This is a genomic window from Pseudomonas sp. GZD-209 (assembly GCF_049310485.1).
Lineage (GTDB): Bacteria > Pseudomonadota > Gammaproteobacteria > Pseudomonadales > Pseudomonadaceae > Aquipseudomonas > Aquipseudomonas sichuanensis.
Genome location: NZ_JBMOWQ010000155.1, coordinates 1 through 43572, shown reverse-complemented (window position 1 = coordinate 43572; position 43572 = coordinate 1). Strand labels below are relative to the sequence as shown.

Genomic DNA, 43572 nt, shown 5'->3' with positions numbered 1-43572 from the left:
GACAACACCCCTCCCCCCCCTCAACGGCGCCTTGTGTGGTTCCCTTCCCCTCCCCCCCCGCGATGGTTTCCACACGATTTCAGGATTACCCGCAATGCCCTGCGCTATTCGCATTACCCCTGCCCTGCTCCTGGCAGTCGCCAGCACCACCGCCCTCGCCGACAGCGACCTGCTCACCCGCAACACCCTGACCGGCGACTGGGGCGGCCTGCGCCACCAGCTCGAAGAAGACGGCGTCAAGTTCACCGGCGACTACAGCGGCGAAACCGCCTACAACGCCCACGGCGGCCTGCACCGTTCGGCGCGCTACTCGCAGAACCTCAAGCTCGGTGTGCAATTCGACCTGGCGAAGCTGTACAGCCTGGACGGCAAAGTCCAGCTGACCATCAACGACCGCCGCGGCAACAGCGCCTCGGAAGACCTGGTGGGCAACCGCCTGCCCATCCAGGAAAACTACGGTGGCCTGTACACCCGCCTGACCGAACTGAGCTACGAGCGCAATTTCACCCCGGCGCTCAACGTCAAGCTCGGCTACATGGCCATGGGCAACGACCTGGGCGGCCTGGACAGCGGCATCCTGTGCAACTTCATGAACGCCGGTTTCTGCGGCCACCCGCTGAACATGTCCGGCGGCAGCGGCTGGACCAACTACCCCAACGCCCACCTGGGTGCGCGGGTCAAGTACGACCTCTCGCCGGCCTGGCAGCTGCGGGTGGCGGCGTTCAACGTCGACCCCGAGAGCAACGGCAATTCCAGCCGCGCCTGGCACCTCGGGCCCAAGCACACCACCGGCACGGTGGTGCCGGTGGAGCTGGTGTACAAGCTGCAGGGCGAGTTGCCGGGTGAGTACAAGCTGGGCTACTACTACGACAGCTCCGATGTGAAACGCATCGGCAGCAGCAAAGAGGTGTCCGGGCGCGGCGGCCATTACCTGCTGATCGACCAGGCCGTATGGAACGACCCCACTTCGCCGGGCCGCAGCCTGCATGCCTTCGGCCAGTACTCGGCATCGAGCAAGGCGGCCTCGCCGTTCACCAAGTGGTATGGCACCGGCGTGGTGCTGTACAAACCGTTCGAAGGCCGCCCGCGGGACACCGTGGCGCTGGGCTATGGCCGTGCGGTGCCGAACCCGCGTAGCCGGGATGTGCTGGAAGACGCCGCGTTCGATGCCGGGCAGGACTTCCCCAACCTGGACAGTGCCGAGCAGTTGATCGAACTGAGCTATGGCTACCAGGCCACGCCTTGGCTCAACCTGCGCCCGGATGTGCAGTACATCGTCGAGCCGGGGGCGTTTTCCGGGAAAGATATCGATAACGCGCTGGTGGTGGGCCTGCAGGTCAAGGCCACCTTCTGACTTCCAGGCCTCATTCGCGGGGCAAGCCCGCTCCCACGGGCTGAACTGCTCCCAAGGGTTGGATTGGTGTCCAACTTCTTGGGGGCTGTCCAACCCGTGGGAGCGGGCTTGCCCCGCGATCTGTCCATCAAGCCGTGCGCAGGTACTCCGCCAACCTGATCAGCATCGCATCACACCCACGCAACTGCTCCACGCTGACAAACTCATCCGGCTTGTGCCCCTGGTCCATGCTCCCTGGCCCACACACCACCGTGGGGATACCGGCCTGGTCGAACAGCCCACCCTCGGTCCCGAACGCCACCGTGCCAAAGTCGTCAGACCCACTGAGCAGCGCCACCAGCCGCGCCGCCTCACTGTCGGCCGGCGTCGCCAACCCCGGATACGCGCTCAACGGCTTCAGGCGGATGTCACTGCCGGCATTCACCGCCCGCATGCGCGGAAGCAACTCGGCCTCGGCATAGGTCTGCAAACGGTCAGCCACTGCCTGCGCCTCGAACCCCGGCAAGGCCCGCACCTCGAAATCGAACTCGCACTCCTCGGGCACGATGTTCAACGCCCGTCCGCCCTTGATCACCCCGGTCTGTACCGTGGAGAACGGCGGATCGAAGCGTTGGTCATGCTGCTCGGGCCGCGCCAGCTCGTCACCGATCTCACCCAGCTTGCCGATCAGCCGCGCGGCATACTCGATCGCATTGACCCCATAGGGCGCATACGCCGAATGGCAGGCCGCGCCATGCACCTGGCAACGCATGGCCAGCTTGCCCTTGTGGCCAAGCACCGGCTTGAGCTCGGTGGGCTCGCCGATCAGGCACAGCCTTGGTTTGTGTGGCCGCTGCTGCAGTGCCTCGAGCATCGAGCGCACGCCCAGGCAACCGACTTCCTCGTCATAGGAAAACGCCAGGTGCACCGGCAGCTTCAAGGGTTGCGCCAGGAACGCCGGCACCGCCGCCAGCACCGAGGCGATGTAGCCCTTCATGTCGGCGGTGCCGCGACCATACAGCCGGCCATCACGCTCGGTCAGCGCAAAGGGCTCGACGGTCCACGCCTGGCCGTCCACCGGCACCACGTCGGTGTGCCCGGACAACACCACGCCGCCGCGATCGGTCGGGCCGATGGTGGCGAACAGGTTGGCCTTGGTGCCCTCTTCATTTAGGAACAGCTCGCTGTCGACCCCAAGCCCGGCCAGGTAGTCACGGATGAAGCCGATCAGCTCCAGGTTGGAATCACGGCTGACGGTGGCAAACCCCACCAGCCGCGCCAGCAACGCCTGGCTGGACAGCTCATTCATCGCCCGGCACTCCGTAGCTCGGCGCGACTGTGGGGTTGAGTGCACGGGTCACGTAGTCCTGCATCTGCGGGCGATAGGCTTGCCACAGTTTGTCCAACTCGCCGATCGGGTCCTGCTCGGCCCAGTCCACGCGCAGGTCAACCAGTGGCCAGGTCAGCTCGCCGGCAATCTTCAACGCCGCTGAATGCACCGGCCCCGCCTCACCGCCGGCGGCCATGGCCGCATGCATCGCTGCCAACAAGCGATCGGCCAGGTGGCCGCCTGCCTGTTCAAAGGCGCCGACCATCGCCTCGATCACGGCCTGCGACGACAACAGGTTGCCCGCCGCCGCGCATTGCTCGCCGGCCACCGCGTTGTGCACGCCAAGGGCCTCCTTGCCGGTGAACAGCGCCACCTGGCCATGGCTGTCGATCACCGTGACCTGGCGGTACTCGCTCCAGCCGTTGGCGCTGAGCACCTGGTCCAGCACTGCGGCAGGCGGCAGCTGGCCCTGCTCGAGGGCATCGAGGATCTGCGGGCCAAGCGCCGGCAAGGTGATGTTCTGGGTCGAAACTGCGCCCACACCGGCACGCACCCAGGGGCAGCGAGCGCCCACGGCGATGCTCGACGAACTGATGGCGATGCCGACCTGGCCGGTGTCCTGGCAGCGGCCGATGATGGAAAAGGTCATGGGTGCAGCTCCTGTCTGGGTTTGCCTGCATTCTCGGCAAGCCCTGGCAGGTGCGAAACGAGCATTTTCATGGCTATTGCACAGGAAAAAACTAAGGGCCTGTGGGAGCGGGTTCACCCGCGAACACGGGCGCAGCCCGTGCCACACAACGCGCCGACTGCTTCGCGGGTAAACCCGCTCCCACAGGCCTGCCAACCCGATGACCCCTTCGCCAATTTATCGGCAAGCCCCAGCTAAATACTATTTTCGCGATTTACCAGCCATCCCTAGTCTGGCCCCAGGCAACGGCGGTCCTCCCAACCGACCTCAACAACAACCGCCTGAACAAGGGCTCGGACATGACACTGAACAACTACCAAATCGACACCCTCGTGGTCGGCGCCGGCCAGGCCGGCGTGGCCATGAGCGAACACCTGAGCAAGCTCGGCGTGCCGCACCTGGTGCTGGAACGCAACCGCATCGCCGAGGCCTGGCGCACCGGCCGCTGGGACTCGCTGGTGGCCAACGGGCCAGTCTGGCACGACCGCTTCCCGGGCCTGGAATTCGATCTGGACGCCGACGCCTTCGCCGGCAAGGACCAGGTCGCCGACTACTTCGAACAGTACGTACGCAAATACAACCTGCCGGTGCGCACCGGCGTGGAAGTGAAGAAAGTGGCGCGCAACGCCGACCGCCCGGGCTTCACCATCGAAACCAACCAGGGCGTGATCCACGCCAACCGCGTGGTGGCCGCCACCGGCCCGTTCCAGAAGCCGGTCATTCCGGCCATCGCGCCAAAAGATGAAAGCCTGCACCAGATCCACTCGGCCGCCTACTTCAACCCCGAGCAACTGCCCGAAGGCGCGGTGCTGGTGGTCGGCGCCGGCTCCTCCGGCGTGCAGATCGCCGAAGAGCTGATGCGTGCCGGGCGCCAGGTGTACCTGTCGGTCGGCGCCCACGACCGCCCACCGCGCAGCTACCGCAACCGCGACTTCTGCTGGTGGCTGGGCGTGCTCGGTGAGTGGGACGCGGAAATCGCCAAGCCCGGCCGCGAACACGTGACCATCGCCGTGTCCGGCGCCCGCGGCGGCCACACCGTGGACTTCCGCGCCCTCGCCCACCAGGGCATGACCCTGGTCGGCCTGACCCAGTCGTTCGAAGGCGGCGTGGCGCGGTTCCAGGACAACCTGGCCGACAACATCCAGCGTGGCGACGAAAACTACCTGGCCCTGCTGGATGCCGCTGACGCCTACATCGAGCGCAACGGCCTCGACCTGCCGGCGGAACCCGATGCGCGCAAGCGCCTGCCCGACCCGGACTGCGTCAGCAACCCGCTGCGCGAACTGGACCTGGCCAAGGCCAATGTCACCAGCATCATCTGGGCCACCGGTTACGGCGTGGACTTCAGCTGGCTGCAGGTCGACGCCTTCGACGCCAACGGCAAGCCACAGCACCAGCGCGGCGTGTCGAAAGAGCCGGGCGTGTACTTCCTCGGCCTGCCCTGGCTGTCGCGCCGTGGCTCGTCGTTCATCTGGGGCGTATGGCACGACGCCAAGCACGTCGCCGGCCATATCGCCACCCAACGCACCTACCTGGCCTACCGCGACCGCGACCAACGCAACGCGGATGGGCAGAACACCTCGATCAGCAACGTCAGCACCCTCGGAGCCCACTGATGCCAACTCATACCCGTATTCGCATGTTCAACACCAAGGCCACCTACCCCAACCAGGCCCTGGACAATGATCTGTGCCAGGCGGTCCGCGCCGGCAACACCATTTATGTACGCGGCCAGGTCGGCACCGACTTCGAAGGTCGTCTGGTGGGGCTGGGCGATCCGGGCGCCCAGGCCGAGCAGGCGATGAAGAACGTCAAGCAACTGCTTGAGGAGGCAGGCTCGGACCTGTCGCACATCGTCAAGACCACCACCTACATCACCGACCCACGCTTCCGCGAGCCGGTGTACAAGGAGGTTGGCAAGTGGCTCAAGGGCGTGTTCCCGATTTCCACCGGTCTGGTGGTGGCGGGCCTGGCCCAGGCTGAATGGCTGATGGAAATCGATGTGATCGCAGTGGTGCCGGATCAGCAGTAAACCGATGGGATGCAATCGCGGGGCAAGCCCGCTCCCACGCTTGAACTGGCGTGGGAGCGGCGGTGCGCCGATGCGACTTGCCCCGCGATGCTTTTTAGAACTTGGCCAACTCTTCCCGGCAAAACTCCACGAATAGCTGTGCTGGCTTGGTCAACTGCACCCGTTTCAGGTGCGCCGCGGCCAGCCCCGACAGCGTCACCGGCTCGGCAATGTCCAACATCACCAGGCGCTGGCCGTCATAGGTGAACTCCGTATGCGGCCGGGTCACCAGCAGCGAAAAGCCGAAGCCCTGCCCCACCATCCCGCGCACCATCTCGATCGACGGCGAACTGAAGACGATGTTGGGCGTGAGCCCCAGTTCGTTGAACAGGCTGACGAAATAGGTACGGCTGGGCGCCACGTCGAGCAGGATCATCGGCTCCGGGCACAGGTCGCGCAGCGACACCTGGGCCTGGCCGGCAAAGCGGTGTTTCTCTGGTAACAGCACGTAGGGCTTCTGCGGTGGCATCAACGGCTCGGCTTCGATGGTGCCGTCCAGGTCATGGTCGTAGAGGAACGCCAGGTCGAAGGTACCGGCGGTCAGGCCCTGGATCAGCTCCTGCTGCTCACCGTCGCGCAGGCGGATGTCGACCCCGGGGTAACGTGCGCGAAAACCGGCGATCAGCCGTGGCAGGTACAGCGGCGCCACGGTCTCGAAACAGCCGATGTCGATATGCCCGGCCACCGTGTCGTTGTCGGCCAGGGCGTTCTGTTCGAACTCGTGGGCCATCTGCAGCAGGGCGCGGGTCTTGGCGTAGAAACGCTTGCCGCTGGGGGTCAGTGACACACCCTGGGCGTGATGACGAATGAACAGCTGCACGCCAAAGCTTTCTTCCAGGCTCTTGATCGCCGTGGAGATGGACGGTTGGGCGATGTACAGCTGACGCGAGGCTTCGGCAACGCTGCCGGCCTCTACGGTGGTGACGAAGTACTTGAGTTGACGCAAGGTGTATGAAGCCATGGGTACCTCTATGGCGCCGTGGTCGGCACGCTGGGATTTTTCCCACAGCTTACTCTGTGTAACAGGGTCTCGGACGGCTGCGGCAGGCAAGGATTAACCTAGGGGTTGAGCATATTATTTGTTGCGGCGGAGTTGGCCCTCGCTACGATTTTCGAATACTGGATAGAACCTCCCGACAGCCCCGGAACATCCCAGGCCCGCCGAGTGGTTTCAAAAGGCTGCCGCCGTTTCAGCTCAGTGCCTTCAGTCGAAGTCAAAATCAGGCTGGCAGTGGCCCGCAAAGGTCGGGTATGTGCCTTTTGGGCAATCGGGAATGTACCCACCAGACGCGTGGGCCAGTTGGGTCAGGCCAGCAGTGGCCAACAGGGCGATCAGGACGAGCTTTTTCATACATGTTTCCTTGAGTGGGATTTCTGCTTTTAGCGGCGGCAGGTGAGTTGTCTTACTCCCCTGCCGACAGCCAGACAGACCTTATCCTTCGGTCCAAACCTACGACTTTAGGTAAAGCCCCACACATGCCTCGGAAACTTAACGCCGCCTCGTAGGAGCAACTTATGCCACAGCGCTACGCCTCCTGCGCGACCGCATGAACATCCACCAGACGCGCCAAGGCTCAATCAAAATCGAATGACGGCTGGCAATGCCCCATCGGGGTGCGCAAGGTTCCTTTCGGGCAAGCCATTCGGGGGACGGCGATGCTCGCCAAGCGAATGCTCACTGCAGGGGCCGCGTTGCGCGGGGCAAACGGCGAAATGGCCTCACGCTCGGCCACATCCCGCTGTGTGGGCTCCTGGCCATAGGCAACCTGGAGCACACTTGCAGCGGCCAACAGCGCGATTGTTGCGATCTTTCTCATTCTGACTCCTTGAACGGGCTTCGCTGGCGGGTCGTGCCAGCGTCAAAGACTCTAGACCTGAAGCTTGCCACTGCATTCAGGTGATGGCCGATGCGCCCCCGGAAATCCTTTCTTGTTATGTAGGCGCGCCCTCGTAAGCCCAAGATCGCCAGCGCATTCAAGCTCTTGCGCCAAGCATCCCGCGCTCGACGATGAAGTCGATCACCGCCTGCAACCCGTCGCCCTTCTTCAGGTTGCTGAAGGTCCAGGGGCGCTCGGGGCGCATGCGGTTGGTGTCGCGCTCCATCACCTCCAGCGAGGCACCGACGTAGGGCGCCAGGTCTGTCTTGTTGATCACCAGGAAGTCCGACTTGGTGATGCCTGGCCCACCCTTGCGCGGGATCTTCTCGCCTTCGGCGACGTCGATCACGTAGATGGTCAGGTCGGCAAGCTCCGGGCTGAAGGTGGCGCTGAGGTTGTCGCCGCCGCTCTCGACAAAGATCACTTCAAGGTTACCGAACTTGCGCGCCAACCCCTCCACGGCCGCGAGGTTCATTGAGGCATCCTCGCGGATCGCGGTATGCGGGCAGCCACCGGTTTCCACGCCGACAATGCGCTCGGGCTCCAACGCGCCGGCCTCGGTGAGGATGCGCTGGTCTTCCTTGGTGTAGATATCGTTGGTCACCACGGCAATCTGGTAGTGATCGCGCATGGCCTTGCACAGGCATTCGAGCAGCGCGGTCTTGCCGGAACCGACCGGTCCGCCGACACCGACACGCAGGGGTTGCTGGTAGTTTTCCATCTAGGCAGTCCTCAGGAACGGAACAAACGGGTGTATTGGGTTTCGTGGCGTGACGAAGCGATCGCCAGCAGTGGCAGGCCACCGCCGAGCTGGTCGTCTTCCAGCGCCAGGGCTTGATCGAGTACCGCAGGCAACGCCTCGCCCAGGTCACGCAGCAGGCTCTGCGCCGCTTGCTGGCCGAACGGCACCAGCTTGACCCCGGCCATCACCGCCCCCTCCAGCCAGGCAAAGCCAAGGCCGAGCGCGAGCTGGCGCAGCGGGATCGACCAGTGCGCGCCAAGCCAGGCCATGCCGCCAAGCTGGCTGAGTTCAAGGCTGGGCCGCCAGGCCGGCGCCTGGCCCAGTTGCCAGCCATCGAGCAGGCGCGCCAGGGCGCTGCCGCGCTGCTGCTCTTCAAGGCGCAGCTCGGCGGTTTCGCGGTTGGCCAGCAGAAAGCGGCTCCAGTGCGCGAAGGCTTGGGCGTCACCCGCCTGGCAGGCACGGTACAGGCGCGCCAGCAGCGGCCAGTCGAGGTAGCCGAGGGTGTCGTGCAGCTGTTCACGCTGCCAGGCGGCGAAGCTGGCGGTATCTCGTACCCAGCCGGCTTCGACCGCCCACTCCAGGCCCTGCGAGTAGGTAAAGCCCCCCACCGGCAGGCCGGGGCTGGCCAGCTGCAGCAGGCGCAGCAGCGCCAGGTCGCTGTTCATCAGCCTGCCAGCACCAGCGCGGCACCGGCCAGCAGGCCGCCGCCGAAGGCCTTCTGCAGGCCGGCATGGCGGCGCAGCAGGCAACCGACGGCAAAGCCTGCGGCCAGCAGCAAGCCGCTGACGGTGACGAAGCCGGCGCTGAACTGCCAGAACGCGCTGGGCGTGGCCTCCACGCCATGGGCCCAGCCATGGAACAGGGCAAACACCGGCATGATCAGCGACAGCAGCAGTTGGCGGCTGGGCAGCAGCATGGCCGCAGCGGCCACCAGCAGGGAGCCGAGGATCATCTGCTCCATGCCGACCACATCACCGAACAGATGGCCGCACACCGCGCCGCCGAACATGGCCGCCAAGGTGGCCAACGGCAGGGCCAGGGTGCGGCCGGTCAGCGCGGCGAGCACGCCGGTGCCGAGCAGCATCAGCAAATGATCGAGGCCGGTCAGCGGGTGCAGCAGGCCATCCTGCAACGGGTTGGCGTCGTGGCCTGGGTGGGCGAAGGCCGGCAGGGCCACCATCAGCAGCATCAGGGCGAAAGTCTTTTTCATGGTCAGCTCCAGGAGGTGTTCAGGAATGGGCTTGCAGGCGCACGAAGGGATGATCGTGAGCGTGGCTATGGCTGTGGCTATGCGGTGCGCTCTGGTAGGCGCCGGCCTCGGGCTCGAACGGCGCCTGTTCGGCAGCCACCGTCAGCCCCAGGCCACGCAGCATGTCGTCGAGCACATGGTCGTGCTGGTAACGCAGCAAGCCCGGTTCGATCTGCAACGGCACATGGCGGTTGCCCAGGTGGTAGGCGGCGCGCGCCAGCAGGTGCGGGTCGCTGCAACGCACGGTGGATACCGCTTCGGGCGCGGCGAGCACACGAATCACCTGGCCGCCTTCGGCATCGGCGAGCAGCTCGCCACCGCGCAGCAGGTGGCCGCGTTCGAGCATCAAGCCGGCATCACGGCCGTCGTCGAGGGTCACGCGCAGGCGGCTCTTGATCCGGCTGTCGACAGTCAGGGTGACGCTGCCGGTCACCGTTTCGGCGTCGGCGACCCTGCGGGTTAGTACGATCATGTTCACTCCTTTCAAACAAATCGGTCATGCGGGCCTGGGGACGTGGGAGCGGCGGTGCCATGCATCGCGGGGCAAGCCCGCTCCCACAGATACCCGTCCAGCCAAACCATTCAAAACAGGAAATAGCGCTGGGCCAGCGGCAGTTCGCTGGCCGGCTCGCACACCAGCAGCTCGCCGTCGGCGCGCACCTGGTAGGTCTGTGAGTCGACCTCGATCACTGGCTGCAGGGTGTTGTGCACCATGTCTGCCTTGCGCACCTGTCGGCAGCCGCGGGCCACGCCGATCAGGCTTTGCAGCTTCAGCTCCTCGGGCAGGCCACGGTCCATGGCGGCCTGGGACAGGAAGGTCATGCGCGTGGCATGCCGCGCCGCGCCCAGGGCACCGAACATCGGACGGTAGTGCACCGGTTGTGGCGTGGGGATCGAGCCGTTGATATCGCCCATGGGCGCGGTGACGATCATGCCGCCCTTGATCACCAGCGCCGGCTTGACCGCGAAGAACGCCGGTGCCCACAGCACCAGGTCGGCCAGCTTGCCCACTTCCACCGAGCCAACCTCGTGGCCGATGCCGTGGGTCAGCGCCGGGTTGATGGTGTACTTGGCGATGTAGCGCTTGACCCGGAAGTTGTCGCTGTAACTGCTGTCCGGCGCCAGCGGGCCGCGGCGCAGCTTCATCTGGTGCGCCACCTGCCAGGTGCGCAGCACCACCTCGCCGACCCGGCCCATGGCCTGGGAATCGGACGAGGTCATGGCGAAGGCGCCCATGTCGTGGAGGATGTCCTCGGCGGCGATGGTCTCGCGGCGGATGCGCGACTCGGCGAAGGCCACGTCCTCGGCGATGCTCGGGTCCAGGTGGTGGCAGACCATCAGCATGTCCAGGTGCTCATCGACCGTGTTGACGGTGTACGGCAGGGTCGGGTTGGTCGACGACGGCAGCACGTTGGCCTGCCCCGCCGCGCGGATGATGTCCGGGGCGTGGCCACCGCCGGCACCTTCGGTGTGGAAGGTGTGGATGGTGCGCTCGCCTATGGCGGCCAGGGTGTCTTCGATGCAACCGGACTCGTTCAAGGTGTCGGTGTGGATCGCCACCTGGATGTCCATTTCTTCGGCCACGCCCAGGCAGCAGTCGATCGCCGCCGGGGTCGAACCCCAGTCCTCGTGCAGCTTGAGGCCCACCGCACCGGCGGCGATCTGCTCGCGCAGCGCCTCGGGGCGCGAGGCGTTGCCCTTGCCCAACAGGCCGATATTGATCGGCAGGCTGTCGGCGGCCTGGAGCATGCGCGCCAGGTACCAGGGCCCTGGGGTGCAGGTGGTGGCGTTGGTGCCGGTGGCCGGCCCGGTGCCACCACCGATGAAGGTGGTGACGCCGCTGGTCAGTGCTTCTTCCACCTGCTGCGGGCAGATGAAATGAATGTGCGAGTCGATGCCACCGGCGGTGACGATCTTGCCTTCGGCGGCGATCACCTCGGTGCCCGGCCCGACCGCCACGGTCACACCGGGCTGCACGTCGGGGTTGCCGGCCTTGCCGATCGCGGCGATGCGCCCGTGCTTGACGCCGATATCGGCCTTGACGATGCCCCAGTGGTCGATGATCAGTGCGTTGGTCAGCACCAGGTCCATGGCCTCGGCCGCCAGCATCTGGCCCTGGCCCATGCCGTCGCGGATCACCTTGCCGCCGCCGAACTTGACCTCTTCGCCATAGACCGTGAAGTCTTTCTCCACCTCCACCCACAGCGCGGTGTCGGCCAGGCGCACGCGATCGCCGACGGTGGGGCCGAACATGTCGGCGTAGGCCCGACGGGAAATACGGCTCATACCTTGCTCTCCAGCGCGCCCATCACCTTGCCCTGGAAGCCATACACTTCACGCTTGCCGGCGTAGGCCACCAACTGCACGGTGCGCGCCTGGCCCGGCTCGAAACGCACGGCGGTGCCGGCCGGGATGTCCAGGCGAAAGCCCAGGGCCGGCGCGCGTTCGAACACCAGGCAATCGTTGACTTCATAAAAGTGGTAGTGCGAGCCGACTTGCACCGGCCGGTCGCCATGGTTGGCCACACTGACGCTGACCGTGGCGCGGCCGACGTTGAGTTCGATGTCGCCGGCGGCGACCTGGATTTCTCCGGGGATCATGGGCAGTACCTCAGACGATAGGGTCATGCACGGTCACCAGCTTCGTGCCGTCGGGGAATGTGGCTTCGACCTGGACGTCGTGGAGCATCTCCGGCACGCCGTCCATCACCTGTTCGCGCACCAGCACTTCGCGGCCCAGGCTCATCAGCTCGGCCACCGTGCGGCCATCGCGGGCGCCTTCGAGCACCGCCGCGCTGATCAGCGCCACGGCCTCCGGGTAGTTCAGCTTCAGGCCACGGGCCAGGCGCCGTTCGGCCAGCAAGGCGGCGGTGAACAGCAGCAGTTTGTCTTTCTCTCTTGGGGTCAGCTCCATGGAGGCTCTCTTCAGGTGGCCCAGATACGCGGCGGGCACGGCGCCAGGCCGAGCACGGCCGGGCGCAGCAAGTGCCAGAGGCGCTGCAGGTGGTGTTGCAGGTGTTGGTTGTCGTGGTCGAGCAGGCGAATCACCAGCAGTGGCCCAAGCAGGGTCGCGCCGGCTGGCGTGGGCAGTTCATCCAGCAGTGCGCGCACCTGCTCCAGCACCTGTGCGTCCGCAGGCGCGGCACAGAAGGTGGCGAGCAATGGGTGGCCGCCGAGCTTGTCCAGGCGCCCGCCGTCGATGCGCAGGCGCTCGTGCAAGCCGGGGTCGTCGGGCAGTTCGATGCACAGGCGGCTGTCGAGGGCGCCCTGCTCGAACCGTTCATTCATCACCGGGCGGCCCAGGCACAGGGTTTCCCAGGCCAGCAGGCGGGCACCGGGCGCCAGGGTGAAACGGCTGTCGAGGCTGGCGCGGGCACCATTGAAGAAGATGCTGTCCTGGGGCAGCCACTCCAGGGTGCTGCCGGCTGCCAGGTGGAAGCGCTGCGCCAGCCGTGCGGTCGGGCCGATGCTGCGGTAGAACTTGCTGGCGCCGGGCATGGTCAGCAGCGCATGGCTGCCCGCTTGAAGGTGAATGTCCAGCTCCAGGCGGTCACCGGCGACGATGCCGCCAGGCGGGTGCAGCACATAAACGTGGCATGGGGCGCCCTCGGGGTAGAACGGCCGCTGCACCAAAAGAGGTCCGACATGGCGGCGCGCACCAAGCCGGGTCACGCCCTCGCGCTGGACGAAGCGCAGCTGCAGGTGCGCGCTCCAGCCCGCCTGCTCATCGTGTGCCGTGTGCGGCTCCGGCAAGGACATCCAAAACCCCCGTCATCCGTGGCCTGGGCCGCCCTGGCGTGGCGTCTTGAACACCATGCCAGCGCGGCTGCCTGACCAATCGATCAAAATTGATGAACGGGATGTTGCAGGTTGCAGGCCAAGTAATCAGATGAATCCGAATGAATTTTCCTACGATGTATACAATCGAGGATGCCACGGGCCTCGTACTGCGCAATTGCGTGGCAAAAGCGCGCCCTCAAGCGGTGCCGACGGCGGTACACTCACGCCCCAGGAAAACGCACAGCACAAGGAGCTCCGATGCAATTCGCCGCTGCCATCCCCATCCTGCGGATCTTCTCGGTCGACAAGGCCCGGGAGTTCTACCTTGATTTCCTCGGTTTCACCCTCGACTGGGAGCACCGTTTCGCCGCCGACCTGCCGCTGTACATGCAGGTCCATCGCGACGGGCTGATCCTGCACCTGTCCGAACACCACGGCGATGCCACCCCGGGTTCGGCGATTTTCGCCCGGGTCGAGGACCTCAAGGCCCTGGAACGGGAACTGCAGGCCAAGCAGTACGGCTACTCCCGCCCGCACGCCGAGAAGGTCGACTGGGGCCTTGAAATGCAGATCGCCGACCCGTTCGGCAACCGCCTGCGCTTCTGCCAGCAGATCGACGACGCCTGATGGCCGGCAACAAACGCGCGCTGGCGCGCCTGGAGCGGGAAATGGTCGCCTGCCTTACCGAGGCTTGTGCCACTGCTCAGGCTGAGATCGTCGGCTTTGCCTGGCTCACCCACCAGGTCGACCTCGACGACTTCCCCGCCAGCCTGCGCATCACCTGGGTGTTCACTGATGACACGGCCAAGGCCGTTGCCCTGGCCGGTGCGGCCAAGGCGCGGATACTGGCGCTGACCAGCCAGGCACTGGCCGAGGCCGGTGTGCAGCTGGACCATGTGGCCTGGCATGTGCGCTATGACAGTGAAGAGGCGTGCTGGCGCGATCATGGCGGGGACTGGAATCGGCGGCTGCGCTGAGTTTGTGACCATTTTGGATCGTGTGAGGGCTGGAAGGTGCTCGCCGGGATACAGAGTGAAAGCCACCAGCTGATCGTCGGTGTTTTTGCAGCGCCCATGAGATCGAGCGCCGCCCGCGCGGCGCTTCGCGGGTAAACCCGCTCCCACAGTTTGTTTCGGGCCAGTCTCTCCTGTGCCATCACCTGGTCCGCCTTGTTGGTATGACGCGGTTTCAGTGTGGGCGTTGCCGCCGCCCCACATGACTCAAGGCATGCACCAAGGCAGGCGCCGGTACTTTCACAGAAATAATTGGCCCGAAACAAACTGTGGGAGCGGGTTTACCCGCGAAGCGCCGCGCGGGCGGCGCTCGATCTCACAGGCGCTGCAGAAACACCGGCAGGCACCTAGTGGCCCTCACCCAATATCCCGCCATGCACCCGATGGCCCAACTCAAACCCTGAATCAACCAACAACCCAGCCCCCGCCCAGCCCCCCCCCAGCCAATTCGTGACTGGCCGTTTCCGATCCGCGCCGGATGTATTAAGGTGGCGTGGTGCGCATATAACAGCAGCCCGCCGTGTTCGGGCTTTGAGCTATGAGGGTGTCATGAGCAACGCAAGCATTAACTGGGACAAGCTGGGCTTCGACTACATCAAGACCGACAAGCGTTACCTGTCCGTATGGCGTAACGGCGAGTGGGACAAGGGCACCCTGACCGACGACAACGTGCTGCACATCAGTGAAGGCTCCACCGCCCTGCACTATGGCCAGCAGTGCTTCGAGGGCCTGAAGGCCTACCGTTGCAAGGACGGCTCGATCAACCTGTTCCGCCCCGACCAGAACGCCGCGCGCATGCAGCGCAGCTGCGCCCGCCTGCTGATGCCGCACGTGCCCACCGACGTGTTCATCGAGGCCTGCAAGCAAGTGGTCAAGGCCAACGAGCATTTCGTTCCGCCGCACGGCAAGGGTGCCCTGTACCTGCGCCCGTTCGTGATCGGCACCGGTGACAACATCGGCGTGCGCACCGCGCCCGAGTTCATCTTCTCGATCTTCGCCATCCCGGTGGGTTCGTACTTCAAGGGCGGCATGAAGCCGCACAACTTCCAGATTTCCAGCTTCGACCGTGCCGCCCCCCAGGGTACCGGCGCGGCCAAGGTCGGTGGCAACTATGCCGCAAGCCTGCAGCCGGGCGCCGAAGCGAAGAAGGCCAACTTCGCCGACGCCATCTACCTGGACCCGCTGACCCACACCAAGATCGAAGAGGTCGGCTCGGCCAACTTCTTCGGCATCACCGCCAACAACGAGTTCATCACCCCGAAATCGGCCTCGGTACTGCCGGGTATCACCCGCCTGTCGCTGATGGAACTGGCGCAATCGCGCCTGGGCCTGACCGTGATCGAAGGCGATGTCGAGATCAACAAGCTCGACCGCTTCATCGAAGCCGGCGCCTGCGGCACTGCCGCGGTGATCACGCCGATCGGCGGCATCGAGTACAACGGCAAGCTGCACGTGTTCCACGACCTGGAAAAGGTCGGCCCGGTCACCCAGAAGCTCTACAACGAGCTGACCGGCATTCAGAGCGGTGACGTCGAGGCACCGGCTGGCTGGATCGTCAAGGTCGCCTGATCCGGCGCGTTGACATGAACGGGGCAGGCCAGCGATGGCCTGCCCCGTTTTCGTTTGTGTGTACATCCGGCAACACTCTGTAGGCATTTCCTGCACTAAGCAGTGAACCTGCCTACAAAAAAGCGGTCTTTGGCTGACGGTCAATTCACCCGACCGGATCGCCGGCCCAGTCATCGGGCCTTCATTTGCCCCGTTTCAGCGAAGACCACCATGCCAGACAAGCAGCCCGCCAACTCCGCCCTCCCCGCCCTGCGTGGCAGCCTGATCGCCGCCCTGATCGCCCTCACCGCCCCGGCCCATGCCGAAGAGCCGGCCAGCGATGCACGCTGGGTCAGCGACAGCCTGAGCACCTACGTGCGCAGTGGCCCCACCGATGGCCACCGGATCGTCGGTTCACTGAAGTCGGGGCAGAAAGTCAGCCTGGTGACCAGCCAGGGCAACTACAGCCAGGTGCGCGGCCAGAGCGGCGACCTGGTGTGGATCCTCAGCAGCGACCTGCAGGCGCTGCCGGGCCAGAGCGAGCGCCTGCCGCAGCTCGACCAGCAGGTGGCCGACCTGTCCGGCCAGTTGAAAACCATCGACGACAGCTGGAAGAGCCGCGTGCAAGGCATGCAGGAGACCTTGGACTCGCGCAAGGCGCTGATCGACGAATTGGAAACCCGCAACAAGGCGCTCAACGAGCAGCTCGCCGAAGCCCAGTCGAACCTGCGCGACACCCAGGCCCGGCTGGGGGATGAAAACAAGCAGGTGATGATGCGCTACATGGTCTACGGCGGCAGCATTGCCGGTGCCGGGTTGCTGCTGGGGTTGATCCTGCCGGCGCTGACCCGGGGGCGAAAGCGTAACGACCGGTGGTTCTGAGGCGATCTTCTTGACGCCCAATCGCGGGGCAAGGGGGCAAGCCCGCTCCCACGCATTTGCATGCTCCCAGGAAGCGGGAACTCAGCCCACGTGGGAGCGGGCTTGCCCCGCGATGAGGGTCGATCATGTCACGCCGAACGGTTGGTCACCCCAAACGGCACATGCACCGACGGCACCACCGTACTGGTGCTTTTCAAATGCCCGGACTGGTCATCGAAGAAGATGTGCGGCTTGAGCACCTGCAGCACCCGACGTTTCTCGATGCCACCGAGGAAGAACGCATCGTTGGCCATCACCCCCCAGCTCTTCAAGGTGTTCAACGCCCGCTCGTGGGATGGCGCGTTGCGCGCGGTGACGATCGACACCCGCAGGCGGTTCTCGTAGCTGGGGTGGTCCAGTTTGAACTGTTCCTCCGCTGCCTGTATCCGCGCAATGCGCACGAAGAACTCCTTCAGCGGGCCGGGGTTGTGCGGCTGGGCCTTGTTCAGCACTTCGTGGGCATGGAAGCTGCCCAGCCCGCCGGACTGCATCACCGCCTCCGACTCGTCCCCGGCCAGCACGCCATCGAAGTCGAAGGCGATGCGCAGGTTGTCGTCGCTTTCGTCGTCATCGAACTGCGAGTCGAGCACCTGCCCGGCCGGGTAGCCGGCCTGGATCGCCGCGTCCACATGCTGCTTGTCGGCGGACAGGAACAGCGCGATGTTCAGTGCCGGAATGTATTCATAAGGCGAGCGGCCCTGGGTGAAGATCGCCCGGGTCATGTTCAGCCCGTAATGGCCGATGGTCTTCATCACCCGCAAACCGGTGTCGGGGTCGTTCTGCGACAGCAGCACCACCTCCACCAGCGGGTCCTCCGGGTCTTCGCGCAGGTCATTGAGCGCCAGCAGGCGCTTGATGAACGGGTAGGCGATGCCCTTGCCCAGCGGCACGTCCAGGTGCTGCTCCTGGTATTTGCGGTACTGCGCCTCGCCGTCGCGGCGGAACACCGCATCGGCTTCGCTGAGGTCGAACACCGCGCTTGACGCGACGCCAATCACCAGGCGGTCGTCCAGTTCGAAGGGCATGCTGGGTTCCTTGTCTTGTAGGGCAGATGTTCAGGCGTCGCTGCGCCCCTGCAGGCGCGACGACCAGTCTTCGACCTGGCGTTGCGCCAGGCGCTTTTCCAGGGTCCGCCGCCAGTTCGGTACCAGCGGCAGCGCCAGGCATTCCTGCAGCAGTTCAGGCTCCAGGCATTTGTCGAACAGCACCGCCGACAGCCGCGCCACCGACCACAACCCATGGGGGCGTTCGACCAGCTGCAGGCTGTCGCCCGCCTGCACCTCGCCTTCCTCCACGACCCGGTAGTACCAGCCGGTGCGCCCGCTCTGCTGCACCCGCAGGGCCATCTGCGCCACGTCGAAACGCTCGTTGAGTTTCCAGCACGGCATGCGCCCCTGGGAGATCTCCAGCAAGGCGGTGCCCACACGGATGCGGTCGCCCAGGCAGACATCGGCCTCGGTCCAGCCGCTGCTGCTGAAGTTTTCGCCAAAAGCGCCGGGCTGCGCCAACAGCGGGTGCTCGCCCAGCTCGGCAGCCCAGGCGGCGTAGTGCTCACGGGGGTAGTGATGGATGGCTTTCTCGACCCCGCCGTGTACGCGCAGGTCGCCTTGTTCGTCACCCGCAATACCGAGCGCGGTCACCTGCAAGGCCCCCTGGCGGGGCTGCTTGTCGATAGCGCTGTGCGAGCCTGGGCGGGTGAAGGGCCGGGCGATACCGGTGAGCAGGCTGTCGAGGCGCGGGCTGGACGGGATCATGGAGAGCTCTCGTGAGATGACCCAAGCGAGCTTACACGAGACCCCGCGCCCTCCCAAAGGCTCCTGGCTACTTGCCGCGCGCTTTGTTGTAGATGGTCTTGGCACGGTCGGCCGAGGCCTGACACTTGGCCATGTCACCGCTGGCCTTGGCGGCCTTGGCCTCCTTGAGCAGCTCATGGTAGTCGTGCGCCATGCCGCCATGCAGCGCCTGGCCATCGGTTTTGTTGATGTACTCCAGGTCATTGATCTTGGCATCACAGTTGGTCGCCGCGCTGTCCTCGGCCTGGGCGGCAAAACTCAGTACCGAGGCAATCACTAGCAGTGTCATGGATTTCATGGAGCGTTCTCCTGGGAAATAGCCGGACTGCTGAAAGGTCGGCGGCACACCCCGCCGACGCAGCGACAAGAATAGTGCTCCAGCGCACGCCCTGCGTGGGCTTCAGCCAAACGGCAGAGGCCGTTCGCTGACCAGGAAATCAATGAACACGCGCACCTTCAACGGCATGTGCCTGGCCTGCGGGTAAACCAGCATGAAGGGCCGCGAGGTGCCGCCAAAATCCGCCAGCACCTCCACCAGTTCACCGCTGTCCAGGGCGTCCTGCACGGTGAATCGGTAGGCCTGCATCAGGCCGCCACCGTGGCGCACCAGCGTGCTGGTGGCAAGGAAGTCGCCCAGGCAGGTGAAGGCGCCCTGGGTGTCCAGCTCGATCAGCTGCCCGTCGCGCTGGAAGCTCCAAGGCGGACGGCGACCACTGCTGGGCATCTCGAACTGGATGCAGTCGTGCCCGGCCAGGTCATCCGGTGTCTGCGGCACCCCCGCCCGGGCCAGATAGCCCGGGGTGGCGACGATCACCAGCTCGGCGTCCTCCAGGCGCCGCGCCACCAGCCGCGAGTCAGCCGGGGCGCGGCCGCGGATGGCCAGGTCGAACTGCTCCTCGGCGAAATCGACATTGCGGTTGCTGACGTGCACATCCACCAACACCTGCGGATAGCGTTCGCGAAAGCGCGGCAACAACGGCAGCAGGCGGTGGTGGGCATAGGGCGTCGGCGCGCTGATGCGCAGCCGGCCGCTGGGCTCGAGCTGCCCGCCCGTCACCTGCCGCTCGGCCTCCACCAGTTGCCCCAAGGCCTGGCGGCAATGCTGGTAGTAGGCTTGCCCGGCCTCGGACAGGCGCATCTGCCGGGTGGTACGCACGAACAGGCGCACGCCCAACCGCTCTTCCAGGCGGGCCACCGACCGGCTCACGGCGGCAGGCGTGACTCCGGCCAAGGTGGCCGCCTCGGTGAAGCTGCCGGCATCGGCGGCAAGGCAGAACAGCTCCAGGCTGCCCAGTTGCAGGTCATCGAAATGGCGGGTCATGGTGGCTCGATTGATTACACGGTGTATCGATTGAAATGCCATGCGCCTCATTTTTCAAGCGAGCGTTGCAACTTACAGTGATTCCACCCCGAGCCAAGGCTCATCCACTGGAGATCACCCCATGAGCAACCCACGCACCGTCATCATCACCGGCGCATCCAGCGGCCTGGGCTTCGCCCTCGCCCAGGCCTTCCTCGAACGCGGCGACAACGTGGTCGGCAACGCCCGCAGCCAGGCACGACTGGACGCCGCCGCCGCGCAGTTGGGCAACCCGGCCGGGTTCGTCGGCGTGGCCGGCGACATCGCCGAAAAAGCCACCGCCGAGCGCCTGTTCGCCACCGCGCTCAAGACCTTTGGCCGGGTGGACATCCTGGTCAACAATGCCGGCATCTTCATCCCGAAACCGGTGGTGGACTACAGCGAGGCCGACGTCGATGCGTTGGTCGGTACCAACCTCAAGGGCTTCTTCTACCCCGCCCAGGCCGCCGCGCAGGTGATGCAGCAACAGGGGCACGGGCACATCATCGCCATCACGGCCTCGATCGCCCTGCAACCCGATACCCGGGTACCGGCGCTGCTGCCGGTGCTGGTCAAGGGCGGCCTGAACCAGGCGGTCAAGGGCCTGGCCCTGGAGCTGGCGGGCAGCGGCGTGCAGGTCAACGCCGTGGCCCCGGGGATCATCGACACCCCGCTGCACGGCGACCAGGCCGAAGGGCTGGGCGCGCTGTCGCCGAGCGGCCGTACCGGCAAGCCGCAGGATGTGGTGGACGCCGTGCTGTACCTGACCGACGCACGCTTCGTCAGCGGCGTCATCCTGCCCGTCGACGGTGGCAGCACCGCCGGCACCTGGCACTGAACACGCAGAGGATCGAACCATGCCTTATGTCCATATCCGCGTCACCGATGAAGGCGTCAGCGCCGAGCACAAACGCCAGTTGATCGAGGGCACCACGCGGCTATTGCAGGAGGTGCTGGGCAAACCACCGGCCAGCACTTTCGTGGTGATCGAAGAGGTGCCCACCGACAATTGGGGGGTGGGCGGCGAGACGGTGACGGCGTTGCGCCAGCGCGAGCGGGGTTGAGACCTTTCGCCGGCAAGCCGGCTCCCACAAGGGCAGCGCGTGACTGGAGTTCGGCGCGGTCGTCGTGGGAGCCGGCTTGCCGGCGAAGCGTCGGCGCAGACGCCCCATCAATGCCTGACGAACACCTCCCCGTCAGCGCCCGGTGCGGGCGCCTCGTCGATCTGCGCCGTGCTCAACCACGCCGTCTCCCTGAGCATCAACGAACACACCGCCACCAGCGCCAGCGCCGCTGCCCCGTACAGCGCCACACCCAACGGGTTGTGGTCGGTGAGGATGAGGATCGCCGTGGCAACGCTGGATGCCGTGCCCCCGCCCAACGCCGCGCCGACCTGGTAGCTGGCGGAAATCCCCGAATAACGCATCTCACGCGGGAACTGCTCGCCGAGGAACGCCGGGATCGGCCCCTGGGTCGCGCCCATCAGCAGGCCGACCAGGCTGTAGGCGCCCAGCGCAATGGCAAAACTCTTCATGTCGACCAAGGCAAAGAAGGCAAACAACCCCAGCGCCATCACCAAGGCACCGAACACCATCACCGGGCGCCGCCCGAGGCGGTCGGACAGGTGCCCGAACAGCGGCGCCGACAGGACGATGGCCACCGACAGGGTCAGGTCGAACATCAGTGCCTGGGTGCTGCCGAACCCGGCCTGGGTAGCATAGGTGAGAAAGAAGGTGCTGCCGATGTAGGCGATGGTGCAGTAGCCGAAGGCGATGCCGGTGCACAGCAGCAGTTGCCGTGGCCGCTGGCGCAGCGCTTCGGCCAACGGTGCCTGCGCCGGCTTGGCCGCAGGCGCGGCAAGCGGCGTGGGCGTCTTGAGCCGCGCATACAGGCCGATCAGCACCAGGCTGCCGCCGAGCCAGAACGGAATCCGCCAGGCGAAATCCACCAGGTTGTCGTTGGCCGCGGCGCTGACGATGGCGAATACCCCGGCGCCAAGAATCCCGCCGACGCCGATGCCCATGCTCGTGAAGCTGCCCCACAGCCCGCGCCGTCCGGGCGGCGCCGACTCGATGCCGAACAGCGCCGCGCCGCCCCACTCGCCGCCGGCGGCGAAACCCTGGACCAGGCGCAACAGCACCAGCAGCACTGGCGCAGCCACGCCGATGCTGGCGTGGCTGGGCAGGCAGCCGATCAGGAAGGTACTCAGGCCCATCAACAGCAAGGTGGCGACCAACACCTTCTGCCGGCCGATGCGGTCGCCGTAGTGGCCGAACACCAAGCCGCCCAGAGGCCGGGCGAAGAACCCTGCACCGAAGGCGCTGAACGCCACCAGGGTCGCCGTCAGGTGGTCGAGCCCGGGGAAGAACACCTGGGGGAAGACCAGCGCGGCGGCGGTGCCGTAGATGATGAAGTCGTAGAACTCCAGCGCAGTGCCCAGGCCGGAGACGCAAAAGGTCCGCAAGGCGGAGCGGGATGAAGCGGTGTGCGCATGCATTGTTTTTATTCTCGGAATGCGGGTGGGCTCAGAAGCGCTGGAAGCCGGCCTTGGCCAGTTGCAGCGGGGTGCCCGCCACGTAGTCCAGCGCGCAATGTTCGGTGTCGATGCCGACGCTGAGCAGGGTCTCCCAGCGCTCGGTGTCGGGCATGGCCATGTCCGGATGGAAGCAGATCGGCGCACTGTCGCCGGCCGCGCCGCACATAGCCTCGGCACGGGCGCGCAGGTCGGCGTCGGTCATCTGGCCGATCACCTGCTGCAGATGGCCCAGGCGGCCGAGGGTGTCAGCACGGTCGGCGACCTGCTCGCCCTGGCTCAGTTGGGGGTCGAGGAAATGGTTGGTGTGCAGCAGCCAGCCATCCTCGCGGGGCAACACCAACGCCGTGCGCTCGGGGCTCAGTTCGATGCTCACCGCGCGCGGGCTGCGGTCCTCGCGGGAAAACACGGTGAGCACTGTGGACGCACTGACCCGCGCCGAGCGCGCCAGCTCCACGGCCTCGTCGACGCTGCGAGCGTCTTCCAGCAGGCGCCGGGCGATGGCATGCACCGGCACGCCGCCGCTGGCGTTGTCGCTGGCGTGGTGGAGGATGTTGAAATGCAGGCCTAGGCCTGCGCTGTTCACCCCCAGCTTGGCCAGCATGCCGAACTCGCAGAACAGCTTGACCTGCATGCCGCGCGCCGTGTGCAGCCCGAGCATCAGGCCGTGCGGGCACAGGCTGTCATGCCAGTCCCAGGTCTGCAGGGTCTGCGGCGCTCGCGCACCGCGCGGGGCGTGCACGCTGGTCGAGCATTCGTGGTGGCGGGTACGGGCGGCCAGCACTTCGGTACGGGCGTTGAGGGCGGCCAGTTGCCACAGCGGCAGGTCGGCGCCCTTGGCCATGCCGATCACCTCGGCGGCCAGCTCCGGGCTCCAGGCCTCCAGCGCGGCCAGGCTGTTTTCGCCGATGCGCTGGGCCTCGCCCAGGCTCACGCCTACCCTGGGGAAGAAGCCCAGGTACAGCTCGGTGGTGTGACGGATCTGCTCGGCGAACAGCGCGCCGAGCTGCGCACCGCGTGCCAGCGGGTCGCGGATGTCGGTGACGAAGGTATGGATCTTCACTGCGGGGAACTCCTGGTACGGCAGGCTCGATGTTCAGACAAGCCTAACCACGCCGCCGCAGCCGATCATCGCCCTGCCCCGCACAACTTTTGTGCCCAGGTGGAAAAACTCAGGCCTGCAAACCTTGCTCTCGCAGGTGCTCATGCAGCAAGGCGATGAAAGCCTGCACCTTGCGCGTATTGCGCCGGTGCGGCAGGTACAGGACGTGCACCCAGGGGCCGAAGGCGCTGAGGGCGCGCCAGTAGTCTGGCAGCACCTCGACCAGTTCGCCGCGGGCCAGGTACGGCGCCGCGCACCAGGTGGGCACGAATTGCAGGCCCTGGCCGTCGAGCAGGCAGGCCAGCAAAAAATCGAAGTTGTCACTGAGCAATCGCGCGGTGGGCTGGCGCACCCGCAGGGCCTGGCCGTCGCGCTCGATCCACCAGAAGCTGCGGTTGAGCAACGGGTGGCGCAGCAGCAGCCAGTCGTGCTGGGCGTAGTTGTCCAGGGTGATGTCCGCGCCGCGCCGCTGCAGGTAGGCCGGGCTGGCACAGAGGATCACCCGGTTCTCGATCAGCGGCTGGGCGATCAGTTCGGGCTGGTCGGTGGGGCCGTCGCGCAGCGACAGGTCGTAACCGCCGTCGATCAGGTCCTCGTTGGCGTCGTTGAGGTTCACCTCCAGGCGCACCTGCGGGTGTTCGCCCATGAAGCGGCAGCACACCTGGTTGAGAAACGCCGGGCCGAACGAGGGTGGCGCGGTGATGCGCAGGGTGCCGCGCAGTTCATGCTGCAACTGCTCGACCTCCTCGGTGACCAACTGCAAATGCATCAACGCCTGGCGCGCGCCGTCCAGGTACAGGCTGCCGGCCTCGGTCAGGGCCATGCGCCGGGTGGTGCGTTCGAACAGGCGCACACCCAACTCCGCCTCCAGGTGGGCAACGGCCTTGGTGATCGCCGACGGCGTCTTGCCCAACTGCTCGGCGGCGCGGCTGAAACTGCCGTGCTCGGCGGCGGCGACGAAGATGGTCAAGGCCGTCATTTTGTCCATGGTTGGTTCCTGTGAGGCACAAGTCTGGGGGCGCGTCAGTATCCATTGAGATCCGTGGCATCGGCAAATATCGAGGCAGTTGCGTAGCGGCACTACTCACACTTTTTCCCCAACGCAAAAAAAGTTGTGCCCAAGACTGCGTTTAACCGATCCCCCAGCTTGGCTAGCCTGCGGCCTGATCAAAACAACAACGAGGCACCCGATGAAGCCGCTGCTCACACTCGCCCTCGGCGCAGGCCTGGCCTGCACCGCCCTGCCCGGCCTCGCCGCCGTGGACCTGATCCTGCACAACGCCAAGGTCTACACCGCCGCGCCCGGTCAGCCGTTGCAGCAGGCCGTGGCGGTGGACGGCGAGAAGATCGTCGCGGTGGGCTCGGACCAGGCCGTGCTGCGCCTGAAAACCGCCGGCACGCAGGTAATCGACCTGGGCGGCAAGGTGCTGATGCCGGGCATGCTCGACTCCCATTCCCACGCCATCAAGGGCGGCCTGCAACTGGAGCTGGCCAACCTGGCCGGCGAGCAACTGCCCCTCGACGAGCTGGAGCGGCGCCTGCGCCAGTGGCGCGACGACGGCAAGGCCCGGCGTGGCGAGTTCCTCAGCGTCGGCGGCCTGCCACCGACCTACTGGGACGATCTACCGGCCCTGGAGCAGCGCTTCAATCATGGCGAGTGGGCCACGCAACCAATCCTGTTCGCCGCCAACGACATGCACACCGGCTGGGCCAACCAAGCCATGCTCCAGCGCGCCGGGGTGAATGCCGCCAGCATCGCCGCCCTGCCCGAGGACGCCCGCAATACCATCGGCCGTCACCCGGACGGCACGCCCAATGGTTTCCTGGTTGACGCCAGCCTTTACCCGGTCACTGATCTGCTGCCACCGCTGAGCCAGGACACCTTGCTGACCGCCGGGCGCATGGCTCTGGACTACTACAAGCAGCTGGGTATCACCGGCTGGATGGACCCACTGGCCAACGAGCTGCCGGGCGCCGACGTGAACAACGCTTCCCTGGGCGTGCTGCCGGTGTACAAGGCCCTGGCCGAAAACGGCGAGCTCACCGCCCACGTCGCCGCGCTGCTGATGGCCGACAGCAAGGCCGGCCCCGCCGACCTGGACGAACTGGACAAGGTGCGCCAGCAGTTCATCGACGTACCCAACCTCACCCTGCCGGGCATCAAGGTGTTCGCCGACGGCGTGGCCGAGATGCCGGCGCAGAGCGCGGCGATGCTCGAGCCCTACCGCAACTCCGGGCAACGCGGCGAGTTGCTGCTGGACCCGGCGCATTTCGGCGAGCTGGTCAGCGCCGCCGATGCCCGTGGCTGGCTGGTGCACGTGCACGCCATCGGTGACCGTGCGGTGCGCGTGGCGCTCGATGGCATCGAACAGGCACGGCGCGCGCGTCACAGCGGCATTGCCCATTCGATCACCCACCTGCAAATGGTCAGCCCCAAGGAGTACGCGCGTTTTCGCCAACTCGACGTGATCGCCTCGATGCAGCTGTACTGGGCCAGCGCCGACGAGGCCAACCTCGACCTGGTCAAGCCCTACGTCAGCGCAATGGCCTTCATGCACACCTTCCCGGCCCATTCGCTGTTGAACAACGGCGCAACCATCGCCGGCGCCAGCGACTGGCCGATCAGCACCCCGGAGCCGTGGAAAGCCATCTACCAGGCCATCACCCGCAAGGGGCCCAAGGGCGTGCTCAACGCCGGCGAAGCGATCGACCTGCAGACCATGCTGCAGGCCTATACCCTCAATGCCGCCCGGGCCATGGGCCTGGAGCGGCAGGTCGGCTCGCTGGAAGTGGGCAAGCAAGCGGACATGATCGTGCTCGACCGCGATGTGCTGAGCCTAGCCCCGGAGGCGCTGCGCGATACCCAGGTGCTGCAGACCTGGTTTGCCGGCAAGCGCATCTACGCACGCTGAGGCGGCGGCATCATTGGCGCAGGCGCTCCAGCGCCTCCAGCACGTGTCCGATGGCGCGCTCCGGCTCGCCCTCGCGACAGGCGATACCGAGCTGGCGCCACAGCCCCGGGCGCAAAGGCCGCCGGAGCACACGCGGATCGTGCTGCGGGCCTTCACCCTCCTGGGGCAACAGGGTCGCGCCGTACCCCGCGCCCACCAGGCTCTTGATCGCGTCGTTGAAATTCAGCTCGATGCGTGGCTCGGGGTAGAGCCCGGCGGCGGCGAACCATTCCGAAGTCACCCGCGACAACTGCGTGGTGCTGTCGTTGAGGATCAACGCTCGCCCGGCCAGCCAGGCCGGCGTGACCCGCGCTGGCGGGCGCCAGTCGGCGGGCACGTAGGCCAGGATCGGGTCGCGGCGCCAGGGCGTCAGTTTCAGCCCCTTGCCTGCCACCTGTGGCAACGCCACCAGGCCGATGTCCAGGGTGCCTTCGCGCAGACGGGCCAGCGAGGCCTGCGAGGTCAGCACCTGCACCTGGACGTCGATGCCTGGGTGGTCCACCCGCAACGCCTCCAAAGCCTGCGGCAGCAGATGCGCGATGGCGCCGGTCGATGCGCCCAGTCGCACCCGCCCGGTCAGGCCCTCGACCTGCCGACGTACTTCATCCAGCGCCTGGTCGGCGTCGGCCAGCAGCCGCCGGGCACGGGCCAGCAGGGTTTCGCCGATGGCGGTCGGGCGTACCTGGCCCCGGGTGCGGGTGAGCAGGGGCGCGCCGATGCGTGCCTCAAGCTCGGCCACGTGCAGGCTGATGGTCGGCGGTGCCAGATTGAGCTGGCGGGCGGCGTCGGCGAAGGAGCCGTGTTCGGCAATCACCACCAGGGTGCGCAAGCGGTCGAGGCTGATTTCTCGCATGGGGTTTTCCGAGTACCCGTGGGAGCGGGCTTGCCCCGCGATGGCGCCCAATCGGAGCACCAGGTTGTCTGGGCTGACGCCATCGCGGGGCAAGCCCGCTCCCACAATGTAGGGTTCAACACAGATGTTATCGTTCAGGATTAATGAACCTGACGATCATGATATTCAAATTTTCTTTCGTCCAGTCGCAAGCGAGGATACGCCCACTCCCCTTCACCACGGACACACTCCATGACCCTGCCCCTTGTCTTCATCGACGGCGACCAAGGCACCACCGGCCTGCAGATCCACGCGCGCCTGCAAGGCCGCCAGGACCTGCGTCTGCTCACCCTGCCCGAGGCCGAACGCAAGGACCCCGCGCGGCGCAGCGAGGCGATCAACAGCGCCGACATCGCCCTGCTGTGCCTGCCCGATGACGCTGCCCGCGACGCTGTGGCGACGCTGCGCAACCCGGCGGTGCGGGTGATCGATGCCAGCTCCGCGCACCGTACCGCGCCAGGCTGGGTATACGGCCTGCCGGAGCTCGACCAGCACCAGGCCGAACGCATCGCCGCCAGCAACCGTATCAGCAACCCCGGCTGCTACCCCACCGGCGCCATCGCCCTGCTGCACCCGCTGGTCAAGGCCGGGCTGCTGCCAGCGGACTATCCGCTGAGCATCCATGCCATTTCCGGCTACAGCGGCGGTGGCCGGGCGGCGGTCGAGCGCCATGAGCAGCCCACCGAAGGCTATCTGCCCACCTTGCAGCTGTACGGCCTGGAACTGGCGCACAAGCATGTGCCGGAAATCCAGCAGCACGCCGGGCTCAGCGCCCGCCCGCTGTTCGTGCCCGGCTACGGCGCCTATCGCCAGGGCATCGTGCTGAGCATCCCCCTGCAACTGCGGCTGTTGCCAGGCGTCACCGCGCAACAACTGCAGGCCTGCCTGGAGCAGCACTACCAGGGTGCCCGCCATGTGCAGGTGCTGCCCTTGCATCAGCAAGGCCCGGCCCCGGCGCTTGACCCGCAGGCGCTGAACGACAGCAATGACCTGCGCCTGGCGCTGTACGCCAACCCCGAGCACGGCCAGGTATTGCTGACCGCGGTGTTCGACAACCTCGGCAAGGGGGCCTCGGGCGCTGCAGTGCAGAACCTCGACCTGCTGCTGGCTGGGCTGCGCTAGCCACACCGGGTAAACTGGGCGCCCGCCTCGTTCGAAGCGGGCGTTTCAGCCCACCCGGAGCCTTACCCGCGATGTTCATCCTCCGCCGCCTCGACGGCGTGCCGCCCGAATCCTTCCAGAACCAGATCCGCCAGCTGGTGATCGACCATGTCGGCCAGCTCAGCAGCGTCGCCATCAGCCCGGCCAACCCGCTGTACCCGCTGTACCAGTACGGCGTCGGCCTGGAGGTGCACCAGTACCTGATGGCCCTGGACGGCACCCGTGGCCTGGCCGTGCAACTGACCCTGGCGCTGGATGCCGATGCCCCGGACCAGTTGCTCGGCTTTGCCCTGGCGCTGCCGGCCCAGGACGATGCGCAGGCCTGCAGCCTGGCGTTCCTTGCCGTGCATCAGGACCATCGCCGCCAGGGCATCGCCCGCGCCTTGCTGGATGACCTGCGCAGCCGCTACGCCTGCGTCGAGCTGAGCGCCTTCGCCGAGCAGGTGCCGTGGTTCGAGGCCATGGGTTTGCAGGTAATTGCCAGCGCCGGGCCACAGGTGCTGATGAGCAGTACCGGGCGTGCCAGCGGGGCGCTGATCGGGCGGCTGGATATTGCGCCGATCTACCAGACGGTCGAGGTGATGCAGATCCATACCTACCTGCTCAACCAGAACGGGGAAGACGTGATGATGGAGGCGGAGCAGTCGCGCGATGAGCGGTTGGATGAGTTGGCGGAGCAGGCCAAGGAGTGCGTGAGGCAGCGGCTGACGCGGCATTGATGTAGACCGCTGGGGCTGCCGTGCAGCCCATCGCCGGCAAGCCGGCTCCCACACCAACCACGCCGGTTTCAAGACTTGCGCTGTACCTGTGGGAGCCGGCTTGCCGGCGAAAGGGCGCGCAACGCGCCCCCGGCTTCCTTCAGGCATGCACCCAGCGCCGGTGCAACCCGCGGGCCAACGCATCGAGCATGAACCCCAGCACCCCGATCAACAGCACCATCGCCATCAGCTCGGAATACGCCAGCCGGTCACGGGTATCGAGGATGAAATACCCCAACCCCGCACTGACCCCAAGCATCTCGCACGGCACCAGCACGATCCACAGGATGCCGATGGCCAGGCGCACGCCGGTCAGTACATGGCCGATGACCCCCGGCACGATCACCTTGCACAAGGTCTCCCAGCGCGTGGCGCTGAGGCTGCGCGAGAGCTGCAACCAGCGCGGATCGAGCTGACGCACCCCGGCGGCGGTGTTGAGCAGGATCGGCCACAGCGCGGCGAAGGCCAGCAGGAAATAGATCGGCTGGTCGCCCACGCCCATCAGCATCACCACCACCGGCATCCACGACAGCGGCGAGATCATCCGCAGAAACTGGAACGCCGGCGTGGTTGCTGCCTCCAGGTGCCGGTAGCTGCCCACCAGCAAGCCCAAGGGCACGCCAATCAACAGCGCCAGCAACAGGCCGATCAGGATGCGCTTGAGGCTCACCCAGATATGCCCGTACACCTCGCCCTGCCCCAGCAACTCCACCAGGCTCGCCAAGGTGGCCTGGGGCGAGAAGCGCGCCGACAGGCCATCGGCCGCACCGAACAGCTGCACTCCCGCCCACCACAGCAACAGCAACAGCGCCAGGCCGGCAAGGCCCAGGGCGCCATGTACGACATGCCTTTGCATCAGACCGCGAACTCCTCACTGCGCTGGAAGTTCTCGGCAATGCCGAAGGTTGCCGGGCCGCCCACCGCAGCGATGGCGTTGCGCACGAAGCGGTCATCGACCAGGTCGCGGGCGACGTGCGCGGGATCGAGCCCGGCGAGGAAGCCGTTCTCGCCTTCGATCAGGGTGCCTTTGAGGCGCTTGACCAGTTCCTCGGTGTAGCTGGGGTACGGGTACGGCTGGAAGTCGATGCGCTTTTCATCCCACTGCTGGTGCTGGATCGCGCCACTGGCGATGTAGCCGGCACGGTCCTCGGCGGCAGGCGCCAGTACCTTGGTCAGCACCGCGGGCTCGTGCGGGGTGTACTTGTTGGGGCCGGCCTTGGACAGCAGCGCGGCCGCCTCGGCGCGGTGGTCGCGGGTCCATTGCTGGGCCTTGACGATGGCGTTGACCACCTTCTGCGACCATTCCGGGCGGTTGTTGAGGTCGTGTTCGTGCATGAACACCACGCAGCAGGCGTGGTTGCGCCACACGTCACCGGTGAAGCGCTGCACGCGGCCGACCTTGAGGTTCTCGGCCAGGGCGTTGAACGGCTCGGCGACGATGTAGCCGGCGATGCGCTTGCTGGCCAGGGCTGGCGGCATGTCCGACGGCGGCAGCACCAGCAGGTTGACCTCGTTTGCAGCCAGCTGTGCGTTGGCCGGTTTCGACACTGGCGTGAGGCCGTTGTCGTTGAGCATCTGCTGCAGCACCACGTTGTGGATGGAGTACCAGAACGGGATGGCCACGGTCTTGCCGCCGAGCTGCTTCATCTCGGTGATGTCCGGAGCCACGGTCAGGCCTGAACCACCGACATGGTTCCAGGCCACCACCTTGGCCGGCACCTTGCTGCCATAGCGGGCCCACACGGTCATTGGCGACAGCAGGTGGATCACGTTGACCTGGCCGGAAATGAACGCCTCGATCACCTGCGCCCAGCTGCGCAGCAGCACCGGGCGTTCGGCCTTGATACCTTCGGCCTCGAACAGGCCATTGTTGTGCGCCACCAGTAAAGGCGTGGCGTCGGTGATCGGCAGGTAGCCGATGCGCACCGGCGCGTCGGGCTCGGCGGCGGCGCGCGCCTGCAGGCTGGCCAAAAGCGGCACGGCGCCAGCGGCGGTGAGCATGGCGCTGAGTTTGAGAAAGTCGCGACGGGACGTGGTGGAGCAGCAGTCATCCATGCACATGGACAGCCTCCGAGGGCAAGGGGGATGGGGTGGGTTCGGCTGTGCGGCTTGCCCGCCGTAGGGTTTTGAGGATTTCGATGCGCAGCGCGCCCAGTTCCTCGACCCGTTGCGCCCGGGGTTGCGGCAGGTCGATGTGCCATTGGCCGAGGGTGCGCGCCGGGTGGTTGCCCAGTAGCAGCACGCGATCGGACAGCAGCAAGGCTTCGTCGATGTCGTGGGTGATCAGTACCGCAGCGGTGTTGTGGGTGGCGATCAGTTGCAGCAGCAGTTGCTGCATGTCGGCGCGGGTCACTTCGTCCAACGCGCCGAACGGCTCGTCCAGCAGCAGCACTTCGGGTTGCCGCGCCAGGCAGCGGGCCAGCGCGGTGCGTTGGGCCATGCCGCCGGACAACTGCGCCGGGTACTGGCTGCGGGCATGGCTCAGGCCCACTGCGGCGATGGCGTGGTCGATGCGTGCGCGGCGCTCGCTGGCGGCCAGCTTGGGCTGGCGGGCGAAGTCGAGGCCGAAGGCGACGTTCTTCTCCAGGCTCAGCCAGGGCAGCAGGCTGGGGTCCTGGAATGCCACCGCCAGGCGCGGGTGCGGGCCTTGCAGCGCCTCGCCATGCAAGGTCACGCTGCCGCCACGGGGCTGCTGCAGGCCGGCCAGCACCCGCAGCAGGCTCGATTTACCGACCCCGCTGGGGCCGAGGATGGTCACCACTTCGCCCGGCGCCAGCGCCAGGTCGAACTGCTCCAGCACCGGCTGCCAGCCGCCCTCGCGTGGGTAGCCCAGGCTGATGTCGCGGGCGTCGAGTAGCACGTCGGTCATGCCGCACTCGCCTGGCGTTGCAGTTCGGCGCGCAGTTGCACCAGGCTCGGCGTGACGATCGGCACGAATGCCGACTCGCGCCAGCGGCGCGCGAAGCCTTCGCCATAGGCGGTGAGGTAAGCCTTGCCACCACTGGCCTGCAGCTCCAGCTGCACGGCATCGGCAGCGCTTTCGGCGAGGGTGATGCGCAGTTTGAACAACGCGGCCGGCTGCTTGAGGAAGCGGCCGTCGAGCAGGCCCTGCTTGAGCTCGCCGACGGTGTTTTCCAGGCGTTCCTTGAGCACCTGGCGCGCCTCTTCGAGGAACGAAGCACGGCCTTGCAGGTGCTCCTGCACTTCGTCCAGGGCACGCCGCGCCAGGCCGATGGCCATGCCGCACTGCAGGGCGAGGAAGGCCGGGCGCACCTTGGGCAGGAACTCGCGGGCGTTGTCGTGCAGCAGCCAGTCATGGGCCAACGGTACCTGGTGGAAGGCCAGCGCAGCGGTGTTGCTCGACTGCAAGCCCATCAACTGAAGGTCGTCGGAGCGCTCCAGCCCTGGCGCATCAGAGGGGATGGCCAGCACGAACGGCGCGCCGCCGGCATCGTCTTCGATGGCCGCAGCCACCACGAAACCACTCTTGCGCAGGTTGGTCACCCAGTGCAGCCGGCCTTCCAGGTTCCAGCCATCGGCTGCGGGGCGCCCGCGCACCTGCAGTGCCTCGATGCCGGAGAGGAACTTCATGGCATTGGAAAGCCCTGTGGCGCCAGCCAGCTCACCCTTGAGCAGCGCTGACAGCAGGCGCTCGCGCAAACCCTGATTAGGGCTTTGCAGCAGGTATTCAATGAAGGCGCGCTGACCCCAACAGACGAAAGCCGCCGCCAGTGAGCGGCTGGCGATGGCGGCAATGGCTTCGACCGCCTCGGTGACATCACCGCCCGCGCCGCCGAGGGCCGGGTCGACGCCTATGCGCAGCAGTTGCGATTCGGCGATGTGCGCCAGTACCAGGTGCGGGTCGCACTGGCCCTGGTCGATGGTCTCGGCGTTGGCATCCAGCCATTGGCGAAAAGCGCTATCAAGCATGTCCCTACTCCTTTGGTGCGCCGGACACGCCGGCATCGGGCGGTTTAGGCCGAAGGCTGCCAGCGGTATTTGCTGAGCTCGTCATTGAGCGGCGTCTGGGCGAACACATTAGCAAAGTTGCACAGGGTTGCGAGGCTCACGCCCAGAATCACTTCCAGGGCGTTGCCCTCGGTGAAACCGGCCTCGCGGAAAGCCTGGTAGGTGGCGTCGCTGACGTTGCCGCGGGTGGCGATGACTTCACGGGCGAACTCGGCCAGGGTTTCGTAACGTGCATCGGGCAGCTCGCCACGGGCACGCAGGGCATCGACCACCGCCTGCGGCAGCTTGGCCTTGTTCAGCGCCACGGCGGTGTGGCCGGCAACGCAGAAGTCGCAACCGTGCTGGGTAGCGGCAATCAACTGCACCACTTCGCGTTCGGCCAGGGTCAGCTCGGCCTTGCCGTTGAGCGCCGAGACGGTGACGTAGGTTTCCAGGGCGGCCGGGGCATTGGCCAGCACACCCAGCAGGTTGGGGATGAAGCCGGAGTTCTTCTGTGCGTTTTCGAGGAACGGACGTGCGGCTTCCGGAGCGGTCTGCAGGCTGTGTAGAGTGATGCGCGCGGACATGGAGTGGTCTCCTTTGATGTAGGTCGCTACAGTCTGTTGGTTATAAGAAGTAGCATCCATATTCATCAGTCGCCTTTCCTTGCTCCTGAGTCCTTGCATTAGATGATTTCATCCAGCCACCTTGTCGATTGGTTATTAGAAGGCCTTGAGCTTGATGCCAGCCTGTTCCATGTCGGGCGTTATTGCGGTGGCTGGCACGCCAGCACCCAGGGCATGGGCCGGGCCAGCTTTCATCTGGTGGTGCAGGGGCATTGCTGGCTGCACGTCGATGGCCATGCCGAGCCTGTGCGGCTTGAGAGTGGCGATGCGGTGTTTCTGCTGCGTGACCTTGCCTATCGCTTGTCGGGTGACGAGGACGTCGCCGATGCCTGCGCCCAGCCGCGCCGGGCCATGCAGGCGCTGGACCTGCAGGCCGACGATGGCGTGGGGCTGGTCTGTGGCTTCTTTCATTTCCAGACGGGTTTGTCGTCGCTGATCGTCGAGGGGCTGGCGGACTGGATCCTGCTGCGCGCCAATGATCCGGCCGGCAGTGCGGCACGTGCGCTGTTTGGCTTGATTCTCGAGGAATGCCGGCGGGCGCCGCAGCCGTCACAGACGGTGCTCGAGCGGCTCACGCACTTATTGTTCCTGTATGTGCTGCGCCAGCAGGTGCACACGGGTCAGCCACTGGGTGGATTGGTCGCCCTCGCCCGCCAGCCGGCTTTTGCCGGGCTGCTGGAGCGGCTGATAGAGGAGCCGGGGCAGGCTTGGACGCTGGAGAGCATGGCGGCGTGTGCGGGGCTGTCGCGCTCGGCGTTCTTCAAGCGTTTCAATGAGCTGGCTGGGCAGTCGCCTGGGCAGGTGCTGCTGGCGCTGCGCATGCGCCAGGCTTGTCAGTTGCTCAAGGCGGGCAACACGGTCGAGCAGGTTGGCGGGCGGGTGGGGTATCAGTCGGTGGCGGCGTTTACCCGGGCGTTTGCCAAGGCGGTGGGGGTGCAGCCGGGGGCTTATCGCAAGCAGCATGAGGGGCGGGAGGGGTAGGTAATTGGATGCCCACTGCGTCGGCAGGCCGATTCACCGCCCGCTCACGAAAAAACCCGACAAACGCAGGTTTGCCGGGTTTTTCAGTGCAGGCCGCCTGGTCGGCGGCCATCGGTTGGGATGGATTACGCCAGGCCGATAAAGTCCTCTTTGTTCAGATCGCTGATGCCGATCAGCTGGATGGAAAACTCGGCATCGGCGTTCTTGTCAGTGCTGCCGTGGACCATGACGTAGTCATTTCCGCCCTCATCCTGCAAGGTTTCCCACCACAGTTGCTTGGCAGCCTTGCCGAGCGACCCGTCGGTGCCCTGGTCCAGCCAGGTGTAACCCTTGAGTGCCGAGAAGTCGATCTTGTCACCCTCGGCCCGGTTGAAGTCGCCGATGACATCCTGGGTGCCTTTGGTGTCGAGCCCCAGGTCAGTGAGCAAGGTGAACTTGAAGAGGTCTTTGCCCGCACCGCCCGTCATGCGGTCGGCTCCGGCACCGCCAATCAGGATGTCGTCACCATCGCCACCGTACAACGTGTCGTTACCGGCACCACCGTCGAGGGTGTTGTCGGCGGCGTTACCGGTGAGGATATTGTTCGCCGCATTGCCGGTCAGGTTAAGTTTGCTGCTGCCTGTCTGGCTGGCGTCGAGGTGTTCGAGGTTGGCACCCAGAGTCAAGGCAGTGGCTTTCTCAAGGCTCGCTTCACCGCGCAATTGCAGGGTGTCGTCACCGCCATTGGCATTCTCGGTAACGGTGTCTTCCAGCACCAGGGTGGCGGACGTGCCTTTGCCTTTGACGATCAGGTCAACGATGTAGGTATCGTCGCCCTTGCCGCCGATCAGCTTGTCCACGCCCTTGCCGCCGTCGAGGATGTTGTGGCCATCGTTACCGGAGAGGGTGTTGGCCTGGTCATTGCCGGTGGCGTTGAGGTCGAGAGCGCCGGTCAGGGTGACGTTTTCCACGTTGGCATGGTCGGCCAGATCAATGTCGAGCTTGTTGCTGACAAGGGTGTCGATGCCTTCGTTGGCCAGTTCTTCCACCAGGTCGCCGGCGTTATGCAACACATAGGTGTCGTTGCCCTTGCCGCCGCGCAAGGTGTCAAAACCGCTGGTGTTCAGGCCACCATCGAGGATGTTGTTGCCATCGTTGCCGATCAGCAGGTTGGCTTGATCATTACCGGTGGCGTTGAGGGCTGCTTTACCGCCCAGGGTGACGTTTTCCACGTTGGCAAACCTGGCAAGCGTCAGATCGATGCTCAATAGCGAGGTCTCGACGGTGTCGTTGCCTTCACCGTCGCGTTCTGTGATCACGTCGTCCTTGTGCCCGAGCACGTAGGTGTCATCACCCTGCCCGCCGGCCATTACGGTGCCCGAGCTGTTACCGGCCAGGCGGTTATCCGCCTCATTACCGATCAGCTCGAACAGACCCGTACCGGTTAGGTTGACGTTCTCAAGGTGAGTACCTGCAAGGTCGATGACGGTGCGCTCGCCCTTGCCGGCAGTGCTTTTGAAGGTGACCTGCAAGGTGTCACTACCCTCGTCGGCATTTTCAACAACACGGGCCAGGTCGCTCTGGGCATTGATGACATAGGTGTCATCGCCCGCAAGGCCGATCAGCTGGGCTGCACCGCCTTTGCCATCAAGGGTGTTGGCCCCGGCGTTACCCGTCAGGGACTTGGCGTTCTTGTGAGCGACCAGGTTGAGGGCGATATCACCCGTTTCACTGGCGTCGAGGTTTTCCAGATTGGCGTCCAAGGTCAGCGTGGTGACTTTGGCCGCTTTCAGGTCATCCTTGGTCTGCGCCAGCACGTCGCCTGCGAGACGCAGCTTCAGGGTGTCGTCACCGCCATTGGCATTCTCGGTAACGGTGTCTTCCAGCACCAGGGTGGCGGACGTGCCTTTGCCTTTGACGCTCAGGTCAACGCTGTAGGTATCGTCGCCCTTGCCGCCGATCAGCTTGTCCACGCCCTTGCCGCCGTCGAGGATGTTGTGGCCATCGTTACCGGAGAGGGTGTTGGCCAGGTCATTGCCGGTGGCATTGAGGTCGAGATTGCCGGCCAGGGTGACATTTTCCACGTTGGCATAGTCGGCCAGATCAATGTCGAGCTTGTTGCTGACAAGGGTGTCAATGCCTTCATTGGCCAGTTCTTCCACCAGGTCGCCGGCGTTCTGCAACACATAGGTGTCGTTGCCCTTGCCGCCGCGCAAGGTGTCAAAACCGCTGGTGTTGAGGCCACCATCGAGGATGTTGTTGCCATCGTTGCCGATCAGCAGGTTGGCTTGATCATTACCGGTGGCGTTGAGGGCTGCTTTACCGCCCAGGGTGACGTTTTCCAGGTTGGCAAACTTGGCAAGCGTCAAGTCGATGCTCAATAGCGAGGTTTCGAGGGTGTCGTTGCCTTCACCTTCGTTTTCTGTGATCACGTCGTCCTTGTGCCCGAGCACGTAGGTGTCGTCCCCCTGCCCACCAGCCATCACGGTGCCCGAGCTGTTACCGGCCAGGCGGTTATCCGCCCCAGTGCCGATCAGCTCGAACAGACCCGTACCGGTTAGGTTGACGTTCTCAACGTGGGTACCTGCAAGGTCGATGACGGTGCGCTCGCCCTTGCCGGCAGTGCTTTTGAAGATGACCTGCAAGGTGTCGCTACCCTCGTCGGCATTTTCAACGACACGGGCCAGATCGCTGTGGGTATTGATGACATAGGTGTCATCGCCCGCAAGGCCGATCAGCTGGGCTGTACCGCCTTTGCCATCAAGGGTGTTGGCCCCGGCGTTACCGGTCAGGGACTTGGCGTTCTTGTGACCGACCAGGTTGAGGGCGATATCACCCGTTTCACTGGCATCGAGGTTTTCCAGATTGGCGTCCAGGGTCAGCGTGGTGACTTTGGCCGCTTTGAGCTCATCCTTGGCCTGCGCCAGCACGTCGCCTGCAAGACGCAGCTTCAGGGTGTCATCACCGCCATTGGCACTCTCGGTCAGGGTATCTTCCAGCACCAGGGTGGCTGACGTGCCTTTGCCTTTGACGACCAGGTCAACGGTGTACTTGTCATCGCCTGCGCCACCGATCAGCTTGTCCACCCCCGTGCCGCCGTCAAGGTTGTCATTGCCTGCACCGCCGTTGAGGGTGTTGGCGGCAACGTTGCCAATAATGACGTTGTCCCGTTCGTTACCGGTGCCGCTGATGGCCCTGCCACCGGCAAGCGTGAGGTTTTCCAGGTTTGCGCCAAGCGTCCAGGTGAGTGAGGACACGACGCTATCGGTGCCTTCGTCGGCGTTCTCGATGATCTGGTCGTTGGCGTTGTCGATGACGTAGGTGTCGTTGCCCACGCCGCCGGCAAGGGTGTCGGCACCTGCACCGCCGTCGAGATAGTCATCACCTGCTTCGCCGTTGAGGATGTTGCCAGCATCGTTGCCGGTGATGACGTTGTCCAACGCGTTACCGGTGCCATTGATGGCGCTGTCGCCGGTGAGGGTGAGCTTCTCCAGGTTTTCGCCAAGCGTCCAGGTGATCGAGGACTTGACGGTATCGGTGCCTTCGTCGGCGTTTTCAATGATCTGATCGTTGGCGTTGTCGACAACGTAGGTGTCATTGCCCGCGCCGCCTTTCATGAGGTCGGTGCCTACACCGCCATCGAGGTAGTCATCGCCTTTGCCGCTATCGAGGGTGTCATTGCCCGCGCCGCCGCTGAGGATGTTGGCAGCATCGTTGCCGATAATGACGTTATCCAGCGCGTTACCGGTGCCGTCGATGGCGTTGTCACCGGTGAGGGTGAGGTTTTCCAGGTTTCCGCCAAGCGCCCAGGTGAGTGAGGACTCGACGGTATCGGTGCCTTCGCCAGCATTTTCGCTGATCTGGTCGTCGGCGCTGTCGACAACGTAGCGGTCATTGCCCGCGCCGCCTCTGGTGATATCGGCGCCTTCACCACCATCGAGGTAGTCATCGCCCTCGCCGCCGTCGAGGGTGTCATCGCCTGCACCGCCTTTTATGATGTCGTCGCCCGCACCGCCATCGATGTAGTCATTGCCTACACCGCCGTTGTGGGTGTCATTGCCTTCGCCGCCGTACTGGGTGTCATTACCATAGAGGCCGCGGCTGTAGAAGACGTCATCTCCTGCGCCTCCGTAGACGATGTCATCGCCTTCGTCGCTGTGGATGTGGTCATTGCCTTCGCCGCCGTAGAGGATGTCATTGCCCACACCGCCTTGGAGGGAGTCGTTGCCTTCGCCGCCGTAGATAATGTCATCACCTGAGCCGCCGGAGAGGAAGTCATCGCCCGCGCCGCCGTAGAGCGTGTCGTTGCCTTGCCCGCCGTCGAGACCGTCACCGTACGCACCGCTAGTGAGCGTGTCGTTGCCCAAGCCGCCGATGAGCGCACCTAGCGTATCCCCGGTCCAGTTGATGGTGTTGTCGGCGTTATCGCCATTGATGTAGGTGTTGGCGCCCATGGTGTAGATGGTAACGCTGGTGTCGTCGAATGTAACTTTGAAGCCGGCTTTGAAGGTGTTGGCAGGGTTGTTTATTTCACGGATGATGATGTCGTTGCCAACTCTGCTGAAACTGTAATCCTTTAGGTTCCCTGGGACATCTGGGCTCATAGTCCATTTCCTTGCGAGCTAAGCGTCTTTTGATTTGTTTTTTGCGATGGTGAAGCGCCAACAAACTGATGTTTTATGCGGCTTCTTCTATCAGAAAGGATGGGCGGTAGCAATACGCCACCATCATTTGAATGCATGGGCAGCCATGAATGGCTGCAGGTTGTCCAAGCGCCAGGCAGCAGAGGCTGGAGCGCAGCGCCGTACATGGGAGCGAGCGGCTTTGCTTACTTTGACTGCGGCCGGCTATGTGCAGCCGGCGAGGTAATACCAAACTAAGCCACCGCAAAAGCGCAAGGATGACTTCGCGCCTACATTCCATTGAATGCGCATGAACCTTCAAAGAACAAAAATCGGCTTATTGCAGCAAATCAAGAATAGAAACAGCAGCCCCTAACAACTTAAACAGCCACTACCGGTATATCCCCGCTACCACTCCCCTTGCCGTCCCGCCGCTCCCCCATCCACTCATTGACCTGCTGCCCAAACGCCGCCGGCGCCTTGCGCCCGAACCGCCGCGCCAGATCCAGGATGGTCTGCTGCGCCAGCGCTTCCTCCATGCGCTTCTGCGCCCCCAGCATCACCGCATTGATCGCACACGTGCCCTCGACCGCCCAAGCCGGTGCCGAGCCTTCGAACACCGCGCAACGCTCACGGATCTCGCGGCAGTCGAAAATCTTCTTGTGCCCATCGATGGCCGTGACGATATCCAGCACCGTTATTTCATCCGACGGCCGCGCCAGGCGGAAACCACCCCGCACACCCTCGGTAGCCGCAACCAGCCCGGCCCGAGCGAGCTTGGTGAACACCTTCGCCAGGTACTCCTGCGGGACACCTTGCAACTCGGCCAGGTCGCGCACGCTGGACTCGCGGCTGTCGCCACGCTCGTCCACCAGGAACAACAGGCAATGGATACCGTACTCGACGCCGGCACTGTAGAGCGACATGTCAATCTCCGACTGAATTTGTCGCAAATACTACGCCCATCACCGGCAAGTGGCAAAGCCTCAGCTTGCCGCCCGTCGCCAGCCCATCAGCACAACAAGCACCTGTAAGCCAGCAAAACCGTAGGTTTTGACCGCCCTTGCCAAGGCCCGGACGGGGACTGGCTGAAAAAAATACTTGCCGAGACAAACTCCGATCAATACAGTCGTAGTTATTCGGCAGGCAGCCAACGCACCACCGAAGCCCTTTCCCCACCTAGCGGAGCACTCACATGACCCCACATATCCTGATCATCGGTGCCGGCTTTGCCGGTGTATGGAGCGCCCTGAGCGCCGCTCGCCTGCTCGACCAGGCCCAGGCCGGCGACGTGCGCATCAGCGTGCTGGCTCCGCAGCCAGAGCTGCGCATCCGCCCACGCTTCTACGAAGCCGATGCCCACACCTTGCAGGCCCCGCTGAGCGACTTGTTCGATGTGGTTGGCGTGCAGTTCATCCACGGCAACGCCGAAAGCATCGACAGCGCCGCGCGCCAGGTCGGCTACATCGACGCCAACGGCCAGCGCCAGCAACTGGGCTACGACCGCCTGATCCTCGCCGCCGGCAGCCAGGTCGCTCGCCCCGCCGTGCCGGGCCTGGCCGAGCACAGTTTCGATGTCGACCAGATGGAATCGGCTGTACGCCTGGAGCAGCACCTGGTTGGCCTGGCCAAGCTGCCCGCCTCGCCGGCACGCAACACCGTGGTGGTGTGCGGCGGTGGCTTCACCGGCATCGAGACCGCTACCGAAATGACGCCCCGTCTGCGCGCCATCCTCGGTGAAGGCAATGTCCGCGTGGTGCTGGTGGACCGGGCCGACAGCATCGGTGCCGCCCTTGGCGCCGGCATCACCCCGGCCATCGTCGCCGCCTCGGAACACGCCGGTGTCGAGTGGCTGACCGGTGCTTCGGTAGTGGCCGTAGAGGCAGGCGGCGTGACCCTCGACAATGGCGAACACATCGCCAGCAACACCGTGATCTGGACTGCTGGCGTCAAGGCCAGCCCACTGACCGCGCAGGTCGCAGGCGAGCGTGACGCCATGGGCCGGCTGCGGGTCGACCCGCACCTCAAGGTCGTCGGCCAGGAGCATATCTACGCCACCGGCGACGTCGCCTGGGCCGCCGTGGACGACATCGGCAACCACGCGCTGATGACCTGCCAGCACGCCATCCCCATGGGCCGCCATTCGGGCAACAACGCCATGGCCGACCTGCTGGGCCTGGCACCGGTGGTGTACCGCCAGCCGAAGTACGTCACCTGCCTGGACCTGGGCGAATGGGGCGCGGCCTACAGCGAGGGCTGGGAACGCGAACTGGTGCTGCAAGGCCAGGAAGGCAAGAACCTCAAGCGCCAGATCAACACCGTGTGGATCTACCCACCAGCAGCCGACCGTGAACAGGCGCTGGCAGCCGCAGACCCGGCGATAGCCATCGTATAAGCGAACTAAAACTGACTGATCCGTCAGTTTATGACGGATCAGCTTGTACGTGCCGTTACATTGAATGACTGGTCAATAATAATGGCCACATGGCATCATTGGCGCCAAAAAAACATCAAGAAGGTGAGGAACACACCTAACCCGCAGCGCATCGAGAGCCTGGCACCCCGCCATTACGGCCCTCAAACCATGCTCTTGACGCCTGCACGCCAACGTCAAGGAGCATGCCATGCAGTTACGGAATATGAAGATCGGCAAACGCGCCGCCAGCGTGTTCGCGCTTTTAGGTGCACTGGTCCTGGCAATGGGCCTGCTTTCTCTCTACGAAACCCGGCAGATGGACAGCGCCACCGACGAAATTCGCATCACCTGGATCCCCGCCATCGTTGCCCTCAACGACATCGGCAGCAACCTCGGCCGCGTCCGCGCGCTCACCCTGCGCACCGCCCTGGATGACGACAGCAACGAGCGAGCCCGCAATACTGCCCTGCTCCAGACCGTCAACGATCAGTTGCAAGCCGCCCTCAAAGACTACGAAGACACCATCATCGCCGCCGATGACCGTGCCCTGTTCAATGCCTTCAACGCTGCCCACCAGCAGTACTACAGCCTGCAGCAGGAAGTACTGAAGGACATCAACGCCGGCCGCGCGGCCGATGCCAAACGCAAGATCAGCGGCCCGCTCACCCAACATGCCGACAGCATGATGAAAGCCATGGCGGCCCTTATCGCCTACAACGGCAAGGGCGCCGAAGATGCTTCGCAGCGCAGCAGCGACGTCGCCGACGAAGCCTTCAGCGTGATCGTCAGCTCACTGCTGGTCATCATCATCGCCCTCATCGCCATCGCCATCCTGCTTACCCGCAGCATCGTCGTCCCGCTGGCCGACGCCGTGGCCGTGGCCGAGCGTGTGGCCACCGGCGACCTCACCCGCGACATCCAGGTCAGCGGCCGCGACGAACCGGCACTGCTGCTGCGTGCCCTGAGCCAGATGCAACAGAGCCTGCGCGACACCCTGCGCAAGATCGCCGCCTCCTCCGACCAACTGGCCTCGGCCTCCGAAGAACTGCACACGGTCACCGAAGACACCAGCCGCGGCCTGCACCAGCAGAGCGCCGAGATCGACCAGGCCGCCACGGCAGTCAACCAGATGACCGCGGCGGTCGAGGAAGTGGCCAACAACGCGGTGAGCACCGCCGACGCATCGAAGGGCGCCGACCAGACCACCCGCGACGGCCGCGACCAGGTCAACCAGGCCTTGAGCTCGATCCAGCATCTGGTCGACGACGTCACCGGCACCTCGCAGGAAATCGAACAACTGGCCAGCAGCGCCAACGAGATCAGCCGGGTGCTGGACGTGATCGGCTCGATTGCCGGGCAGACCAACCTCCTGGCGCTCAACGCGGCCATCGAGGCAGCCCGTGCCGGCGAGGCCGGGCGCGGCTTTGCAGTGGTCGCTGATGAAGTACGGGCACTGGCCCACCGCACCCAGCAGTCCACCGCTGAGATCGAGCAGATGATTGGCGGCATCCAGGATGGCACCGGGCGCGCGGTCAGCGCCATGCACAGCAGCCAGGGCCGCGCCAACGGTACGCTGGAAGTGGCGCAGTCGGCCGGTCAGGCGCTGGAGCTGATCGCCGAGGCCATTGCTTCGATCAACCAGCGCAACCTGGTGATCGCCAGTGCCTCGGAGCAACAGGCGCAGGTGGCACGGGAAGTGGACCGTAACCTGGTGAACATTCGCGACCTGGCCATGCAGACTTCCGCCGGCGCCAACCAGACCAGCGCGGCGGCGCAGGACCTGTCGCGCCTGGCGGTGGAATTGAACGCCATGGTGGCGCAGTTCAAGGTTTGATCCGAGTGCTGTACTTGGCTTGAAAACATCGCGGGGGGAAACCACCCCCCCCCCACCCCCCCCCAGCCACACCGGGGGATGGGCTT

At 65.3% G+C, this 43572-nt stretch carries 43 protein-coding genes; 15 read left to right on the top strand and 28 right to left on the bottom strand.

Annotated elements, in window-relative coordinates; all coding sequences use genetic code 11:
• Positions 1-94 precede the first annotated feature (94 nt).
• Positions 95-1354, top strand: coding sequence for a carbohydrate porin (locus tag ACO6VM_RS18395; protein ID WP_401059068.1), 1260 nt, complete (start codon positions 95-97; stop codon positions 1352-1354).
• 127 nt (positions 1355-1481) lie between these two features.
• Here the strand turns inward: ACO6VM_RS18395 and argE are convergent, their stop codons facing one another.
• Together argE and ACO6VM_RS18385 are read right to left on the bottom strand one after the other, a co-directional pair.
• Positions 1482-2642: an acetylornithine deacetylase gene (gene argE / locus ACO6VM_RS18390; RefSeq protein ID WP_401059069.1), complete on the bottom strand. Its 1161-nt coding sequence runs from the start codon at positions 2640-2642 to the stop codon at positions 1482-1484.
• Positions 2635-3312: a DUF1028 domain-containing protein gene (locus tag ACO6VM_RS18385; protein WP_401059070.1), complete on the bottom strand. Its 678-nt coding sequence runs from the start codon at positions 3310-3312 to the stop codon at positions 2635-2637. Before ACO6VM_RS18385 ends, argE begins: the two co-directional genes overlap by 8 nt.
• Positions 3313-3650: 338 nt before the next feature.
• On the opposite strand from ACO6VM_RS18385, the gene ACO6VM_RS18380 reads away from it, so the two are divergent.
• Together ACO6VM_RS18380 and ACO6VM_RS18375 are read left to right on the top strand one after the other, a co-directional pair.
• Positions 3651-4967, top strand: a complete 1317-nt coding sequence (locus ACO6VM_RS18380; RefSeq protein ID WP_401059071.1) for a flavin-containing monooxygenase — start codon at positions 3651-3653, stop codon at positions 4965-4967.
• On the top strand, positions 4967-5383 hold the full coding sequence (locus tag ACO6VM_RS18375) for a RidA family protein (protein ID WP_258642059.1): 417 nt from the start codon (positions 4967-4969) through the stop codon (positions 5381-5383). Before ACO6VM_RS18380 ends, ACO6VM_RS18375 begins: the two co-directional genes overlap by 1 nt.
• Positions 5384-5477: 94 nt before the next feature.
• Here the strand turns inward: ACO6VM_RS18375 and ACO6VM_RS18370 are convergent, their stop codons facing one another.
• The 11 genes from ACO6VM_RS18370 to ACO6VM_RS18320 form a co-directional block, all read right to left on the bottom strand.
• Positions 5478-6383 (bottom strand): LysR family transcriptional regulator, encoded by a 906-nt coding sequence (locus ACO6VM_RS18370; RefSeq protein ID WP_125464405.1) that lies wholly within the window; start codon positions 6381-6383, stop codon positions 5478-5480.
• A 243-nt stretch (positions 6384-6626) separates the two neighbouring features.
• Entirely contained in the window at positions 6627-6773 is a 147-nt protein-coding gene (locus ACO6VM_RS18365; RefSeq protein ID WP_401059073.1) for a hypothetical protein, read from the bottom strand.
• Positions 6774-6996: 223 nt separating this feature from the next.
• Entirely contained in the window at positions 6997-7239 is a 243-nt protein-coding gene (locus ACO6VM_RS18360; RefSeq protein WP_401059074.1) for a hypothetical protein, read from the bottom strand.
• A 157-nt stretch (positions 7240-7396) separates the two neighbouring features.
• Complete coding sequence (gene ureG / locus ACO6VM_RS18355; protein ID WP_401059076.1) at positions 7397-8020, bottom strand: urease accessory protein UreG; 624 nt, start codon at positions 8018-8020, stop codon at positions 7397-7399.
• A gap of 11 nt (positions 8021-8031) precedes the next feature.
• On the bottom strand, positions 8032-8706 hold the full coding sequence (locus tag ACO6VM_RS18350) for an urease accessory protein UreF (protein ID WP_401059077.1): 675 nt from the start codon (positions 8704-8706) through the stop codon (positions 8032-8034).
• Positions 8706-9251 carry a HupE/UreJ family protein gene (locus ACO6VM_RS18345; RefSeq protein ID WP_153786423.1) on the bottom strand — a complete coding sequence of 182 codons (546 nt, stop codon included), beginning with the start codon at positions 9249-9251 and terminating at the stop codon, positions 8706-8708. The genes ACO6VM_RS18350 and ACO6VM_RS18345 overlap by 1 nt, the downstream gene beginning before the upstream one ends.
• Positions 9252-9270: 19 nt before the next feature.
• The gene (gene ureE / locus ACO6VM_RS18340) at positions 9271-9762 is read right to left on the bottom strand and encodes an urease accessory protein UreE (protein WP_125464412.1); all 492 of its coding nucleotides are present in this window, start codon (positions 9760-9762) and stop codon (positions 9271-9273) included.
• 110 nt (positions 9763-9872) lie between these two features.
• Positions 9873-11576, bottom strand: a complete 1704-nt coding sequence (ureC, locus tag ACO6VM_RS18335) for an urease subunit alpha (RefSeq protein ID WP_401059080.1) — start codon at positions 11574-11576, stop codon at positions 9873-9875.
• Entirely contained in the window at positions 11573-11890 is a 318-nt protein-coding gene (locus ACO6VM_RS18330) for an urease subunit beta (RefSeq protein WP_401059098.1), read from the bottom strand. Before ACO6VM_RS18330 ends, ureC begins: the two co-directional genes overlap by 4 nt.
• Before the next feature lie 10 nt (positions 11891-11900).
• On the bottom strand, positions 11901-12203 hold the full coding sequence (locus ACO6VM_RS18325) for an urease subunit gamma (RefSeq protein ID WP_110992797.1): 303 nt from the start codon (positions 12201-12203) through the stop codon (positions 11901-11903).
• Between the two features lie 11 nt (positions 12204-12214).
• Entirely contained in the window at positions 12215-13048 is an 834-nt protein-coding gene (locus ACO6VM_RS18320) for an urease accessory protein UreD (RefSeq protein ID WP_401059082.1), read from the bottom strand.
• Positions 13049-13327: 279 nt separating this feature from the next.
• Here ACO6VM_RS18320 and ACO6VM_RS18315 point away from each other — a divergent pair, with 279 nt between their 5' ends.
• The 4 genes from ACO6VM_RS18315 to ACO6VM_RS18300 all read left to right on the top strand — a co-directional run bounded on the left by ACO6VM_RS18315 (position 13328) and on the right by ACO6VM_RS18300 (position 16512).
• On the top strand, positions 13328-13696 hold the full coding sequence (locus ACO6VM_RS18315; protein ID WP_401059084.1) for a glyoxalase superfamily protein: 369 nt from the start codon (positions 13328-13330) through the stop codon (positions 13694-13696).
• Positions 13693-14046: a hypothetical protein gene (locus tag ACO6VM_RS18310; RefSeq protein WP_401059100.1), complete on the top strand. Its 354-nt coding sequence runs from the start codon at positions 13693-13695 to the stop codon at positions 14044-14046. Before ACO6VM_RS18315 ends, ACO6VM_RS18310 begins: the two co-directional genes overlap by 4 nt.
• Before the next feature lie 585 nt (positions 14047-14631).
• Positions 14632-15651 carry a branched-chain amino acid aminotransferase gene (locus ACO6VM_RS18305; protein WP_401060869.1) on the top strand — a complete coding sequence of 340 codons (1020 nt, stop codon included), beginning with the start codon at positions 14632-14634 and terminating at the stop codon, positions 15649-15651.
• 210 nt (positions 15652-15861) lie between these two features.
• Positions 15862-16512, top strand: a complete 651-nt coding sequence (locus tag ACO6VM_RS18300) for a TIGR04211 family SH3 domain-containing protein (protein ID WP_401060871.1) — start codon at positions 15862-15864, stop codon at positions 16510-16512.
• A gap of 128 nt (positions 16513-16640) precedes the next feature.
• Here ACO6VM_RS18300 and ACO6VM_RS18295 read toward each other — a convergent pair whose 3' ends face one another.
• The 4 genes from ACO6VM_RS18295 to ACO6VM_RS18280 all read right to left on the bottom strand — a co-directional run bounded on the left by ACO6VM_RS18295 (position 16641) and on the right by ACO6VM_RS18280 (position 19665).
• Positions 16641-17576, bottom strand: coding sequence for a 5'-nucleotidase (locus ACO6VM_RS18295; RefSeq protein ID WP_401060873.1), 936 nt, complete (start codon positions 17574-17576; stop codon positions 16641-16643).
• A gap of 30 nt (positions 17577-17606) precedes the next feature.
• Complete coding sequence (locus tag ACO6VM_RS18290) at positions 17607-18305, bottom strand: MOSC domain-containing protein (RefSeq protein ID WP_401060875.1); 699 nt, start codon at positions 18303-18305, stop codon at positions 17607-17609.
• Between the two features lie 67 nt (positions 18306-18372).
• Positions 18373-18642 (bottom strand): hypothetical protein, encoded by a 270-nt coding sequence (locus ACO6VM_RS18285; RefSeq protein ID WP_401060877.1) that lies wholly within the window; start codon positions 18640-18642, stop codon positions 18373-18375.
• Between the two features lie 102 nt (positions 18643-18744).
• Positions 18745-19665 carry a LysR family transcriptional regulator gene (locus ACO6VM_RS18280; RefSeq protein ID WP_401060879.1) on the bottom strand — a complete coding sequence of 307 codons (921 nt, stop codon included), beginning with the start codon at positions 19663-19665 and terminating at the stop codon, positions 18745-18747.
• A gap of 121 nt (positions 19666-19786) precedes the next feature.
• Here ACO6VM_RS18280 and ACO6VM_RS18275 point away from each other — a divergent pair, with 121 nt between their 5' ends.
• The gene (locus ACO6VM_RS18275) at positions 19787-20521 is read left to right on the top strand and encodes an SDR family NAD(P)-dependent oxidoreductase (protein ID WP_401060881.1); all 735 of its coding nucleotides are present in this window, start codon (positions 19787-19789) and stop codon (positions 20519-20521) included.
• A 19-nt stretch (positions 20522-20540) separates the two neighbouring features.
• Positions 20541-20747 carry a tautomerase family protein gene (locus tag ACO6VM_RS18270; protein WP_125464422.1) on the top strand — a complete coding sequence of 69 codons (207 nt, stop codon included), beginning with the start codon at positions 20541-20543 and terminating at the stop codon, positions 20745-20747.
• A 107-nt stretch (positions 20748-20854) separates the two neighbouring features.
• Here ACO6VM_RS18270 and ACO6VM_RS18265 read toward each other — a convergent pair whose 3' ends face one another.
• The 3 genes from ACO6VM_RS18265 to ACO6VM_RS18255 all read right to left on the bottom strand — a co-directional run bounded on the left by ACO6VM_RS18265 (position 20855) and on the right by ACO6VM_RS18255 (position 24306).
• On the bottom strand, positions 20855-22180 hold the full coding sequence (locus ACO6VM_RS18265; RefSeq protein ID WP_401060883.1) for an MFS transporter: 1326 nt from the start codon (positions 22178-22180) through the stop codon (positions 20855-20857).
• A 28-nt stretch (positions 22181-22208) separates the two neighbouring features.
• Positions 22209-23279 (bottom strand): C45 family autoproteolytic acyltransferase/hydolase, encoded by a 1071-nt coding sequence (locus ACO6VM_RS18260; protein ID WP_401060885.1) that lies wholly within the window; start codon positions 23277-23279, stop codon positions 22209-22211.
• 109 nt (positions 23280-23388) lie between these two features.
• On the bottom strand, positions 23389-24306 hold the full coding sequence (locus tag ACO6VM_RS18255; protein ID WP_401060887.1) for a LysR family transcriptional regulator: 918 nt from the start codon (positions 24304-24306) through the stop codon (positions 23389-23391).
• A 202-nt stretch (positions 24307-24508) separates the two neighbouring features.
• On the opposite strand from ACO6VM_RS18255, the gene ACO6VM_RS18250 reads away from it, so the two are divergent.
• A complete protein-coding gene (locus ACO6VM_RS18250) occupies positions 24509-26230 on the top strand; it encodes an amidohydrolase (protein WP_401060889.1) in 1722 nt (573 codons plus the stop codon).
• Between the two features lie 10 nt (positions 26231-26240).
• Here ACO6VM_RS18250 and ACO6VM_RS18245 read toward each other — a convergent pair whose 3' ends face one another.
• Complete coding sequence (locus tag ACO6VM_RS18245) at positions 26241-27122, bottom strand: LysR family transcriptional regulator (RefSeq protein WP_323833186.1); 882 nt, start codon at positions 27120-27122, stop codon at positions 26241-26243.
• Positions 27123-27353: 231 nt separating this feature from the next.
• On the opposite strand from ACO6VM_RS18245, the gene argC reads away from it, so the two are divergent.
• On the top strand, positions 27354-28283 hold the full coding sequence (gene argC, locus ACO6VM_RS18240; RefSeq protein ID WP_401060892.1) for an N-acetyl-gamma-glutamyl-phosphate reductase: 930 nt from the start codon (positions 27354-27356) through the stop codon (positions 28281-28283).
• Between the two features lie 71 nt (positions 28284-28354).
• Positions 28355-29041 (top strand): GNAT family N-acetyltransferase, encoded by a 687-nt coding sequence (locus ACO6VM_RS18235; protein ID WP_401060894.1) that lies wholly within the window; start codon positions 28355-28357, stop codon positions 29039-29041.
• A 139-nt stretch (positions 29042-29180) separates the two neighbouring features.
• Here ACO6VM_RS18235 and ACO6VM_RS18230 read toward each other — a convergent pair whose 3' ends face one another.
• The 5 genes from ACO6VM_RS18230 to ACO6VM_RS18210 are packed head-to-tail and all read right to left on the bottom strand — an operon-like array spanning position 29181 to position 33615.
• Positions 29181-29936, bottom strand: a complete 756-nt coding sequence (locus tag ACO6VM_RS18230) for an ABC transporter permease (protein ID WP_401060896.1) — start codon at positions 29934-29936, stop codon at positions 29181-29183.
• Positions 29936-31141 carry an ABC transporter substrate-binding protein gene (locus ACO6VM_RS18225; RefSeq protein WP_323833178.1) on the bottom strand — a complete coding sequence of 402 codons (1206 nt, stop codon included), beginning with the start codon at positions 31139-31141 and terminating at the stop codon, positions 29936-29938. Before ACO6VM_RS18225 ends, ACO6VM_RS18230 begins: the two co-directional genes overlap by 1 nt.
• The gene (locus tag ACO6VM_RS18220; protein ID WP_390970955.1) at positions 31128-31949 is read right to left on the bottom strand and encodes an ABC transporter ATP-binding protein; all 822 of its coding nucleotides are present in this window, start codon (positions 31947-31949) and stop codon (positions 31128-31130) included. Before ACO6VM_RS18220 ends, ACO6VM_RS18225 begins: the two co-directional genes overlap by 14 nt.
• On the bottom strand, positions 31946-33046 hold the full coding sequence (locus tag ACO6VM_RS18215; protein ID WP_401060898.1) for an acyl-CoA dehydrogenase family protein: 1101 nt from the start codon (positions 33044-33046) through the stop codon (positions 31946-31948). Before ACO6VM_RS18215 ends, ACO6VM_RS18220 begins: the two co-directional genes overlap by 4 nt.
• Before the next feature lie 8 nt (positions 33047-33054).
• Complete coding sequence (locus tag ACO6VM_RS18210; protein ID WP_258642108.1) at positions 33055-33615, bottom strand: carboxymuconolactone decarboxylase family protein; 561 nt, start codon at positions 33613-33615, stop codon at positions 33055-33057.
• Between the two features lie 102 nt (positions 33616-33717).
• Between ACO6VM_RS18210 and ACO6VM_RS18205 the strand changes: the two genes are divergently transcribed.
• Positions 33718-34635 (top strand): AraC family transcriptional regulator, encoded by a 918-nt coding sequence (locus ACO6VM_RS18205; RefSeq protein ID WP_401060901.1) that lies wholly within the window; start codon positions 33718-33720, stop codon positions 34633-34635.
• A 125-nt stretch (positions 34636-34760) separates the two neighbouring features.
• On the opposite strand, the gene ACO6VM_RS18200 is transcribed toward ACO6VM_RS18205, so the two are convergent.
• Positions 34761-39218: a beta strand repeat-containing protein gene (locus ACO6VM_RS18200; RefSeq protein WP_422403615.1), complete on the bottom strand. Its 4458-nt coding sequence runs from the start codon at positions 39216-39218 to the stop codon at positions 34761-34763.
• A 398-nt stretch (positions 39219-39616) separates the two neighbouring features.
• Complete coding sequence (locus ACO6VM_RS18195; RefSeq protein WP_125464434.1) at positions 39617-40162, bottom strand: RrF2 family transcriptional regulator; 546 nt, start codon at positions 40160-40162, stop codon at positions 39617-39619.
• A 269-nt stretch (positions 40163-40431) separates the two neighbouring features.
• On the opposite strand from ACO6VM_RS18195, the gene ACO6VM_RS18190 reads away from it, so the two are divergent.
• Positions 40432-41631, top strand: a complete 1200-nt coding sequence (locus tag ACO6VM_RS18190; RefSeq protein ID WP_422403614.1) for an NAD(P)/FAD-dependent oxidoreductase — start codon at positions 40432-40434, stop codon at positions 41629-41631.
• 229 nt (positions 41632-41860) lie between these two features.
• Positions 41861-43486 carry a methyl-accepting chemotaxis protein gene (locus ACO6VM_RS18185; protein ID WP_401060848.1) on the top strand — a complete coding sequence of 542 codons (1626 nt, stop codon included), beginning with the start codon at positions 41861-41863 and terminating at the stop codon, positions 43484-43486.
• Positions 43487-43572 lie beyond the last annotated feature (86 nt).

Bases quoted from the DNA above. Each gene is read 5' to 3' on its own strand.
- ACO6VM_RS18395 (WP_401059068.1), top strand. From the start codon at position 95: ATGCCCTGCGCTATTCGCATTACCCCTGCCCTGCTCCTGGCAGTCGCC.
- argE (WP_401059069.1), bottom strand. From the start codon at position 2,642: ATGAATGAGCTGTCCAGCCAGGCGTTGCTGGCGCGGCTGGTGGGGTTT.
- ACO6VM_RS18385 (WP_401059070.1), bottom strand. From the start codon at position 3,312: ATGACCTTTTCCATCATCGGCCGCTGCCAGGACACCGGCCAGGTCGGC.
- ACO6VM_RS18380 (WP_401059071.1), top strand. From the start codon at position 3,651: ATGACACTGAACAACTACCAAATCGACACCCTCGTGGTCGGCGCCGGC.
- ACO6VM_RS18375 (WP_258642059.1), top strand. From the start codon at position 4,967: ATGCCAACTCATACCCGTATTCGCATGTTCAACACCAAGGCCACCTAC.
- ACO6VM_RS18370 (WP_125464405.1), bottom strand. From the start codon at position 6,383: ATGGCTTCATACACCTTGCGTCAACTCAAGTACTTCGTCACCACCGTA.
- ACO6VM_RS18365 (WP_401059073.1), bottom strand. From the start codon at position 6,773: ATGAAAAAGCTCGTCCTGATCGCCCTGTTGGCCACTGCTGGCCTGACC.
- ACO6VM_RS18360 (WP_401059074.1), bottom strand. From the start codon at position 7,239: ATGAGAAAGATCGCAACAATCGCGCTGTTGGCCGCTGCAAGTGTGCTC.
- ureG (WP_401059076.1), bottom strand. From the start codon at position 8,020: ATGGAAAACTACCAGCAACCCCTGCGTGTCGGTGTCGGCGGACCGGTC.
- ACO6VM_RS18350 (WP_401059077.1), bottom strand. From the start codon at position 8,706: ATGAACAGCGACCTGGCGCTGCTGCGCCTGCTGCAGCTGGCCAGCCCC.
- ACO6VM_RS18345 (WP_153786423.1), bottom strand. From the start codon at position 9,251: ATGAAAAAGACTTTCGCCCTGATGCTGCTGATGGTGGCCCTGCCGGCC.
- ureE (WP_125464412.1), bottom strand. From the start codon at position 9,762: ATGATCGTACTAACCCGCAGGGTCGCCGACGCCGAAACGGTGACCGGC.
- ureC (WP_401059080.1), bottom strand. From the start codon at position 11,576: ATGAGCCGTATTTCCCGTCGGGCCTACGCCGACATGTTCGGCCCCACC.
- ACO6VM_RS18330 (WP_401059098.1), bottom strand. From the start codon at position 11,890: ATGATCCCCGGAGAAATCCAGGTCGCCGCCGGCGACATCGAACTCAAC.
- ACO6VM_RS18325 (WP_110992797.1), bottom strand. From the start codon at position 12,203: ATGGAGCTGACCCCAAGAGAGAAAGACAAACTGCTGCTGTTCACCGCC.
- ACO6VM_RS18320 (WP_401059082.1), bottom strand. From the start codon at position 13,048: ATGTCCTTGCCGGAGCCGCACACGGCACACGATGAGCAGGCGGGCTGG.
- ACO6VM_RS18315 (WP_401059084.1), top strand. From the start codon at position 13,328: ATGCAATTCGCCGCTGCCATCCCCATCCTGCGGATCTTCTCGGTCGAC.
- ACO6VM_RS18305 (WP_401060869.1), top strand. From the start codon at position 14,632: ATGAGCAACGCAAGCATTAACTGGGACAAGCTGGGCTTCGACTACATC.
- ACO6VM_RS18300 (WP_401060871.1), top strand. From the start codon at position 15,862: ATGCCAGACAAGCAGCCCGCCAACTCCGCCCTCCCCGCCCTGCGTGGC.
- ACO6VM_RS18295 (WP_401060873.1), bottom strand. From the start codon at position 17,576: ATGCCCTTCGAACTGGACGACCGCCTGGTGATTGGCGTCGCGTCAAGC.
- ACO6VM_RS18290 (WP_401060875.1), bottom strand. From the start codon at position 18,305: ATGATCCCGTCCAGCCCGCGCCTCGACAGCCTGCTCACCGGTATCGCC.
- ACO6VM_RS18285 (WP_401060877.1), bottom strand. From the start codon at position 18,642: ATGAAATCCATGACACTGCTAGTGATTGCCTCGGTACTGAGTTTTGCC.
- ACO6VM_RS18280 (WP_401060879.1), bottom strand. From the start codon at position 19,665: ATGACCCGCCATTTCGATGACCTGCAACTGGGCAGCCTGGAGCTGTTC.
- ACO6VM_RS18275 (WP_401060881.1), top strand. From the start codon at position 19,787: ATGAGCAACCCACGCACCGTCATCATCACCGGCGCATCCAGCGGCCTG.
- ACO6VM_RS18270 (WP_125464422.1), top strand. From the start codon at position 20,541: ATGCCTTATGTCCATATCCGCGTCACCGATGAAGGCGTCAGCGCCGAG.
- ACO6VM_RS18265 (WP_401060883.1), bottom strand. From the start codon at position 22,180: ATGCATGCGCACACCGCTTCATCCCGCTCCGCCTTGCGGACCTTTTGC.
- ACO6VM_RS18255 (WP_401060887.1), bottom strand. From the start codon at position 24,306: ATGGACAAAATGACGGCCTTGACCATCTTCGTCGCCGCCGCCGAGCAC.
- ACO6VM_RS18250 (WP_401060889.1), top strand. From the start codon at position 24,509: ATGAAGCCGCTGCTCACACTCGCCCTCGGCGCAGGCCTGGCCTGCACC.
- ACO6VM_RS18245 (WP_323833186.1), bottom strand. From the start codon at position 27,122: ATGCGAGAAATCAGCCTCGACCGCTTGCGCACCCTGGTGGTGATTGCC.
- argC (WP_401060892.1), top strand. From the start codon at position 27,354: ATGACCCTGCCCCTTGTCTTCATCGACGGCGACCAAGGCACCACCGGC.
- ACO6VM_RS18235 (WP_401060894.1), top strand. From the start codon at position 28,355: ATGTTCATCCTCCGCCGCCTCGACGGCGTGCCGCCCGAATCCTTCCAG.
- ACO6VM_RS18230 (WP_401060896.1), bottom strand. From the start codon at position 29,936: ATGCAAAGGCATGTCGTACATGGCGCCCTGGGCCTTGCCGGCCTGGCG.
- ACO6VM_RS18225 (WP_323833178.1), bottom strand. From the start codon at position 31,141: ATGTGCATGGATGACTGCTGCTCCACCACGTCCCGTCGCGACTTTCTC.
- ACO6VM_RS18220 (WP_390970955.1), bottom strand. From the start codon at position 31,949: ATGACCGACGTGCTACTCGACGCCCGCGACATCAGCCTGGGCTACCCA.
- ACO6VM_RS18215 (WP_401060898.1), bottom strand. From the start codon at position 33,046: ATGCCGGCGTGTCCGGCGCACCAAAGGAGTAGGGACATGCTTGATAGC.
- ACO6VM_RS18210 (WP_258642108.1), bottom strand. From the start codon at position 33,615: ATGTCCGCGCGCATCACTCTACACAGCCTGCAGACCGCTCCGGAAGCC.
- ACO6VM_RS18205 (WP_401060901.1), top strand. From the start codon at position 33,718: ATGATTTCATCCAGCCACCTTGTCGATTGGTTATTAGAAGGCCTTGAG.
- ACO6VM_RS18200 (WP_422403615.1), bottom strand. From the start codon at position 39,218: ATGAGCCCAGATGTCCCAGGGAACCTAAAGGATTACAGTTTCAGCAGA.
- ACO6VM_RS18195 (WP_125464434.1), bottom strand. From the start codon at position 40,162: ATGTCGCTCTACAGTGCCGGCGTCGAGTACGGTATCCATTGCCTGTTG.
- ACO6VM_RS18190 (WP_422403614.1), top strand. From the start codon at position 40,432: ATGACCCCACATATCCTGATCATCGGTGCCGGCTTTGCCGGTGTATGG.
- ACO6VM_RS18185 (WP_401060848.1), top strand. From the start codon at position 41,861: ATGCAGTTACGGAATATGAAGATCGGCAAACGCGCCGCCAGCGTGTTC.